Origin of the sequence: Rubellimicrobium aerolatum, from assembly GCF_017872975.1 — a bacterium.
Classification (GTDB): Bacteria; Pseudomonadota; Alphaproteobacteria; order Rhodobacterales; family Rhodobacteraceae; genus Rubellimicrobium; species Rubellimicrobium aerolatum.
This window is the reverse complement of sequence record NZ_JAGGJP010000005.1, coordinates 107,155-162,807: the sequence shown is the minus strand read 5'-3', so window position 1 is coordinate 162,807 and position 55,653 is coordinate 107,155. Positions and strand designations below refer to the sequence as shown.

The following is a 55,653-nucleotide window of genomic DNA, read 5'->3' as shown; positions in this document are numbered from 1 at the left end:
AGGATGTATTGCCCCTCCGCGCCGATGTTCCAGATGCCGGCGCGGAAGCCGAAGGACAGGCCGGTGGCGATCAGGATCAGCGGCCCCGCCTTGATGAGGAGTTGCGGGCGCGTGTAGCTCCCGAACGGCCCGAACAGCGGATCCCAGAAGATGGTGCGGATGGTCAGCACCGGGTCCTTGCCCAGCATGGCGAACAGCAGCCCGCCGACGATCATGGTGGCCAGCACCGCGAGGACCGGCGTCGCCAGAGCCCAGGCGCGGGAGGGGTTGGGGCGCTTCTCCAGGATAATCATGCGGCGCGCCTTTGGCGGGGGTGGGCTGCGTCTTTGGGCCAGGTTGATGAGCCATGCCCTCTCAACTTGGCCCAAATACGCCCTTTGCGACGGTAGGGCCGGGCGGCTCGGTCAGTGGGCATGGGCCACCTCCATCCCGTGCGCGCCGCCGAGCATGAGGCCGATCTCCTCCACCGTCAGCCCGCGCGCGGGGCGGGCGGGCGACAGGCGGCCCTCGTTCAGCGCGGCGAAGCGGTCGGAGATCTCCATCAGCTCGTCGAGGTCCTGGCTGACCACGACCACGGCGGCCCCCTGCGAGGCGAGGTCGAGCAGCGCCTGCCGGATCGCGGCGGCGGCGCTCGCGTCCACGCCCCAGGTGGGCTGGTTGACGATCAGCACCTCGGGCCGTTGCAGGATCTCGCGGCCGATCACGAACTTCTGGAGGTTGCCGCCCGAGAGCGAGCGGGCGGCGGCCGAGGGGCCGGGCGTCCGCACGTCGAAGTCGCGGATGATCCGCTCGGCGAAGCCGCGGGCGGCGGTCCAGTTCACGAAGCCCCGCCGCGCCAGCCTCTCGCGCAGGCGGCCCGACAGGAAGGCGTTCTCGGTCAGCGTCATGTCGGGGGCCGCCGCGTGGCCCATCCGCTCCTCGGGCGCGCAAAGGAGGCCGCGCGCGCGGCGGGCCGAGGGGCGCAGGCTCCCCACCAGTTCACCCTTGAGGCGCACCATGCCCGGTGCGGTCCGCATCTCGCCCGACAGCGCGAGCAGCAGTTCGTCCTGGCCGTTGCCGGCGACGCCGCCGATGCCCAGCACCTCGCCCCGCGCGACGCTGAAGGTGACGCCGCGCAGCGCCGTCCCGTGCGGGCGGGGCGAGGGGGCGGACAGGCCCTGCACGTCGAGCACGGTGTCGCCGCCGGGATGCGCCGCCCGCGCCGGGGTCTTCAGCGTGCCGCCGACCATCATCTCGGCCATGCGCCGGGCCGAGGTGCGCTGCGGGTCGCAGGTCGCCACCACGCGGCCCCCGCGCAGGATCGTCGCCTCCTCGCAAAGGACGCGGATCTCCTCCAGCTTGTGCGAGATGTAGAGGATCGCCAGCCCCTCCTCGCGCAGCTTGCGGAGGGTTCGGAACAGGATCTCGACCTCCTGCGGGGTCAGGACTGAGGTCGGCTCGTCCATGATGAGGAGGCGGGGGGACTGGAGGAGGCAACGGATGATCTCCACCCGTTGACGCTCCCCGGCGGACAGGTCGCCGACGATGCGGTTGGGGTCGAGCGGCAGGCCGTAGTCGCGCGACACCTGCGCGATGCGCGCGGAGAGGTCGCGGAGCGGCGGCGGGTCCTCCATGCCGAGCGCGATGTTCTCGGCCACGCTCAGCGCGTCGAAGAGAGAGAAGTGCTGGAACACCATCGCCACCCCCGCCGCGCGGGCGGCGCGGGGCTCGGGCGGCGCGTAGGGCTGGCCGGCGAGCGTCATGGTCCCGGCGTCGGGGCGCACGAGGCCGTAGATGGTCTTGACCAGGGTGGACTTGCCCGCCCCGTTCTCGCCCAGCAGCGCGTGGACGCTGGACGGGCGGATGTCGAAGCTCACGTCGCTGTTGGCGACCACGCCCGGATAGGCCTTGGTCAGCCCCCGGATCGCCAGCAGCGCGTCGCTCATCCGGTCGCGTCCCTTTCCTCGGCGTGCCTGCCGGTTCCCGCCGACCGGATTAGCGCGGCCGCGACGCCGACGGCAATGGCTTGGGGGTGCTTTCCGAGGGCGGGGTCGCCTATCGGACAGGCAATGCGCGAAATTTGAGCGGCCGTGTGTCCGAGCGAGGACAGCCGTCCCCGGAATCGGGCGAGCTTGGTGGCCGAGCCGATCAGCCCGAGGCTCGTGAATCCGTGGAGGAGGAGGGCGTGGCAGAGTTGCAGGTCCAACTCGTGCGAGCGGGTGAGGATCAGGTGGTCGGCGTCGCGCGGGGCGTGGCGGACGAGGAGGGCGGGCTCGACGGCGGGGAGGACGGTGACGCCGGGCGGGACCGTTGCCGGGAAGCGGTCGGGGCCGAGGTCCACCCAGGTGATCGCCACGCCGGGCCAGGGGGCGAGGACGGCGACGATCGCGCGGCCCACATGGCCCGCGCCCCAGACCCAGAGCGGCCGTCCGGCCGCGGGCGCGGCCTCGACCAGCCAGCCGTCGCGGACCTGCGGCGGCGTGCCGGGAGCGGGGGTGAGCGTCGGGCGCAGCGCGGTCGCCCCGGCGAGAGGGCGGGCGAAGGGCAGGGCATCGGGAAGGCTCGCGGCGTCGAACCGCTCCCAGGCGAGCGTGACCGAGCCGCCGCAGCATTGGCCCAGCGCCGGGCCGAGGGGGACCGTCCGCAGGCGGGGCAGGGCCGTGGCCGCCAGCATCGTCCGTGCCTCGGCGGTGGCCTGGTTCTCCAGTTCGCCGCCGCCGACCGTGCCCTCCTCGCCCCCCGTCCAGATCAGCATGGAGGTGCCCGCCTCGCGCGGGACGGAGCCCGCGACCGACACGATCAGGATGCGGACCACCACGCCATGGGCGGCGACGGCGGCGCGGAGGGCGGGGAGGTCGAGGCTCATGGCGGGACCCGCAAATCGCGTCGAGGCGATTTGCAAAGGCCGTCGAAGGCCTTTGCGCCCCGGTTCACCCGCGCGCTCGCGTCACAGCCGCCCGCACGCGCTCGGGCGTGGCGGGGGCGTGGAGGTCGGGCCAGTGCGGGCCGGTCGCCGCGCAGGCGTCGGACAGGGCGAGGAAGGCCGAGATGCCCAGCATGAACGGCGGCTCGCCCACGGCCTTGCTCCGATAGACCGTCGCCGCGCGGTTGGGCGCGTCCCAGAGCCGGACGTTGAACACCGCCGGGCGGTCCGACACGGCGGGGATCTTGTAGGTGGAGGGGGCGTGCGTCCGCAGGCGGCCCTTGTCGTCCCAGACCAGCTCCTCGGTCGTGAGCCAGCCCGCGCCCTGGACGTAGCCGCCCTCGATCTGCCCGATGTCGAGCGCCGGGTTCAGCGACGAGCCGCAGTCGTGCAGGATGTCGGCGCGCAGGATGCGGTTCTCGCCCGTGAGGGTGTCGATGACGACCTCGGTCACCGAGCAGCCATAGGAGAAGTAGAAGAACGGCCGCCCCCGCCCGCGCAGCCGGTCCCATTCGAGGTCGGGCGTGGCGTAGAAGCCCGTCGCGGACAGCGACACCCGGCCCAGGTAGCAGGCTTCCACCGCCGCGTCCCAAGTCAGGGCCTGCCCGCCGACCGTCACCATTCCGCCCTCGAACTCCACCCGTTCGGGCGCGGTCTGGTGCAGGCCCGCCAGATGCGCGGCCATGCGGTCGCGCAGCGTGTCGCAGGCGGCCTGAACCGCCATGCCGTTCAGGTCCGCGCCCGACGACGCCGCCGTGGCCGAGGTGTTGGGCACCTTGGTCGTGTCGGTCGCGCTGATGCGGACGCGCTCCACCGGGATGCCGAGGCGGCTCGCGGCGATCTGCGTCACCTTGCGGTGGAGGCCCTGGCCCATCTCGGTGCCGCCGTGGTTCAGCAGCACCGAGCCGTCGCGATAGACGTTCACCAGCGCGCCGGCCTGGTTGAGGTGCGAGAGCGTGAAGGAGATGCCGAACTTGACCGGCGCGTAGGCGAGGCCCTTCTTCAGGATCGGGCTGCGCGCGTTCCAGTCGCGGATCGCCGCGCGCCGGGCCTCGAAGTCCGACGACGCCAGCAGCTCCTCGGTCATCTCGTGGAGGAGGAAGTCGGTGACCTCCATGCCATAGGGCGTCGTCGGCGGCTCGGGCGGGCGGGAGTGCGCGCCGGTGAAGCGCCGGCCCGTGCCGGGGCCGCCCTCCTTGGGCGCGGCGTAGAAGTTGAGCCGGCGCACCTCCACCGGGTCGCGGCCTAGGTCGCGGGCGACGTGCTCGACGATCCGCTCCATCCCCAGCATCCCCTGCGGGCCGCCAAAGCCGCGGAAGGCGGTGGCGCTCTGGGTGTTGGTCTTGAGGCGATGCGAGGTGATCCGCATGGCCGGGATCAGATAGGCGTTGTCGGCGTGGAGCATCGCCCGGTCGGCCACGGCGAGGCTCAGGTCCTGCGACCAGCCGCACCTCGCATACTGGATCACGTCCACCGCCAGAAGCCGTCCGTCGCCGTCGAAGCCCACCTCGTAGTCGATGCGGAACTCGTGGCGCTTGCCGGTGATCACCATGTCGTCGTCGCGGTCGTAGCGCATCCGGCAGGCGCGGCCCGTCCGCTCCGCCGCCACCGCGCAGGCGATGGCGAGCGCGTTGCCCTGGCTTTCCTTGCCGCCGAAGCCGCCGCCCATCCGCCGCATGACCACGCGCACGTCGTTCATGTGGAGGCCGAGCGCGTCCGCGACCTTGTGCTGGATCTCGCTCGGGTGCTGGGTCGAGGAGTGGACCTCCATCTGCCCCTCGCCGGGGAGCGCGAGGGCGGCCTGGCCTTCGAGATAGAAGTGCTCCTGCCCCCCCATCTCCACCGAGCCCCTGAGGCGGCGCGGCGCGGCGGCCATCGCCGTGTCCGTGTCGCCCTTGGTCCAGACGCGGGGGCCGTCCTCGAAGCGGCTGTCCGCCGCCAGCGCCTCTTCGATGGTAAGAATCGGCCGTTCCTCCGCGACCTCGGCCACAGCCAGCCGCACGGCCTTCCTCGCCGCGAGGTGGCTGGTGGCGATCACGAGGAAGAGCGGCTGGCCGAGGTAGTGGATCGGCCCGTCGCACAGGAGCGGCTCGTCGTGGACGGAGGGCGAGCAGTCGGCAGGCCGCCGCAGGTCGTCCGCCGCCATGACGTCCACCACGCCCGGCGCGGCGCGCACGGCGGACAGGTCGAGCGACAGGAGCCGCCCGCGCGCCACGTCCGACAGCCCGAAGGCGAGGTGCAGGCATCCCGAGGGTGCGGGAATGTCGTCCACGTAGCGCGCCTGTCCGGTGACGTGGAGGGTGGCGGAGTCGTGCGTCTCGCGCAGGCCGACGGTCATGGCGCGACCTCCCGGACATCGGTCTCGGCCCCCGACAACTCCGCGTGGTAGCGCATCAGCATCCCGCCCGCCGCCTCCAGCCGATAGGCCGCGCTGGCCCTCATGTCCGACAGGGGCGCGAAGTCCTCCGCGAAGGCGGGCATCGCCGCCGCGACCGTCTCGCTGGTCCAGGGCCGCCCGACCAACGCCGCCTCGACCGCCGTTGCGCGCTTGGGCACCCCGGCCATGCCGCCGAAGGCGATGCGCGCGGCCGTTACCGTGCCCCCTTCCACCGTCATATCGAACCCGCCGCAGACGGCGGAAATGTCCTGGTCGAAGCGCTTGGACAGCTTGTAGACGCGGAAGGCGGGCGCGGTGGCCGGGATCGTCACCGCCTCGACGAACTCGCCGGGCTGGCGGTCCTGTCGGCCATAGGCGAGGAAGAACGACTCCAACGGCATCGTCCGCCGGGCGTCGCCGCGCCGCAGGTGCAGCACCGCCCCCAGCGCGATCAGCGCCGGCGGGTTGTCCCCGATGGGCGAGCCGTTGGCGATGTTGCCGCCCAGCGTCGCGGCGCTCCGCACCTGCGCGGACCCGTAGCGGCGGATCAGCCGGGCCCAGCTCGGGAACCGGCCCTCCACCGCCGCCAGCACCTCGGTCATCGTCGCCCCCGCGCCGAGGCGGATCGCGTCCGGCCCGACCTCGATCCGCGCGAGGTCGCGGGCGCGGTGCAGGAAGGCGACCTTGGGCAGCTCGCGCAGGCCCTTCGTCACCCAGAGCCCCACGTCCGTCGCCCCCGCGACCAGCGTGGCGTCCGGGTTCGCCATATACCACGCGGCGAGCGCGTCGGCGCTCTCGGGCAGCATCGCCGCGCCCGCCGCCTCGGGCCGGGGGGGCAGGGCCACGGGCGGCGGCGCGCCGGTCCCAAGGGACGCCGTGCCGCCCACCGTCTCGCCACGCTGGCCCTTGGCCTCTGGGACTGGGCCGGTTCCTGGCTCGGTTGCCACCGTCGCCACCGCGTCGTCGCGCCGCCCCGCCCAGCCCTCGGCGGGGGGCAGGTCGCCCGCGCCGGGACCGGCCTCCACGCCCACCGCAGCGGGGGCGCCGCCCGGCACCGCGTCGCGCATCCACTCGGGCACCGGCTCGCGCGAGGCTGCCTCCGCCGCCCGCAGGATCGGCGCGTAGCCGGTGCAGCGGCAGAGGTTCCCCGCCAGCGCCGTGTCGAAGTCGGTGTCGCCGTTCAGGTGCGCCGCCGCCATCGCCACCACGAAGCCCGGGGTGCAGAAGCCGCATTGCGAGCCGTGGTGATCGACCATCGCCCGCTGGACCGGGTGCAGCTCGCCGTCCGGCCCGGCGATCCCCTCCACCGTCCGCACCGCCTTGCCGGCCAGTTGCGGCAGGAACAGGATGCAGGCGTTGAGCGCCCGCGCCCCCCGCTCGTCCGTGACCATGACGGTGCAGGCGCCGCAGTCGCCCTCGTTGCACCCTTCCTTGGTGCCCGTCAGGCTCCGCTCCTCGCGCAGCCAGTCGAGCAGCGTCCGCGTCGGCGGCCCCTCGGCCTCGACCCGCTCCCCGTTGAGGAGGAATCCGATCCCCATGCGATTGCCCGCCGCGTTACCGGGTTGGAACGGGCGCGACCGATGCGGCGTAGATCGCGGCCCTCGGCGATCAAGGCGGAAAGCGGCGGCCTTGGCAAGGCCCGCCGCCAAGGTGGGGAAAACCCGACTGGGCCGGCCCCGGCCGCCGCCGCTATCCTGGGCGCACCGTTTTCCACCGACCCTTTCCAGTTCCGTTTCCCCAAGGACGTTGACGATGCACGTTTCCCTCCCCTCACGGCCCACCCGGGGCGTCGGCCCGCTCCGACTGGGCGCCGCGACGATCCTCGCCCTCCTCCTGCTCCGCCCCGGCTGGGCCGAGACGGCGATCCTGGGCGGGCTCGGGGCCTGCCTCGCCCTCGCCGCCGCGCTGGCGGACTCGTTGGGGCCTGGCCCCGCCAGGGGCTCGATTTCCGACCCGGACGGAGCCGTTTTCAGGTAGGATGCCGCCCGTGGCGTAACTCGTGGGAGATGTATGATGGACTTCCAGGACATCCTGAGATTGCTGCACCTCGGGGCCCTGACCGTCTGGATCGGCGGCGGGCTCGGGCTCGTGGTGCTCAGCGCGGCGGCGACGGGGACGCATGACGACCAGCACGCGTTACGGATCATCAAGGGCGCGACGATCCTCGGGCCGGTGCTGACGGTGCCGGCGGCGCTGGCGGTCCTGGCCTCGGGGCTGCTGCTCGTCTGGGCGGGTAGCCACCCGTGGGAGGCCTGGCTCACCCTGTCCCTGCTCGGCACCGGCGTCACCTTCGCGGTGGGGGCGCTCCGCGTGGGCCCGCTCCTCGAACGCGCGGCGCTGGTCTGGGAGCGCGACGGCGACGAGGCGCAGGCGCTCCGGCTCGGCTGCCGGGCGCTGCGGATCGCCCGGATCGACCAGGTGATCCTGTTCGCGCTGCTGGCGATCAACGTCCTGCAACCGGGCTGGGAGGACCGGGGCCTGCTCCTGACCCTGGCGGTCGCGGCGGCGGTCGCGGCGCTGCTGGCGCTCCGCCCCGCCCCGGGGACGGCGGCGGCCTCCTGACCGCACCGGGGGTGGCCCGAGACGGCCGCCCGAGACGGCCGCCCACGACGGCGGCCCAGGGCGGCGGCCCGAGACGGGGCTTGCCAGCGCCGGGCCGCGTGGGGGAACGTGGCCGCGACGCCCGGACCTCGGGGCGTCGCGGCCCGGACCCGTCATGCGCCTTCGTCGCCTCGCCCCGCTCCTGCTGATCCCCGCCGCGCAGGCGGTCCTGTCGCATGGCTTCGCCGCCCAGGTCGCGGCGCTGGAGGCGCGGCTCCTCGCCGGGCCGACCGGCACCCCAAGGTCGGACCTGCCGCCCCTCGTGGCCGGCTTCGCCCGCCGCGCCGGGGCGACGGGGACCGCCCGCGCCGCGATCCTCACACAGTCCGCCCGGCTGCGGCTGCGGCAGGGCGGCCTCTTTTCCGCCTACGCGACTCGCCAGACCGTCGCGCTGGGCCGCCCCGGCTTCGCCTGGGACGCCCGGCGGGCCTGGGGGCCCCTCACGTGGCTGCGCGTGCTCGACGCCTACGTGGAAGGCGAGGGGCGGCTGGAGGCACGCCTCCTCGGCGCCTTCCCCGTGGCGCGCGCCGGCGGTCCCGACGCCGCGCTGGGCGAGGCGCTGCGCTACCTGGCCGAGCTGCCCTGGTTCCCCGACGCCATCCTCGGCAACCCGTCGATCCGGTGGCGCGAGACCGGCGACCACCGCGTCGAGGCCGCGCTCGACACGCCGGCGGGACGGGCCGCCGTGACCTTCGGCTTCGACGCGGCGGGGGACATCGCCACCATGGACAGCCCCGCCCGCCCGTCGATCGGGACCGACGGCACGGTGGCGCGGCTCGACTGGCGGGGGCGCTTCTCCGACTATGGGATCGTCGGCCCCCGCCGCCTGCCGCGCCGGGGCGAGGTGGGCTACGCCTACCCCTCGGGCTTCGAGACGTATTTCGAGGGCGAGGTGCGGACCTGCCGCCTCACCGGCTGACTTACCCACAGGGATGTGCCCGGCGCGCCCTTCCGACTCGGGGGGGCGGGCCCTAGTCTGGTCTCCATGGCCAGCCCCACCTTCATCCATCTCCGCGTCCACACGGAACACTCGCTCCTCGAAGGGGCTGTCCCCGTCAAGAAGCTCGCCAAGCTGGCGGCCGACCACGGGATGCCCGCCGTGGCGATCACCGACACCAACGCCCTGTTCGCGGCGCTGGAGTTCTCGGACCACGCCGGCAAGTCGGGCGTCCAGCCGATCATCGGCGCGCAGTGGGACCTCTGCTACCTCCCGCCCGAGCCGGGCCGCGCGCCTTACCGCCCCGCGCCCGTGGTGCTGCTCGCCCAGAGCGAGGCGGGCTGGAACAACCTGATGAAGCTGTCCACCTGCGCCTACCTCGTGGACACCAACGGCGACGGCCTCCCGCAGGTCACGCTGGCGGACCTGGAGAGGCACAGCGCCGGCCTCCTCTGCCTCACCGGCGGCCCCGATGGCCCGCTCGGCCGGATGCTCCGACAGAACCAGCGCGGGAAGGCCGAGGAGTTCCTGCGCCGCATGGCCGGCATCTTTCCGAACCGCCTCTATGTGGAACTCCAGCGCCACCCCATTGACGGCGGCCTCCCCGAAGCCGAGCGGCTCTCCGAGCGTCCCACGCTGGAAATGGCCTACGACCTGGGCCTGCCCATCGTGGCGACGAACGATGTCTACTTCCCCAAGGAGCAGCTCTTCGAGGCGCACGACGCCCTCCTCGCCATCGCCGAGGGGGCCTACGTGGACCAGTCCGGGCCGCGCCGCCGCCTCACGCCCCAGCACTACTTCAAGTCCCAGAAGGAGATGGCGACCCTCTTCGCCGACCTCCCCGAGGCGCTGGACAACACCGTCGAGATCGCCCGCCGCTGCGCCTTCAAGGTCGCCAAGCGCAAGCCGATCCTGCCCCGCTTCGCCGACAACGAGGTGGAGGAGCTGCGCCGCCAGGCCAAGGAGGGGCTGGAGGCCCGCCTTCGCGTGATCCCCCACGCCGTCCCCGTGGAGGACTACGAGGCCCGCCTCGCCTACGAGCTGGGCATCATCGAGCAGATGGGCTTCCCCGGCTACTTCCTGATCGTGGCCGACTTCATCAAGTGGGCCAAGTCGCAGGGCATCCCCGTGGGGCCGGGCCGCGGCTCCGGCGCGGGCTCGCTCGTCGCCTATGCGCTCACCATCACCGACCTCGACCCCCTGCGCTACTCGCTGCTGTTCGAGCGGTTCCTGAACCCCGAACGGGTGTCGATGCCCGACTTCGACATCGACTTCTGCATGGACCGCCGCGAGGAGGTGATCCGCTACGTCCAGGGCAAGTATGGCGCGGACAAGGTGGGCCAGATCATCACCTTCGGCGCGATGCTGTCCAAGGCCGCCGTCCGCGACGTGGGCCGCGTGCTCCAGATGCCCTACGGGCAGGTGGACCGCCTGTCCAAGATGATCCCGATGGAGGGCGTCAAGCCCGTCTCCATCACCAAGGCCCTCGCCGACGAGCCCCGCCTGCGCGAGGAGATGCGGGCCGCCGAGGTCGTCAAGCGCTGCCTGGAATACGCCGAGCAGCTCGAAGGGCTCCTGCGCAACGCCTCCACCCACGCGGCGGGCGTGGTGATCGGCGACCGGCCGCTCGACGAATTGGTGCCGCTCTACCGCGCGCCGGGCACCGACGACATGCCCGCCACCCAGTTCAACATGAAGTGGGTGGAGCAGGCGGGCCTCGTGAAGTTCGACTTCCTGGGCCTCAAGACGCTCACCATGATCGACAACGCGGTCAAGCTGATCCGCAGGACGCGCGACCTGCACGTGGCGGCGGACGGACGGAGGATCTACGACCCCGCGCCGGGGACCGAGAACGACATCCTGGCGATCCCGCTGGACGACAGGGCCGCCTACGACCTCTACGCCCGCGCCCGCACGGTTGCCGTGTTCCAGGTGGAATCCTCGGGCATGATGGACGCGCTCAAGCGCATGAAGCCCACCTGCATCGAGGACATCGTGGCCTTGGTGGCGCTCTACCGCCCCGGCCCGATGGAGAACATCCCCGTCTATTGCGAGGTCAAGAACGGCCTCCGGCCGCTGGAGCCCTTGCATCCCAGCATCGACCACGTCCTGAAGGAGACGCAGGGGATCATCGTCTACCAGGAGCAGGTGATGGAGATCGCCCAGGTGATGGCCGGGTATTCCCTCGGCGGCGCCGACCTCCTCCGCCGCGCGATGGGCAAGAAGATCCCCGAGGAGATGGCCAAGGAACGCCCCAAGTTCATCGAAGGGGCGATGGCGAACGGCGTGTCCAAGGACAAGGCCGGCGAGGTCTTCGACCTCCTCGAGAAGTTCGCCAACTACGGCTTCAACAAGTCCCACGCCGCCGCCTACGCGGTGGTCAGCTACCAGACCGCCTGGCTCAAGGCCAACCACCCCGTCGAGTTCATGGCGGGGGTGATGAACTGCGACCTCCACCTGACCGACAAGCTGGCGACCTACTTCCAGGAGGTCCGCAAGCATCTCGGCATCCCCTGGTCGCCTCCTTGCGTGAACCGCTCCGGGGCGCTGTTCGGCGTGGAGAAGGGGACGCTCGTTTACGGCCTCGGCGCGCTCAAGAACGTCGGCGTGGAGGCGATGGAGCTGATCGTGAGGGGCCGCGACAGCCGCCCCTTCGCCACGCTCTTCGACATGGCGCGGCGCGTGGACCTCAAGCGCGTCGGCAAGCGCCCGCTGGAGATGCTGGCCCGGGCCGGGGCCTTCGACCAGCTCGACCGCAACCGCAGGCGCGTCCTCGAATCGCTCGACGCGCTGGTGGCCTACTCGGCGGCGGTGCACGAGCAGCGGGCCTCCTCCCAGGTGTCGCTCTTCGGCGAGGCCGGGGCCGACCTCCCCGAGCCGCGCCTGCCCGCCACCCCCGACTGGGACGCGCCCGAGCGGCTGGCCGAGGAGTTCAAGGCCGTGGGCTTCTACCTCACCGGCCACCCGCTCGACGACTACCTCCCCGCGCTCCGGCGGGCCAAGGTCCTGACCTACGACGAGGTGGCCCTGAAGGTGCAGGACGGCCCCTTCGTGGCCAAGATCGCCGGCAGCGTGGCGGCGCGGCAGGAGCGGAAGTCGGCGCGCGGCAACCGCTTCGCCTTCGTGTCGATGTCCGACCCCACCGGACAGTTCGAGGTGACGCTGTTCAGCGAGGCGCTGGAGGCCGGCCGCCCCCACCTGGAGCCCGGATCGCGCGTGGTGATCCAGGTGGAGTGCACGGCCGAAGGCGACCAGCTCCGCCTGACGGGCCGGGGCGTGACGCCGGTGGACGAGGTGGCGGGCGCGGGCGCGATGGGCTTCAAGGTCTTCGTGGAGGCCGAGGAGGCGCTGGCCTCCGTCGCCCGCGTGCTCGACCAGGCCCGGCAGGCCGCCCGCCGCGCGAGGGGCGGGCCGGTCACGCTCTTCCTCCGGCACCCGACGCTGCCCGGAGACGTGGAGATCGACTTGGGCGACCAATTCCCTGTGACTCCCGAGGTTCGGCGCGCGCTGCGCCATGTGCCAGGGGTCCAGGAGGTCGAGGAGGTCTGAGGCCGGGGCAGGGGGGCGCTGCCCCCCATCGCGCGTGCCGCGCGATTCCCCCCGGGATATTTGGAGCCAAAGAAAGCCAGGCGCGCAGCGGCCCCCGGGAGCGATCAACGTCCCCGAGGGCGGCCTTCTTTGACACGGTCATCGGCGTCCCCGCCTGTACCGTGAGGCCATCTTTTCCGACCAGGGTTAAGGAATGGTTGATGGCTTTCTTTGACTCCAAATATCCCGGGGGAGTCCCCGAAGGGGACGGGGGCAGCGCCCCCTTCGACGTCGGACCCCCGAACCGCATCCCCGTTTCGCGCGTTGCGCCGCAAAGCTCCGGGAGGAAGTTCCCCATGCCCCGCGCCGTCCTGGCCGCCGCGCTCGCCGCCCTGTCCCTCGCGTCCTGCGACGAGGCCCTTGGCCCCGCCCCGACCGCCGCCTTCGCCGGGGCCTCGGCCGCCCTCCCGCCCGTCTGCGGCCTCGCCGATTCGCAGCTCGGCCCCCTGGTCGAGACGCGCGCCGGCTACGCCGTCCACGACACCGCGCCGGGCTCCACCGAAGCCCGCCCGCACCACATCACCGGCTTCGCGGACGGCTGCGCGCGCTCCGTCACCGCCGCTCTCGTCATGTTCGGCGACCTCGCGACCCACGAGGTCACCCGCTACGAGGCCCCCGAGGGGGCCTATTCCCCGGTCGATGCCGCCTACGAGCGGATCAAGGCCCAGGCCTGCGGCGCCGCGCCCGGCCAGCCCTGCGGCGCGGACCTCGACCAGCTCGCGCGCGATACGGTCTTCGTCTCGGCCTATCCCGTCTTCGGAGAGGAGGCGCACCGCGACCTCCTTCTCCACCAGGGCGAGGTGGTGGCGGCCGACCCGCCGCCTTCATGAAATCTTAAACCCACCGTTCGTAGCTGTAGGAGGCGGTTAACCCTCGTCTGGCAGATTGGTCCCGAACAGCGAAAGGACCGATTCCGTGCCCAGCGACGACCGCCATCTCCGACCGACCCGATCCTCAGTAATGGGGCGGCCGGTCTATGGGCACGTCGCCGGGGCCTTGCGCCTCGCGCTCGGCCTCCCGCTCCATCAGCATCTGGACGCGACGGGTCAGCAGGGCGATCTCCCGCTCCTGCCGGGCAACCGTGTCCGACAGGTCGTCCACGGCCCGGAGCAGGTGCGCCACGCGCTCTTCGAGGGGGGTGAGGTCCATGGCGCGACCAAGCCCCAGGCCGCGCGCGCTGTCCAGCCCCGACGGTTGCCCCGGCCGGACGCGAAGGCTAAAGCGGCCCGGCAGCAAGGGACCTCCACGATGGCCAAGGACCAGAAGACCCGCCGCCCCCGGGCCGAGACGCCCAAGGGCTTCCGCGACCATTTCGGCGCGGAGGTGACGGAGCGGGCCGCCATGCTGTCCCGCATCGCCGAGGTCTACCGCCGTTACGGCTTCGAGGCGCTGGAGACCTCCGCCGTGGAGACGGTCGAGGCGCTGGGCAAGTTCCTCCCCGACGTGGACCGCCCGAACGAGGGCGTCTTTGCCTGGCTCGACGAGGACAAGGACTGGCTCGCGCTGCGCTACGACCTGACCGCGCCGCTCGCCCGCGTCTACGCCCAGCACCGCGCGCAGCTCCCCACGCCCTATCGCCGCTATGCGATGGGCCCGGTCTGGCGCAACGAGAAGCCGGGGCCGGGCCGCTTCCGCCAGTTCTACCAGTGCGACGCCGACACCGTGGGCACGCCGACCGTCGCAGCGGACGCCGAGATCTGCGGGATGCTCTGCGACGCGCTGGAGGCCCTGGGCATCGCGCGCGGCGACTACGTGGTGAAGATCAACAATCGCAAGGTCTTGAACGGCGTCATGGAGGCGGCGGGCGTGCTCGACCCCGCCGACCCCGACCGCTTCGCGCATGAACGCGGCATCGTGCTGCGCGCCATCGACAAGCTCGACCGGCTGGGGCCGCAGGGCGTGCGGGCGCTCCTGGGCGAGGGCCGCAAGGACGAGAGCGGCGACTACACCAAGGGCGCCCGTCTCTCGGACGATCAGGCGCGGGTGGTGCTGGGCTTCGTCGAGGCGCGCGGCGCAACCGGCGCGGACACGCTGCGGACCCTGTCCGACCTGTGCGGCGCCACCCCGACCGGCGCGGCGGGCCTCGCGGAGCTTTCGCAGATGGCCGAGCTGCTGGAGGCTGGCGGCTACGGCCCCGACCGAATCCTGCTCGACCCCGCCACGGTTCGGGGCCTCGGCTACTACACCGGCCCGGTCTTCGAGGCCGAGCTGACCTTCGAGATCCTCGGCGACGACGGCAAGCCGCGCCAGTTCGGCTCGGTGGCCGGGGGCGGGCGCTACGACGACCTCGTGAAGCGCTTCACCGGCGAGGCGGTGCCCGCGACCGGCGTCTCGATCGGCGTGGACCGGCTGCTCGCCGCCCTGCGCGCCAAGGGGCGCGTCGCGGACGAGGAGCCGGGGCCGGTGGTCGTCACCGTCATGGACCGCGACCGCATGGCCGACACCTTCGCCATCGTCGCCGAACTGCGGAACGCCGGCATCCGGGCCGAGGCCTACTTGGGCAACCCCAAGAACTTCGGCGCGCAGATGAAGTATGCCGACCGCCGCCGCGCGCCCTTCGCCATCATCGAGGGCTCGGACGAGAAGGCGAGGGGCGTCGTGCAGGTCAAGGACCTCGTGGCTGGCGCGCAGGCCGCGCAAACCGCGAGCCTGGAGGAATGGAAAGACCGCCCGGCCCAGCAGGAAGTGACGCGGGCCGACCTCGTGGCCCACCTTAGGGCGTTGCTCGCCAAGTGACCCTCCCCGCCCGCCGCATCGCCGCCCGCGCCGAGGCGCAGCGCCTCCTCGCCCACTTCGCCGCGCAAGGGGCGGAGGAGGTGGAGGCGCGCGTCCTCCAGCCCGCCGAGGAGCTGCTGGATCTCTACGGCGAGGACATCCGCGCGCGCGCCTTCGTCACGCAGGACCCCCTGCGCGGCGAAGTGATGCTGCGGCCGGACTTCACGGTGCCGGTGGTGCGGATGCACATGGAGGCCGGGCGCGACCCCGCCCGCTACGCTTATGCGGGCGAGGTGTTCCGGCGGCAGGAGGCCGAAGACGAGAGCCGCCCGAGCGAATACCTCCAGGCGGGGTTCGAGCTGTTCGGCGGCCGCGATCCGGCCGAGGCCGACGCCGAGGTCTTCGCGACATTGGCTTCGGCCATCCCCGACCTGCACCTGCGGGCGGCGATGGGCGACATCGGGCTGATTCTGGCGGCGGTGGACGGGCTGTCCACCACTGCCCCCCGCAAGGCCGCCCTTCGGCGGCACGTCTGGCGGCCCCGCCGCTTCCGCGCGCTGCTCGACCGCTACGCGGGCCGGACGCCCTTGCCCGAGGGACGGGCGGCGCTGCTGGCGGCGGCCGATCCCTTCGCCGACGCCGGGCCCGAGATCGGGGTGCGGACGCGAGGGGAGATCGAGGCCCGCCTTGGGCAGTTGCGCGACGAGGCGCTGGCCCCGCCGCTCCCGGCCGGGGAGGTGACGTTGATCGACGCCCTGCTGTCGCTGGCCGCGCCCTTGCCCGAGGCGCTGGACACGCTGCGCGGCCTGGAACAGGACGCGCCCGGCCTCGGCCCCGCCCTTTACCGTCTGGAGCGGCGGGTCGAGGCGCTGGAGCGTCGCGGCGTCGCCGTGGCCGAGGTCGCCTTCGAGGGCAGCTTCGGCCGCACGACGCTGGAATACTACGACGGCTTCGTTTTCGGCCTCTTTGCGGCGGCGCGGCCGGACCTGCCCCCTGTGGCGACCGGCGGGCGCTACGACGCGCTGACGCGGGTGCTGGGCCGGGGCCGCGTGGTCCCCGCCGTGGGCGGCGTCATCCGGCCCGAGCTGGTCGTGCAACTGCGGGGGGCGGCATGACGCTGCGGCTGGGCCTGCCGTCCAAGGGGCGGCTGATGGAGGACGCCTTCGCCTGGTTCGCCGCGCGCGGCATCAGCCTCGGCCGCGCCGGGGGCGAGCGCGAATACGCCGCCCGCTCCGACTGGGAGCATCTGGAACCGGTGCTCCTGTCCGCCGGGGAGATCCCGCGCGAGCTGGAGGCCGGGCGCATCCATCTGGGCGTCACCGGCTCGGACCTCGTGCGCGAGAAGGTCGCGCGCTGGGAGGAGCGGGTGGAGGAACTGGCCCCCATGGGCTTCGGGCCGGCCGACGTGGTGATCGCCGTGCCGCGCTTCTGGGTGGACGTGGAGACGCTGGACGACCTCGACGCCGCCTGCGCGGCCTTCCGGCGCGCGCACGGCCACCGGCTGCGGATCGCGACGAAGTATCACCGGCTGACCCGCGACTTCCTGCGGGCGCAGGGCGTGGCCGACTACCTGCTGGTGGACAGCCAGGGCGCAACCGAGGGCGTCGTGCGGGGCGAGACGGCCGAGGCCATCTCGGACATCACCTCGACCGGCGAGACGCTGCGGGCCAACGGCCTCAAGGTCCTGTCGGACGGCCTGATCCACGCGAGCCAGGCCACGCTGTTCCGCAGCCGCCGCGCGCCCTGGGGCGAGGAGGAACGGGCGGCGCTGGAGAACCTGCGGGCGCGGCTGGGCCTCTAGCCCTGCTTGGGGGCTGGCCCCCAGACCACGCCGAACTCGGCCAGCGCCATCGAGAGCTTGGGCGGCAGCTCCTCCTCGGCGGCGTCCCACTGACCGAGGTCGCGCGGGGCCTCGTCATGAGGCAGGTACCGCCAGCCCTGGAACGGGCGGCGCGGCATGGGCGTCACGCGCACCAGCTCCGGGTCCAGGACGATGGCGCAGCGCGGGATTCCGTCCGCGCCCCGCACCTCCTCCAGCGCCAGGACCCGCTGGCGGCAGAGCACGACGCCCTTGATCGCCCAGAAGATCGAGCCGCCGTCGAGAAGCTCGTCCTCGCGCTTGGGCCACATCCGGGTGACGTGGCGCGGGCGGCCGTCATGGCCCCGGCCCGGCCCGGCCTGCCAGCGGGCGAGGTCGGCCACGTCGTCGGTCCCCACCGACAGCTTGATGAGATGCAGTCCCGCCACCCTTGGCTCCCGTTCCGAGCGGGCGGCACCATGAGGGCGGGCGCGCTTGTTCGCAAGATGCGGCCGCCCACATCTTGTTGACCATCCCCCAGGGGAACGCCAAGATCGGTGTTCATCCTTCGTTCCAGAGGTTGCCATGGCCAACGACCAGACCCCCCTCGGCTCGCGCTTCCTCGCGCCGATCTCGGAGCCGATCTGGGATATGAAGTATCGCCTCAAGGCCCCAGACGGGACGCCGGTGGACCTGACGGTGGAGGATACCTGGCGGCGGGTCGCGAAGGCGCTGGCCTCGGTCGAGGCGGACCCCTCGGCCTGGGAGGAGCGGTTCCACGACGCGCTGGACGGTTTCCGCTTCCTGCCGGCGGGACGGATCGTGGCCGGGGCTGGCACCGGGCGGAGCGTGACGCTCTTCAACTGCTTCGTCATGGGCACGGTCGAGGACTCGATGGCCGGCATCTTCGACGCGCTCAAGGAGGCGGCGCTGACGATGCAGGCCGGGGGCGGCATCGGCTACGACTTCACGACGCTGCGGCCCCGAGGCGCGCCCGTGAAGGGGGTCGGCGCGGACGCCTCGGGGCCGCTGTCCTTCATGGACGTGTGGGACGCGATGTGCCGCACGATCATGTCGGCGGGCTCGCGGCGCGGCGCGATGATGGCGGTGATGCGCTGCGACCACCCGGACATCGAGGACTTTGTGACGGCGAAGCAGGACCCTCAGCGCCTGCGGATGTTCAACATGAGCGTGCTGGTCACCGACCCGTTCATGGAGGCGGTAAAGACGGATGCGGACTGGGACCTGACCTTCGGCGGCAAGGTCTTCCGCACGATCCGCGCGCGCGACCTCTGGGACCGCATCATGCGATCCACCTACGACTTCGCCGAGCCGGGGGTGATCTTCATCGACCGGATCAACCGCGAGAACAACCTCCGCTACGCCGAGACGATCGCCGCGACGAATCCCTGCGGCGAGCAGCCCTTGCCCCCCTACGGGGCCTGCCTGCTGGGATCGGTGAACCTCGCGCGGCTGGTGCGCGACCCGTTCGGGCCGGGGGCGCGGCTGGACGAAGCGGAGCTGCGGGAGCTGGTCGCCGTCGCCGTGCGGATAATGGACGACGTGGTGGACCTGTCGCGCTTCCCCCTGCCGCAGCAGGCCGAGGAGGCGCGGACCAAGCGGCGGATCGGGCTCGGGGTGACGGGCCTCGCCGATGCGCTGATGATGCTGGGCTTGCGCTACGGGTCCGAGGCGGCGGCGGACTGGACGCGCGCGACCATGCGGCAGGTGGCGCGGGCGGCCTACCTCGCCAGCGTGGACCTCGCGAGGGAGAAGGGGCCGTTCCCGCTCTTCGACGCCGACCGCTACCTCGAATCCGCGATGATGCGGCGGATGGACGAGGACGTGCGGGAGGCCGTGCGTGCCCATGGCATCCGCAATGCGCTCCTCACCTCCATCGCGCCGACGGGGACGATCTCGCTCTACGCCGGGAACGTGTCGTCGGGGATCGAGCCGGTCTTCGCCACCTCCTACACCCGCAAGGTGCTCCTGCCGGACGGCAGCCGGCGCGAGGAGGAGGTGGTGGACCACGCCGTCGCGCTCTGGCGGCGGCTGAAGGGGGACGCGCCCTTGCCGGATCACGTGGTGACGGCGCAGGACCTCGCGCCGCTCGACCATGTGCGGATGCAGGCGGCGGCGCAGGAGTGGGTGGATTCGTCCATCTCCAAGACGATCAACGTCCCGGCCGACATCCCATTCGAGGACTTCCGGGACGTGTATCAGGCCGCCTGGGACATGGGCTGCAAGGGCTGCACCACCTACCGGCCGAACGCCGTCACCGGCTCGGTGCTATCGGTCGCCGAGCCGAAGCCCGCGCCCAAGGCCGAGGTGGTTCCGATGGACCGTCCGGAGGAACTGGAAGGCGCGACCTACAAGCTGCGCTGGCCGGGCTCGGAGCACGCCATCTACATCACCGTGAACGACATCGTGGTCGAAGGTCGCAGGCGGCCGTTCGAGGTCTTCATCAACTCCAAGAACATGGAGCATTACGCCTGGACCGTGGCGCTGACGCGGATGATCTCGGCGGTGTTCCGGCGCGGGGGCGAGGTGGCCTTCGTGGTGGAGGAGCTGAAGGCGGTGTTCGATCCGCGCGGCGGGGCCTGGATGGGGGGCAAGTATGTGCCCTCGATCCTGGCCGCCATCGGCATCGAGATCGAGAGGCACCTGAAGCGCATCGGCTTCCTCGACAGCGAGGCGAGCCTGGTGCCGGGGCAGGGGGTGGCGACGCCGGTCGAGCGCACGGGCAAGTTCGACGACGCCGGCTGGGAGGAGGCGCCCAAGGACGCGGCGGCGGCGGCTCCGGGCGCGGCCTGCCCCTCCTGCGGCAGCACCGAGGTCCGGGTGCAGGAAGGCTGCCTGAGTTGCGCCACCTGCGGCTTCTCGCGCTGCGGCTGACAGGAACCCCCGCGCAGCTGCGGCATTGAGGGGGCGCGGGGACAGGCATCCCCCGCGCGCGCCCAAAGCCGAGAAGGAATCGACACCGTGGCCAACCAACCGAACCCGCCCGATCCCGACGACGCCGTCACCGAGCGCGCCGTGTCCATGGCCGACCGTCCTTCCGCGTCCGGGGCCGGCGCGGGCCGCGCCATCAACGCCGCCTTCAGCCGCCGCCGCCCCGACGAGCCCGCGCCGCAGGTCCTGACCACGGGCCAGCAGGACACCCGCATCGAGGGACCGGGCTACCCCTCCGAGGACCGTGACGACGTGGACCCGGAGGACGGCCCCGAGGACGAGGAGGACGACCTTGATGACGACGACCTCGACGCCGAGGACGATATCGACGACGAGGGCGCCGAACTGGAGGAGGACGAGGACGGCTATCGTCGAGGCGGTGAGGCTCCGGGGCTGGAGACCGGCGACGGCCAGCTCGACGAACTGATGGTGCCGCCCGGCGGAGACGCCCTGGGCGGCGACCGCGACACCGATCCCAACCTCAACGGCGGGCACGGCATCGTCATGACCGCGCCCGAGGAAGGCCCGATCCCCATCGAGGACGAGCCCACCGACACCTCGATCATTGGCCATGGCCACGAGGACAAGGCCGCTTGGAACCGCGAGAGGATCGCCCATCTCCAGGATCTGGAGAACGACGAGCGCGACCTGCGCGACGCCACCTCGGAGAGCGCGGGCGTCGGCGGGGCCGTTCTGGCCGGCGCGGCCGAGGGCTGGGAGGGCGGCGACGCCTCGCCCACGATCCCCACCGACGACCGCTTCGATGCGGAGCTGTCCGAGGAGGAAGAGGTCCTGGGCGACCTGCGCCTCGATGACGCCGGGGACGTGATGGGCGACGACTCCATCGTGGACCCCAACAACACGCCCTTCCTCCCCGAGCACCGCGACCTCCCCGACGACAACCTGTCGCTGGAGGAGCAACTGATCGCCACGCCCGGCGAGGACATCCTGTCCTCGGGCGCCGAGATCGGCGTCAACGAGGAGATGGAGGCCGAGGACCTGAACCAGTCCGACTCCATCAGCCGCCTCTACGAGGACACCCGCGAGTTCCTCGACGACTCCATGGCCGGCAACGAGCGCAAGGGCGGCGTGGAGAACGACTGAGACGCGGGGCTCGCCAAGAGGGGCGGGGCTGGCTAGGACGCCGGGAGCAACCCGGAGGAGCCCCCGATGACCCGTGTCCTGATCCCCGAGCTGGTTCTGCGCGACCCCGAGGCGGGGGCGGATCGGCTCGGGCGGCTCTTCGGCTTCCGGCCCGAGGGCGACCGAATGGTGCTGGGGTCACAATCCGTGATCCTGTCGGCGGGCGAGCCTGACGGACGGCACGGCCGGATCGACCACATCGCCCTGTCGGTGCCCGACCTCGGCGCGGCCCTGCGCGAGTGCGTCGGACGCGGCGCCCATATCTCGGACGCGACGCCCGAGGGGCCGGTTCACATCGCCGAGTTCTGGGAGGGGGGCGTGGACTACGTCTTCCTCGACGGCCCCGAGGGGGCGAAGATGGAGCTTCTGGCCCGTCGCCCGCCCGCGCCGCGCGCCGCCTGGGGGCACGAGCACATCGGCCTGTCCTGCGCCGAGTTCGCGCCGATGCGGGACTGGCTCCTGGGCCTGGGGTTCATCGAGCAGTCCCGCGTGACGCTTCACCGCCCCGGCGGCGACGTGGAGGCGAGCTTTCTCGCCTGGGGCGACGACGTGGTGGAGCTGTATTGCCTGCCCGAGACGCGGGCGAACCCGACGCTGAACGCCGGGCGCGGCTTCTGGCGGCTGCGGGCCGAAGGGCTGGACGGCCCGCAAACCGGCCCCGAGGGCGTCGAGATCCTACCCCTTTGACCGCAGGGCCACGCCCGCGAGGATGACCGCCACCCCCAGCGCGCGCAGCGGCGCCCCTTCGGCGCCGCGCAGCGTGTCGATCAGCGCCCCCGACACCATCTGCCCGGCGATCACCAGCATCGCCGTGCTCGCCGCGCCGAGACGGGACACCAGCCAGCTCCCCGAGGCCACGAAGACCACGCCCAGCGTGCCGCCCGCCCAGGCGAAGGCCGGCACCTCCCCGAGCCCGGCGGGCAGGAGCGGCCCGCCCGCCCGCATCCAGAGCCCGAGCGCGGCAAGGACGAGCGCCAGGAACCCGACGAGGTGATTCCAGAACGACGCCCCGAGCGCGCCCTTCGTGAGCGACAGCCGCCCGTTCACCTGACGGCTGAGCCCGATCAGCACCCCCGCACCGACCGCCATCAGGATCGGCGCGATCATCGCGGCGCCCCGAAGATCAGCAGCGCGCTCCCGCCCAGGATCAGCCCGAGCGACAGGAGGTCGCGCCACGTCGCCCGGCGGCGCGGCATCCCGAGCAGCCCCCAGCGGTCCGCCGCCAGCCCGAACCCCGCTTGTCCCACGAGGCCCAGGGCCAGCGTCCCCGACAAGGCCAGCGCCGTGTTGGCCGCGACCGAGGACAGCATCACCGTGAGCGCCCCCAGCAGCCCGCCGAGATAGGCCCAGCCCGGCGCGGTCCCCTCGCCCCGGACGCGGCCCAGCACCGCCAGCGCCAGCACCGCCGCCACCGTCCCCGTCGCGTGCGGCACGAGCGAGCCCCAGACCGGCCCCGCCTGCGCCGTCACCGTCGAGTTGCAGAGCACCATGAGCGTCAGGAGCCCGCCGGACCCCAGCGCGATCAGCACCAGGACCGGCCGACTCATTCCCGCCAGTGCTCCGCCACCCAGGGCGCGGGTCGGACGTAGTGGCGCAGGTGCTTGACCAGCCCTTCGCGCCGCTCGCCCCGCAGCCCCTTGGCAAGGTGGTCCAGCGGCGCGGTTGCCGGCACGCTGTCGCGGTAGCGCCCGGCGATGGCGTCGGGCGGGTTCAGCGGGCCGGGGAAGATCACCACGCGCGCCTCCTCGGGCAATCGCGGCGCCTGGACATAGTTGAGCGGGAAGGGCGGGATGCAATGCCACTTGAACACCGCGACCCAGCCCTTCGGCCAGAAGCTCACGCCCCCCGGCGCGTTGCGCGTCACGAAGCGCTGCTCGAAGCGGTATTCGTCGGCCACGCCCTGCGGATCGGCCAGGAACCTCTCGCGCAGCGGCGCGAGCTTGCCCACGGGAAAGCGGAAGATGGAGGTCTGCCCCAGCTTCTCCAGCGGCGTGTTCGGGTTGCGCGCGAGGATCACGTCGTCGGGCGAGCCCACCTCGAAGAAGCCGTCGAGCGACCCCGTCACCACCACGTCGAGGTCGATGAACAGCACCGGCCCCACAGGACCCCCGAGGTCGGGCAGCCAGAGCCGCGACTTGCCCCAGACGCCGTAGGTGTTGCGGGGCATCTCGCAGCCCATCGGGGGCAGGGGCAGGCACCGCACCTCGGGCCGCACGCCCGTCGCGTCGTCCGTCAGGCACCAGAACTCGAAGGGCGGCGTCGTGTGGCGCGCGACCATCCCATACAGGCGGTTGAGGTATTCAGGGCCGTATTTCCGGCCCCAGCGGATGGCCAGGAACTGCTTCTTCATCGCGCCAGCATCGGGGCGGGGCGCGGGCTTGACAACCCCCGCCGGACCCGCCAAGAGGCGCCCCTGGTGTTGGCGGCCCCCGCAAGGGGAGGCCTGTCGCCCCGCGAGGGGAAAGGACAACGCCCTTCAACCCAAGGCCATCCGGCCGCATGAAGGAGATCAGCCGTGACCAAGCGCACCGCTGCCAAGTACAAGCTCGACCGCCGCATGGGCGAGAACGTCTTCGGACGCGCCAAGTCGCCCGTCAACAAGCGGGAATACGGCCCCGGCCAGCACGGCCAGCGCCGCAAGAACAAGCTCTCGGACTTCGGGACCCAGCTCCGCGCCAAGCAGAAGCTGAAGGGCTTCTACGGCGACCTGACCGAGAAGCAGTTCAAGCGCATCTACGCCGAGGCCGCCCGCGTGAAGGGCGACACCGGCGAGAACCTCGTGGGCTTCCTCGAGCGTCGCCTGGATGCCGTGGTCTACCGCGCCAAGTTCGTGCCGACCATCTGGGCCGCCCGCCAGTTCGTGAACCACGCCCACGTCCTCGTGAACGGCAAGTCGGTGAACATCCCCTCCTACCGCGTGAAGGAAGGCGACGTCATCGAGGTCCGCGCCAAGTCCAAGCAGATGATCCTGATCCAGGAAGCCATCGCCCTGACCGAGCGGGACGTGCCCGACTACCTGGAAGTGGACCACAGCAAGCTGGTGGCGACCTTCGTGCGCCAGCCCGGCCTGTCGGACGTGCCCTACCCGGTCATCATGCAGCCGAACCTCGTGGTCGAGTTCTACGCCAAGAACGGCTGATCCGCCGTCGCTTCGGCGCTGTTTTCGGGCCTGTCGCGGAACCCCCGCGGCAGGCCTTTTCGTTGCCGAATCCGCAAGGACAGGGCAAAGGACGGGCACCATGGTCGAAACAGCACCCCGGGGGCGCAAGGCCCCGAGCCATCCCGTCCACGCCCGCATCGAGGGCGCGGTCGTCCTCATCGGCTTCGGCTCCATCGGCGTGGGCGTCCTGCCGCTGATCGAGAGGCACTTCGAATACGATGCCTCGCGCCTCGTGGTGATCGACCCCGACCCCGACATGGGCAACTGGCTCCGCCAGCACCGCATCCGGCACCTGGAGGTCGGCCTCACCCGCGACAACTACCGCGAGATCCTGGGCGACCTGTTCGGCGGCGGGCCGGGCTTCTGCGTCAACGTCTCGGTGGACGTGTCCTCGCTCGACGTGATGCGCTTCTGCCGCGAGATCGGCGTCCTCTACATCGACACGGTGGTCGAGCCCTGGGCCGGCTTCTACTTCGAGACCCCCGACAACGCCGCCCGCACCAACTACGCCCTGCGTGAATCGGTGCGCGAGGAGAAGCGGCGCCACCCCGGCGGCCCGACCGCCGTGAGCTGCTGCGGCGCCAACCCCGGCATGGTGTCGTGGTTCGTCAAGGAGGCGCTCCTGCGCCTCGCCGCCGACACCGCGCGGGACGTGGCGCCCCCGACCACGCGCGAGGGCTGGGCGCGGCTCATGCAGTCCCTCGGCGTCAAGGGCCTCCACATCGCCGAGCGCGACACCCAGGCCCGCGCCCGCCCCAAGCCGCGCGGCACCTTCGTCAACACCTGGTCCGTGGAGGGCTTCATCGCCGAGGGCTTCCAGCCCGCCGAGCTGGGCTGGGGCACCTTCGAGCCCTGGTTCCCCGAGAACGGCCATCGCCACGACCACGGCTCCCGCGCCGCGATCTGGCTCGAACGCCCCGGCGCGATCACCCGCGTCCATAGCTGGTGCCCGACGCCCGGCCCGCAGTTCGGCTTCCTCGTCACCCACAACGAGGCCATCTCGATCAGCGACTACTACACCGTGGGCGACCCGGCGGCCCCCGAGTTCCGCCCGACCTGCCACTACGCCTACCACCCCTGCGACGAGGCGGTGCTGTCGCTCCACGAGCTGTTCGGCGGAGGCCGCAAGCAGGACCGCCTGGAGATCCTCACCGCCGACGAGATCACCGAAGGCGGCGACGAGCTGGGCGTCCTCCTCTTCGGCCACGAGCGGAACGCGCTCTGGTATGGCTCGCGCCTGTCGAACGACGAGGCGCGGCGGCTCGCGCCGCTCCAGAACGCCACGGCGCTTCAGGTCTCCTCGGCCATCGTCGCCGGGATGGTCTGGGCGCTGGAGAACCCCGAGGCCGGCATCGTCGAGACCGACGAGATGGACCACGCCCGCTGCCTCCAGATCCAGCGCCCCTACCTCGGGCCGCTGGAGGCGCACTTTACGGACTGGACCCCGCTCGCCACGCGATGGGACCTGTTCCCCGAGGAGCACGACGACGACGAGCCCTGGGCCTTCCTGAACGTGCTGGCGACCTGAGCCCCGCCTAGACCTCCGCGAGGATGCGGTCCATGCGGGGGTCGCCGCGCACGTAGCCCTCGCGCGGGTCGAGGAAGGTGCGCTCGGTCAGCTCCAACTCCTCCATGTCGTCGGCGTGGAAGCTGCGCCAGCCCTTGCGGCTCTGCCACCCCGTCAGCCGCAGCCGGCCGCCATCGAGCCCGAGCCGGTAGGGCTCCACGGTGCGATGCTCGCCGTGGTAGCGGAATGCGATCACGCGCCGGTCGCGGATCGCCTGCCTGAGAAGCGTCTCGGTCATCGCGGCCCCCGCGGGAACAAGCGCCGCGGCGGGCCTCCTGTTCCCGACCGGGGCGGCCTTCAGAGCAGGAAGTCGCTCCGGCCCAGCGAGGAGCCGTCGGCGATGTCGATCAGCACCTCCAGCTCGCTGGCGGCGTCGCCGTCGAGGTTCACCCGCACGTCGATCAGCCCGTTGTCGAGCACCGCCGCGCGGACCTGGAAGGCCTCCGTGAAGGCCCGCGTGCCCCGCCATTCCAACTCGCCCGAGGCGTAAAGGTCGGTGAGGTCGATCCGGTCGCCCTGCTCGAAGTCGAGGATGCGGTCCTGGGCCGAGCGGCTGCTCGCCGGGCCCTCGCCGCGCAGGAAGTGGAAGATGTCGTCGCCGCCGCCGCCGTAAAGGGTGTCCACCCCCGACCCGCCGCGCAGGACGTCGTCGCCGCCGCCGCCGAACAGCCTGTCGGACCCGGCCTCGCCCCAGAGCGTGTCGTTGCCGGACTCGCCGAGCAGGAGGTCGTCGCGCGACCCGCCGTTCAGGTCGTCCCCGCTGGTGCCGCCGTACAGGCTGTCCCGGCCGCTCCCTCCGATCAGCATGTCGCGGCCGCCCTGCCCGAACAGCCGGTCGTTGCCGCTGCTGCCGAACAGCTCGTCGCTGCCCGACCCGCCCTCGATGCGGTCGTTGCCCGACCCGCCATGGGCGATGTCGTTGCCCCCGTTCATGTCGAGCTCGTCGTTCCCGCCGAGCGCCAGCACCCGCTGGGACGAGTTGGAGAAGTCGCGCTCGTCCGACCGGGAGCCGAGGCTTTGGAGGAAGGGCAGGTCCGGCGTGGAGACGTTGAGGCTGTAGGTGCCGGTGCCGCCGTTCACCTGCGCGAAGGAGAACTGGCCGCTCAGGTAGTCGTTCGCGGCTTGGTGGACGGCCACGTAATGGATGCCCGACACGTCGGGCTGGAACACCAGGTAAGGGTCCTGGCTGAGGCCGAAGATCCCATTGTTGTCGTCGCTCGCGACGCGGCGGCCCTGGCTGTCGATCAGGTCGATCTCCAGGTCGATCGAGCCGAGCCCGCCCGCGCGCCCGTCGATGTCGAACAGGTATTCCTGCCCCGCGACCAGGGACAGGCCGAACAGGTCCACGTCGCCGGGCACCTCGATGGCCTGATCGACGGCGGCGATCGAGTCCCAGGACGGGTTGTCCACGCCGCCTCCCGATCCGGTCGTGAAGATGGCGCGGGACAAGAGGCTGGCGTCGGGCAGGACGTTGGACGACAGCGAGAAGCTGGTAGGCATGATTTCCTCCAAGGCGCGCCACGTTGGGCGCGTGGGCCGGCGGGCAACGAGCCCTCGTCCGGCCGGGTTGAACCCCAGTCGGGCTTACCTAGTCCGCCATCCGGCGGACGGAAAGGGGCCTGGGCCAGGCCGTCCCGTCACGCGGGCTCCGGGCGCGGCCCTTGCGGCGCGTGGGGGGCGTCGCCATCTGCCTTGAACGGCAGGCGCCCCGCCCCCGGCCCAGCCTTGGAAACGGACCCACGCGATGACGGAACTGATCTACGGCTTAGACCCGCTCTGCGGCTGGTGCTACGGCCTCGTGCCCGCCATGCGGCGCGTCGCGGCCGACCACCCGGACCTGCCGATCCGGCTCGTCATGGCGGGCCTCGTGACCGATGAACGGGTCGGACCCTACGCCGAGATGGAGGGCTACATCCGCCGCGCCTCCAGGCGCCTGCGCGAGGTGACCGGGCGCGGGCCGTCCGAGGCCTTCTTCCGCCTCATCGCCACGCCGGGGGTGGAGGGCAACAGCGGCCCGCCCTCGGTCGCCATCGCCCATGTCGCGGGGATGCGCCCCGAGCGCGCGGTGGACTTCGCCCACAGCGTCATCGAGGCCCACCACGGCGAGGGCCGCGACCTCAACCGCGAGGAGACCTACGCGCCCCTCCTCGCCGCCGTGGGGCTGCCGCCCGATCTGCCCGACATCCATGACCCCCAGCTCTGGGACGCGGTGTGGGAGCAGGGCCGGCGCATCGGCCTCCAGAGCTTCCCGACCCTCGCGGTGCTCAAGGACGGGCACGCCAGGGTCCTGCCCTCCGAATACGACCCGGAGCGGCTCTCGGCGCTGGTGGGGCAGGCGGCGACGTGACGCTGGCATCCCCTGCGGCGCGTCGCTAGAAGGGCGCCCGACAGGAGGCCCCGACGTGACCCGCATCACCCCCCAGCCCGGCATCATGGACATCGCGCTCTACGAGGCGGGGGTCTCGCACCTGGAGGGGAAGGCCAACATCCTCAAGCTCTCGTCCAACGAGAACCCGCTAGGGGCGCCCGAGCCCGCGCGCGAGGCGTTCCTGCGCGCCGCGCGCGACCTGCACCGCTACCCCAGCACCGACCACGCCGCCCTGCGGGCCGCCATCGGCGAGGTCTGGTCGCTCGATCCCAGGCGCATCATCTGCGGCGTGGGCTCGGACGAGATCATCACCTTCCTCTGCCAGGCCTACGCCGGCCCCGGCGAGGAGGTCATCCACACCGAGCACGGCTTCTCCATGTATCGCATCTCGGCTCTCGCCGTGGGCGCGACCCCGGTGGAGGTGCCCGAGCGCGAGCGGACCACCGACGTGGACGCGATCCTTTCAGCCTGCACCGACCGCACCCGGCTCGTGTTCCTCGCCAACCCCAACAACCCCACCGGCACCATGATCGGCGAGGGCGAGCTGCGCCGCCTCGCCGAGGGGCTGCCCCCGCAGGCCATCCTCGTGCTCGACGGCGCCTATGCCGAATACGTGGAGGGCTACGACGCCGGGGCCGCGCTCATCGCCGGGCGCGACAACGTCGTGATGACCCGCACCTTCTCCAAGATCTACGGGCTGGGCGGGTTGCGCGTCGGCTGGGGCTACGGCCCGCAGGCGATCATCGACGTGCTGAACCGCATCCGCGGCCCGTTCAACCTGTCCACCGCCGCGCTCCTCGCCGCCGAGGCCGCCGTCCGCGACCGCGCCTGGGTCGCGCGCTGCCGGAGCGAGAACGCCCGCTGGCGCGACTGGCTCGCCCGCACGCTGGCCGAGATGGGCGTCCCCTCGGACGTGTCCACCGCCAACTTCATCCTCGCCCGCTTCGCTGACCCGCCCGAGGCCAACGCCTGCGACGAGCACCTCCGCTCCGAAGGCATCATCGTGCGCCGCGTCGCGGGCTACAAGCTGCCCCATTGCCTGCGGATCACCGTGGGCGACGAGGCCTCCTGCCGCCGCGTCGCCCACGCCATCGGCCAGTTCAAGGGTCTGCGGTGATCTACGAGCGCGTCGCCCTGATCGGCCTCGGCCTCATCGCCTCCTCCATGGCCCACGCCCTGCGGCGGGACCGCCTCGCCGGCGAGATCGTCGGCTACGCCCGCACCGCCGAAACGCGCGAGACCGCCCGCGAGATCGGCCTCTGCGACCGCGTGACCGACACGGCGCGCGAGGCCGTCGAGGGCGCGGACCTCGTGGTGCTCGCCGTCCCCGTCGGCGCGATGGGACCGCTGGCCGAGGAGATCGGCCCCGCGCTCCGCCCCGGCGCGACGCTGACCGACGTGGGCTCGGTCAAGCGCGCGGTCATCGAGGCCGTCACGCCCCACGTCCCCCAGGGCGTCCACTTCATCCCGGCCCACCCCCTCGCCGGGACCGAATACTCCGGGCCCCGCTCCGGTTTCGCCACGCTCTTCGACAACCGCTGGTGCATCCTCGTGCCCAACGGCGCCGACCGGCAGGCGGTCGAACGCCTCGCCCAGCTCTGGCGCGGGATGGGCGCCAACGTGGACGAGATGGACGCCGACCACCACGACCTCGTGCTCGCCGTCGTGTCCCACACGCCGCACCTGATCGCCTACACGATGGTCGGCGTCGCCGACCACCTCGAACGGGTGAGCCACGGCGAGGTCATCAAGTATTCCGCCTCGGGCTTCCGCGACTTCACCCGCATCGCCGCCTCGGACCCGACGATGTGGCGCGACGTGTTCCTGACCAACCGCGACGCCACGCTCGACATCCTCGGCCGCTTCACCGAGGAGCTGTTCGTGCTCCAGCGCGCGATCCGCATGGGCGACGGCGCGCATCTCCACGCCTACTTCACCCAGACCCGCGCGATCCGGCGCGGCATCGTCGAGGCCGGGCAGGACACCGCCGCGCCGGACTTCGGCCGCGCTCCGGTGACAGCCCCCGGCTGACGGGGCGCCGCCCGATCGTCCGGCCGCCCGGGGCCGCCCTCCGTCACCGAACGCGCGGCGCGTCGAACAGCGTCACGCCCAGCGCCCGCACCTGCCCCTCCGCCAGCGTGACCGGCAGTTCCAGGTTCGCGCCCCCCCGCGACGCCTGCTCCAGCCCCCGCTCCACCAGCGACCCGCGCGCGAACGGCAGCAGCCCCGCCGCCTCCAGCCGATCGAGCAGCCCACGCCAGTTCTCCACCGTCAGCGTGATCCGCCCGGCCAGGAACCCCTGCGCGTCCGGCGCCAGCTCCCCCGTGCCGCCCAGCGCCACGTCGCCCTGCGCGATCCGCAGGCTCCGCACCGTCAGCGCCGTCGCCCGGGGCGGCACGGCCAGCCGCCGGTCGATGGGGGCGTCCAGCACCACCTGCCCGTCGAACCGCAGCTGATCGAGGCCGAGCGACCCGAACCGCTCCGGCAGACCGGCCGGAACGATCCCGGTCCCCTCAAGGAACAGGTCGTAGCTGTTGGCCCCCGGCCCCGCCATCCGCACCGCCCCCAAGAGCCGGTCGAGCGACAGGCTCCACCCCCCGTCCGACACGACGGCCAGCGGCCCGCTCTCCACGGCGGCGTGATCGAGGGGCAGGGCCGTGGACCACCCCACCGTGGCGCTGGCCCGCAACCCGTCCGCCGTCACGCCAAGGTCCTGCCCGGCGACCGTCACCGTCTGCTCCGGCGGCCCGACGACGATCACCTGATTCGGCCGGTAGCTCAGCGCGAAGACCTGCACGAAGGGCGCGGCCCAGCGCACCACCCCGTCGGGCGAGGTCGCCCGCAGCTCCGTCACCGTGGTGTCGAACCGCGACGGGAACCCCGTGGTCGAGAGGTCGGCATACTCCACCTCCCACCCCCGCGCCTCCATCCCGGCCAGCGCCGCGCGGGCGCCCGCCTCCACCTGCGAGGAGCCCACGAACCAGTAGCCGGCGTAAAGCGCCGCCAGCCCCGCCACCACGAAAAAGAGAACGCGCATGAGGTGATCCTTTCCCCAGCGATCTATAATCCACCGCCGGGGAGGGACCAGCCACGTGACGCAACCATCCGATCTTTGGGTCTTCGCCTATGGCTCGCTGCTCTGGAGCCCCGGCTTCGAGCCGGCCGAGCGCGCCCGCGCCCGGCTCGACGGCTGGCGGCGGAGCTTCTGCATGTGGTCCATCCACTACCGGGGCACCGAGGAGGCTCCGGGCCTCGTCCTCGCCCTCGACGAGGACGCGGGCGCGTCCTGCGACGGCGTGGCGCTCCGCGCCGACCCCCGGCACCGCGACGAGGTGCTGGACGGCCTGCGATCGCGCGAGCTGGTCTCGAACGCCTACCAGGAACGCCGCCTCCCCCTGCGCCTGGAGGACGGCCGCACGATCGAGGCCATCGCCTACGTCATCCGCCGCGAGCATCGGCAATACGCCTGCGTCGATCTCGACACCCAGGCGCGCACCATCGCGGCGGCGCGCGGCGAACGGGGTCCGAACATCGACTACCTGTCGAACACCGCCGCCGGCCTGTCCGACTGGGGCATCCACGACCCGCAGATCGAGGCGCTGCTCGACCGGACCCGGAGCCTCACCGCCTGATCCCACAAGGACGCCCCGTGCGGCCCTTCACCACAAGCCTGCGCGGGGCTTGGGTTTCCTACTCGCCTCCTCTAGCGTGCCGCAGGGGATCGGCATGAGGACAGCGGACAAGGGCATGGAACGACGGGACACCGACGCGGCGCGGCACTTCTCCCAGCCGGTGCGCCAGATCAGCCTCATGCTGATCGTCCTCGCCCTCGTGCTGTCCGGCGCCTATCTCGGCGCCCGCGCGCTGGAGCAGGTGTTCAACACCAACGTCTACCTCAACACCGCCATCGCCGTCGTCTTCGCGCTGGGCGTCTTCAGTTGCTTCCGGCAGGTGTTCCTGCTGATGCGCTCGGTCTCGTGGATCGAGGACTTCACCGCCCATCCCGGTCAGCCCCTGCGCGCGCCGCCCTCGCTCCTCGCGCCGCTTGCCAACCTGCTGCGGACGCGGGGCGCTCGGATGCAGCTCACCTCCACCTCCACCCGCTCCATCCTCGATTCGGTCGCGACCCGCGTGGACGAGGATCAGGAGATCACCCGCTACCTGTCCTCCACCCTGATCTTCCTCGGCCTCCTTGGCACCTTCTACGGCCTCGCCACCACCGTCCCCGCGCTGGTGGACACGATCCGCGGCCTCACCCCGCAGGAGGGCGAGACCGGCGCCGACATCTTCGGCCGCCTTCAAACGGGCCTCGAATCCCAGCTCGGCGGCATGGGCACCGCCTTCTCCTCCTCGCTCCTCGGCCTCGCCGGCTCCCTGATCGTCGGCCTCCTCGAACTCTTCGCCGGCCACGGCCAGGGCCGCTTCTACCGCGAGCTGGAGGAATGGCTGTCCTCCATCACCCGCGTCGGCCTCTCGGGCGAGGACGGCGGCACCGCCGACTCCTCCATCCTCGGTCAGGTCGTGGACACCATGGCCGAGCAGATGGAATCGCTCCAGCGCCTGTTCACCCAGTCCGACCTCGCCCGCGCCCAGACCGACCGGCGTCTCGGCGACCTCGCCGTGGCCCTGGGCCAGCTCGCCCAACGGCTGGAGGAGCGCGACACCGCCCCCGCCCTCCAGCGCCTCGTCGAAGGTCAGGACCGGATGGTCGCCGCGCTCGACCGCCTGAACCACCAGATGTCCGAGGGCGGCGCCGACGCCGAGAGCCGGATGCGCCTGCGCTCCATCGACGTGCAGCTCCTCCGCATCCTCGAGGAGATCTCTGCCGGCCGGCAGGAAACTCTGGCGGAACTCAGGACCGACCTCGCCAACCTCGCCCGCACCCTGCGCGCGCCCGCGCGCGTCCGGGACGAGACGAGGTAGCCCATGCTGCGCGCCCGGCGACGGAGCCAACCCAACACCTGGCCCGGCTTCGTGGACGCGATGACGGGGCTCCTGCTCGTCCTGATGTTCGTGCTGACCATCTTCACCGTGGTCCAGTTCACCCTGCGCGACCAGATCACCGGCCAGCAGACCCGCCTCGACGACCTCGCCGCGCAGGTGGCCTCCCTCACCGACGCCCTCGGCCTGTCGCAATCGCGCGAGGCGTCGCTGAGCCGCGACCTCTCCGCCGTCACCCAGCAGGGCAGGGAGCAGGCCGACCTCATCAACCGCCTGACACGGGAACGCGACTCCCGCGCCGCCGACCTCGCCCAGGCCCAGACCCGCATCACCGACGTCGAGGCCCGCGTCGCCGCCCTCCTGCTGGAGCGCGACGAGGCCCAGGGCCGCGCCGCCACCCTCGACCAGGCCCTCGCCTCCGCCCGCACCGAGATCGACGCCGCGACCGAAGCTGCCCGCCTCGCCGCCGCCCGCCGCGAGGCGCTGGAGCAGCTCGTCCGCTCCCTCAACACCGCCGCCGCTACCGGGGCCGAGACCCTCGCCGACACCCGCGACCAGCTTTCCGAATCCGAGCGTCAGCGCCTCGCCGAGGCCGCCGCCGCCCAGGCCCTCCGCGACCGCCTCGCGGACTCCGAGGCCGAGCTGACCGCCATGACCCTCTCCCTGGAGGAGGAGCGGCAAAAGGCCGAGGAAACCCTGACCCTCCTCGCCGCCGCCCAGTCCGCCCGCGACGACCTCGACCTGCAACTCGCCGCCGCCCTCCTCGCCCGCCAGCAGGCCGAGGAGCGCGCCACCGCCGCCGAGGCCCAGGGCGCGACCCTCGACGCCCGCCTCGCGGAGGCGCTGGCCGCGCAGGAGGCCGCCCGGCAGGCCCTCGACGCGGCCCGAACCGCCGACGCCGACCGGGACGACCTGTCCCGCCGCCTCGCCGAAGCCGTCCTGAGCCAGGAACGGGCCGAAGCCACCGCGCAGGAGGCCCAGGCGACCGAGGCCGACCTCCGCGCCCGCCTCGCCGCCGCGCTGGACCGCGCCACCGCCGCCGAGAGCCAGGGCCAGGACGCCCTCACCGAATCCGAGCGGCAGGCCGCCCTCCTCGCCACCGCGCAGGCCCAACTGCGCGAGCAGGAGGCGCTGTCCACCGAAGGCCAGCGCCAGGTCGCCGCCCTCAACGAGCAGGTGGCCGAGCTGCGCTCCCAGGTTGCCACGCTCCAGACCCTCCTCGACGTCGCCGCCGAGGCCGACCGCGAGGCCCAGGTCCGCATCGAATCGCTCGGCGCCGACCTCAACACCGCGCTCGCCCGCGTCGCCGCCGAGGAGCGCCGCCGCGCCGCCCTGGAGGCCGAGGAGGCCGCCCGCGCCCGCGCCGAGGCCGCCCGCCTCGCCGCCGAGGCGCGCGACCTCGAAAGCTACCGCTCCGAGTTCTTCGGCAACATGCGCCGCCTGCTGGAGGGTCGCGAGGGCATCCAGGTCGTCGGCGACCGCTTCGTGTTCTCCTCCGAGGTGCTGTTCGAGCCCGGCCGCGCCCAGCTCTCGCCCGAGGGGCAGGCGCAGATCGCGAGCGTGGCCGACCTGCTGCGGGAGATCGCCGCCGAGATCCCGCCCGGCATCGACTGGGTGATCCAGGTGGACGGCCACACCGACGACACCCCCCTGGCCGGCACCGGCACCTTCCGCGACAACTGGGAGTTGAGCCAAGGCCGCGCCCTGTCCGTCGTCCGCCAGATGAGCGAGGCCGAGGGCATCCCCCCCGACCGCCTGTCGGCCAACGGCTTCGGCGAATATCAACCGCTCGACACCAGTGGCACGCCCGAGAGCCGGGCCCGCAACCGCCGCATCGAGATCAAGCTGACCGAGCGTTGAGAGGGGCCACTCCACTCAACCTGCGATTTCATGGGCTTGCGCGCGCCATCCTGACTGTTGCCTCCGCGGAAACCGGCTGTTGCCACCTCGCACCATGCCGCTTTGCGGCGGATATGGTAAACAATCGGTGATCGTCCCACCCTGGCGGCGGTGACGTCGCTCGCGCGCACATCCTTCGGAGAACACACATGAAGTCCATCCTGCTCGCAACGGCGCTGACGCTCGGCGCCTCGGCCGCGTCGGCCGCCACCATCGACTTCGAGAGCTTCCCCCACGCGCTCTACCTCTTCGAGGATGGCCCCGTCAGCTTCACCGACGGCTTCGCCACGATCACGGCGGTCGCGCCTCCGACGACCTCGATGGAGATCGCCCCTGATGTGGCCGGGGTCGGGACCTCCCTCTGGATCTACAACGAGTCGGAAGATTTCGACCCCACGCTCGCCTATCCGAGCGTCGCCAAGGTGAGCTTCGCGCGAGGCGTGTCGAGCCTCTCGATCGAGCTGGGTGACATCGCCTACGACCAGGACAGCATCTTCCTGGCCATCTTCGACGCGGACGACCTGCCGCTGGGCTACATCGATTTCCTGCGCGACATCGACAGCTCCGACATGGTGACGCTGGCGCTCTCCTCCGGCTCCAGGATCGCCTACGCCCTGTTCGGCACCAACGACTACGACCTGGGCGCCATCTCCGTCGACAACCTGACCTACGAGGTCGCCACCGTGCCGGTGCCCGCCGGCGGCCTGCTGCTCGCCTCCGCCTTGGGCCTCCTCGGGCTGAAGCGCCGCCGTCGCGCCGCCTGATCGGCTCTCGGGACCGCTAGGCCCCGACCCGCGAGTTCCACCAGCGCCGCCCCTCGGGGCGGCGCTGCCGTGTCCGAGGCCCGGCCCGTGCGCCCTTCGCCCCATCGGGCGCGGACGCCAGGCGCGTCCACCCCACCCGCATCGGGCCGCCAAGCCGATGCCCCCCTTCCTGGGCCCCATCCCATCCGGCCGGGTTCCCGTAAGGCGGACCTCAGCCCGCCGGGCGACCCCGGCCACAGGCGCCACCCCAGCCAACGGAGCATGGCGGGCCGAAGCCTGTCCCACCACGCCCCCGCCCGACCGCAATCGGCTCCGAGCCCAGCCCCGGCGACCGCCCGCCCGATCCGACGAACCGGATCGAACGCGATCGACCCCGCCCGATGCCCCGCGCGCGCCAGCCCTCGGCCCGCCCGAAGGTCGCGTCGGGGTCGCGTCAGGCCGACGCTACGCCGCCCATGGCAGCCCTCGGGGGGCGTTGCGCGAATCGGGTCCTGACCGTTCGTTGCTGTCGGACGGCGTTAATCCTTCGGGCGCATCCTCCTCGCGAACAGCCAAGGAGAGCCCCGTCATGCCGAATCGCGTTTCCGTCCTCGCCAGCCTCCACGGCCCCCGGGCCGCGGGTCCGGCTGCCCGGTCCGAACGCGATCGGGCGTCCCATCGCCAGGATCCCGCCGAAACGAAGACGCCGCCCCGAAGGGCGGCGTCCCGTGGATCACTCCGCCGTCAGCAGCGGCGGCTTGTTGTCGGTCAGGCGCGGCACCGACGCGGCCTCGTAGGTCAGCTCCAGCCGGTCGTCCTTGACGCCCACCCGCACGACGCCGCCCTTGGTGAGCTTGCCGAACAGCAGCTCCTCGGCCAGCGGCTTCTTCAGGTGCTCCTGGATCACGCGGCCCAGCGGGCGCGCGCCCATCCGGTCGTCGTAGCCCTTCTCGCCCAGCCAGGCCGCCGCCTCGGGCGACAGCTCGATATGGACGTGCCGGTCCATGAGCTGCGCCTCCAGTTGCAGGACGAACTTCTCGACCACCTGCATGATGACGTCCTTCGACAGCGGCGCGAAGGAGATCACCGCGTCCAGCCGGTTGCGGAACTCCGGCGTGAACATCCGCTCGATGGCGGCGGTATCCTCGCCCTCGCGCCGGTCGCGACCGAAGCCGATGGCGGCCTTGGCCATGTCGGCCGCCCCCGCGTTCGACGTCATGATGAGGATGACGTTGCGGAAGTCCACCGCCCGGCCGTTGTGGTCGGTGAGCTTCCCGTGGTCCATCACCTGCAGCAGGATGTTGTAGACGTCCGGGTGCGCCTTCTCGATCTCGTCGAGGAGAAGGACGCAATGCGGGTGCTGGTCCACCCCGTCCGTCAGCATCCCGCCCTGGTCGAAGCCGACATAGCCCGGCGGCGCGCCGATGAGCCGCGAGACCGCGTGCTTCTCCATGTATTCGCTCATGTCGAAGCGCAGCAGCTCCACCCCCAGCGTGTCCGCCAGTTGCTTCGCCACCTCGGTCTTGCCCACCCCGGTCGGCCCGGCGAACAGGTAGTTGCCGATGGGCTTCTCGGGCTCGCGCAGGCCGGCGCGGGCGAGCTTGATGGCCGAGGCCAGCGCCACGATGGCGTCGTCCTGCCCGAAGACCACGCGCTTGAGCGCCCCTTCGAGGTCCTTGAGCACCTCCGCGTCGTCCTTGGAGACGTTCTTGGGCGGGATGCGGGCGATCTTGGCCACCACGGCCTCGATCTCTTTGATCCCGATGGTCTTCTTGCGCCGCGAGTCGGGCAGGAGATGCTGCGCCGCCCCCGCCTCGTCGATCACGTCGATCGCCTTGTCGGGCAGCTTGCGGTCGTTGATGTAGCGGGCCGACAGCTCCACGGCGGTGCGGATGGCGTCGCCGGTGTACTTGATGCCGTGATGCTCCTCGAAGTAGGGCTTGAGGCCCTTGAGGATCTTCACCGAGTCCTCGACCGAGGGCTCGTTCACGTCGATCTTCTGGAAGCGCCGCGACAGCGCGCGGTCCTTCTCGAAGTGCTGGCGGAACTCCTTGTAGGTGGTGCTCCCCATGCAGCGCAGCTTGCCGCCCTGCAGCGCGGGCTTGAGCAGGTTCGACGCGTCCATCGCCCCGCCCGAGGTCGCCCCCGCGCCGATCACCGTGTGGATCTCGTCGATGAACAGCACCGCGTCGGGGTGGTTCTCCAACTCCGACACCACCGACTTCAGCCGCTCCTCGAAGTCGCCGCGATAGCGGGTGCCCGCCAGCAGCGCCCCCATGTCGAGGCTGAAGATGGTCGCGCCCGCCAGCACGTCCGGCACCTCGCCGTTGACGATCTTCCAGGCCAGGCCCTCCGCGATGGCGGTCTTGCCCACGCCGGGGTCGCCGACGAGGAGCGGGTTGTTCTTGCGCCGGCGGCACAGCACCTGGATGCAGCGCTCGACCTCCTCCTCGCGGCCGATGAGGGGGTCCACGTCGCCCTTGCGGGACTTGGCGTTGAGATCGACGCAGTACTTGGACAGGGCGCTCTCCTTGTCGTCGGAGGACTCGGACTTCTCGTGCTCCTCGTTCTTGGACGAGGAGGAGCTGGCGCCCGTCACCGGGCGGGATTCGCCGAAGGCGGGGTCCTTGGCGACGCCGTGCGCGATGAAGTTCACCGCGTCGTAGCGGGTCATGTCCTGCTCCTGCAGGAAATACGCGGCGTTCGATTCCCGTTCCGCGAAGATCGCGACGAGGACGTTGGCCCCCGTCACCTCGGTGCGGCCCGAGGACTGCACATGGATCGCCGCCCTCTGGATCACGCGCTGGAAGGCGGCGGTCGGCACCGCCTCGGACCCATCCACGTCGGTGACGAGGGTGGACAGGTCGTCGTCGATGAAGTCCTCGAGATTCTTCCGCAGCTCCTTGAGATCGACCGAGCAGGCGCGCATGACGCGCGCCGCGTCGGGCTCGTCGATGAGGGCGAGGAGCAGGTGTTCGAGGGTGGCGAGCTCGTGGCGCTTGGTGTTGGCGATGGCCAGCGCCTGGTGGATGGACTGCTCGAGAGTAGTCGAGAAAGACGGCACTTGCGTGCTCCTCTGTCGGGGGCCGGGTGGGGACGCGGGTCCCACACGACCTTGGGCCTCTTGGGATTAAAGATCGGTGTTTGCGCCCGCGCTTCAAGCGGTTTTTTTGGGCACGACGATCACGATCCCATGGGCGGGGGATGGATGCCCCACGCAAGGTTCCGAAGGGGCGGGGCGCGCGGGACGCTGCCCGTTTCCTGGGCGTCCCTAGAACCTGTCCTTCGCGGAGCGGAGGGTGGCGAAGACCTCGGCCGCCGGGCGGCCCTTCAGGTCCAGCGCCGAGATAAGGTCGGGGGCGTCCGCCCGCAAGAAGGGGTTGGTCGCGATCTCGTCCGCCAGCCGCGACGGCACCGTGGGCTCGCCCTTCGCGCGGGCCGCTTGGACGGCATCGGCGCGGGCGCGGAGCCTCGCGTTCCCCCCATCCACCGACAGCGCGAACCGCGCGTTCCCCTCGGTGTATTCGTGCCCCGAGCAGACCACCGTCCCGGGCGGCAGCGCCCGGAGCCGCTGGAGCGACTCCCACATCTGCGCCGCCGTCCCCTCGAACAGCCGCCCGCAGCCCAGCGCCATCAGCGTGTCGGCCGTGAAGGCATACCCGGACCTTGGGAAGTGGAACGACACGTGCCCGACCGTGTGGCCGGGCGTGTCGATCACCTCCACCGCCTCGCCGCAGACCTCCAGCCGCCCGCCGGGGTTCACCGCAAGGTCGAGCCGGGGCAGCCGGCCCGCGTCGGCGGCGTTCCCGATCACCCGCGCGCCCTCGCGCAGCGCCTCGACGCCCGCGATGTGGTCGTCGTGATGGTGCGTCAGCAGGATGTCCGACAGCCGCCACCCCCGCCGGTCCAGCTCGGCCCGGATCGGCGCGGCCTCGGGCGCGTCCACCAGCGCCGTGGCCCCGCTCCCCTCGTCGTGCAGCAGGAAGGCGTAGTTGTCCCGGAGGCACGGCACGGTGACGAGCGTGAGGGCAGGGGCACGGTCGGGCATGGCGGGGGCCTCGTCTCTTGCTATGGTCGCCAGAGACTGCCCCAACCCGAGGGCGCCCCGCAACGCGAACCCGTGAATGCACCTGGACGTGACCGAGCTGCGCGACTTCTACTACCGCAGCGCGCTGGGGCGCGCGGCGCAAAGGGTCGTGCGCGACGACCTCCTGGCGCTCTGGCCCGAGGCCAAGGGCCAGACCGTCGCCGGCTACGGCTTCGCGGTGCCGCTCCTGCGCCCCTACCTGGGGCAGGCGCGGCGCGTCATCGGCCTGATGCCGGGGCCGCAGGGCGTCATGCCCTGGCCCGCCGGGCAGCCCAACGTGTCGCTGCTCTGCGAGGAGACGCTCTGGCCCATCTCCACCGGCTTCGTGGACAAGCTGGTGGTCATGCACGGCCTGGAGACGAGCGAGCATCCGGCCGCGCTGCTGGAGGAATGCTGGCGCGTCCTGGGGCCGGGGGGACGCGCGGTCTTCGTGGTGCCCAACCGCGCCGGGCTCTGGTCGCGCACCGACGCCACGCCTTTCGGCTATGGGCGCCCCTACACGATGGGGCAGCTCGAACAGGTGCTCCGCCGCCACGGCTTTGCCATCGAGAGGGGGCATTCCACCCTCTACCAGCCGCCCTCGACGCGGCGGCTCTGGCGGCGGATCGGCGGCGCGATGGAGGCGGCGGGCCGGCGGATGCCGGCGCTCGCCGCGGGCGGCGTCCTGATGGTCGAGGCCTGCAAGCAGGTCGCCAGCCCCACCCGCGCCGGCCTCGCCGAGGCGGTGCGCCGGCCCGTCTCCATCCTGGACGGCCTGCCCGCCCCGGCGGGTCGCGCGGCCGCGCCCTGACCGCGCCGCTAGCGCCAACGGCCGCGAAATACCCGACCAAGGCGTTGCGACCCCGGGAAGGCTCTGCTAGACGCGCCCACGAATGAATGCCTCCGCCGGGGCCGGGCTCCGGGCGGACGCTTGGCGCGGGAATCTGCGGCGAGGGCGACCGGGGGCCAACGACAAAACGGAAGGGTGGACGTGTCCGAACCAGCTTCGATCTCGACCGGCATCGCCAACCGCTATGCCCAGGCCGTCTTCGACCTCGCGCGCGAGGACGGGGGGCTGGAGCCTCTGGAGGCCGACCTGAACGCCCTCGACGCCGCGCTGGCCGACAGCGCCGACCTGCGGACGCTGATCTCCTCGCCGATCTACACGCGCGAGGAGCAGGGCGCGGCCATCGCTGCCATCGCGGCCCGCATGGGCCTGTCGCCGGTGATGCGGAACGTGCTGGGCCTCATGGCCCAGAAGCGCCGCCTGTTCGTGCTGCCCCAGCTCGTGACCGTGCTTCTCGAACGGCTGAGCGTGGCGCGCGGCGAGGTCACGGCCGAGGTCGTCTCGGCCGAGCCGCTGACGCCCGAGCAGGAGCGCAACCTCGGCGAGACGCTGGCGGCCCAGGTGGGCCAGCGCGTCCGTCTGAAGACCAAGGTGGACGGGTCGCTGATCGGCGGGCTCGTCGTGCGGGTGGGCTCGCGCATGATCGACACCTCGATCCGCAGCAAGCTCGGCCGACTCCAGAACATGATGAAAGAGGTGGGATGATGGCGATCCAGGCGGCCGAGATTTCGGCGATCCTTCGGGACCAGATCAGGAATTTCGGGCAGGAGGCCGAGGTGGCCGAGGTGGGCACCGTGCTCTCTGTCGGCGACGGCATCGCCCGCATCCACGGCCTCGACAACATCCAGGCCGGCGAGATGGTCGAGTTCCCGGGCGGCATCATGGGGATGGCGCTGAACCTCGAAGCCGACAACGTCGGCTGCGTGATCTTCGGCTCGGACCGGGACATCAAGGAAGGCGACACCGTCAAGCGCACGCAGTCCATCGTGGACGTGCCCGCCGGTGACGCGTTGCTGGGCCGCGTGGTGGACGCGCTCGGCAACCCCATCGACGGCAAGGGCCCCATCGCCTTCACCGAACGCCGCGTCGCCGACGTCAAGGCCCCCGGCATCATCCCGCGCAAGTCGGTCCATGAACCCATGGCGACCGGCCTCAAGTCCGTGGACGCCATGATCCCGATCGGCCGTGGCCAGCGCGAGCTCATCATCGGCGACCGCCAGACCGGCAAGTCGGCCATCGCCCTCGACGCGATCATCAACCAGAAGGTCTACAACGAGGCCGCCGGCGCCGACGAATCGAAGAAGCTCTACTGCGTCTACGTCGCCGTGGGCCAGAAGCGCTCGACCGTCGCCCAACTCGTCCGCCGCCTGGAGGAGACGGGGGCCTTCGCCTACACCGTCGTCGTCGCCGCGACCGCCTCGGACCCCGCGCCGATGCAGTTCCTCGCGCCCTACGCCGCGACCGCCATGGCCGAGTTCTTCCGCGACAACGGCCGCCACGCGCTCATCATCTACGACGACCTCTCCAAACAGGCCGTGGCCTACCGCCAGATGTCGCTCCTCCTCCGCCGCCCGCCGGGGCGCGAAGCCTATCCGGGCGACGTGTTCTATCTCCACTCCCGCCTGCTGGAACGCTCGGCCAAGCTGAACGAGGATCACGGCGCGGGCTCGCTGACCGCGCTCCCCATCGTGGAAACGCAGGCCGGCGACATCTCGGCCTACATCCCGACCAACGTGATCTCGATCACCGACGGCCAGATCTTCCTTGAGTCCGAGCTGTTCTACCAGGGCATCCGCCCCGCCGTGAACACCGGCCTCTCGGTGTCGCGGGTGGGCTCCTCGGCCCAGACCAAGGCGATGAAGTCCGTCGCCGGCCCCGTGAAGCTGGAGCTCGCGCAATACCGCGAGATGGCCGCCTTCGCGCAGTTCGGCTCGGACCTCGACGCCTCGACGCAGGCCCTCCTCAACCGGGGCGCGCGCCTGACCGAGCTGATGAAGCAGCCGCAATACTCGCCGCTGACGAACGCGGAAATCGTCTGCGTCATCTACGCCGGCACCAAGGGCTACCTGGACAAGATCCCGGTGAACCAGGTCGGCCGCTGGGAGGCCGGGATGCTGAGCCACCTCCGCAACCGCCGCCGCGACGTGCTCGACATGATCACGACGCAGGACCCGAAGATCGCGGGCGACGCCGAGAAGGCGATCCGCTCCGCGCTCGACGAATACGCGCGCGACTTCGCGTAAGGGTGGGATAGGGGATGCCCAGCCTAAAGGACCTGAAGAACCGCATCGCCTCGGTGAAATCCACCCGGAAGATCACCAAGGCCATGCAGATGGTCGCGGCGGCCAAGCTCCGCCGCGCGCAGGACGCGGCGGAAGCGGCGCGTCCCTACACCGAACGGTTCAACGCCGTCATGGCCGGGCTCGCGGGCGGTACCGCGGGCTCGCCCGCCGCGCCCGCGCTGCTGGCCGGGACGGGGCGCGAGCAGGTTCACCTGCTCGTGGTGATGACCTCGGAGCGGGGCCTCTGCGGCGCGTTCAACTCCTCCATCGCCCGCATGGCGCGGCAGGAGGCCCAGCGCCTGCTGGCCACCGGCCGGACGGTCAAGATCCTGACCGTGGGCAAGAAGGGCCGCGACGCGCTCCGGCGCGACCTCGGCTCCTACTTCATCGCCCACGTGGACCTCTCGGCGGAACGCCGGCTCGGCTACGCGGTCGGCCAGCGGATCGCCCGCGACCTCATCGCCCGCTTCGACGCGGGCGAGTTCGACGTCGCGACGATCTTCTACAACCGCTTCCAGTCGGTCATCTCCCAGATCCCGACGGCGCGGCAGGTGATCCCCGCGACCTTCGACGAGGCGGGCGAGGTCTCGGCCAGCTACGACTACGAGCCTGGCGAGGAGGCGATCCTCGCCGACCTGCTGCCGCGCGGCGTCGCCACGCAGGTCTTCGCGGCGCTGCTGGAGAACGCGGCGTCCGAGCAGGGCGCGCGGATGTCGGCCATGGACAACGCCACCCGCAACGCGGGCGACATGATCGACCGGCTGACGATCCAGTACAACCGGAGCCGCCAGGCCGCGATCACCAAGGAGCTCATCGAGATCATCTCGGGGGCGGAGGCGGTGTGATGACCGAGGAGCCCTTCAACCTCGTTCTGGAGCACCTGAAGCGCATCCAGTCCAAGCTGGACGTCCTGTCGCTGGACATGGGCGAGCTCAAGCTTCGGATGACCGAGGTCGAAGGGCGACTGGGGGAGCACACGCGGCTCTTCGGCCATCTCGAGGTGGGGATGTCGGCCCTCAACGGCCGCATCGACCGCCTCGACGAGCGCGTGGCCCGCATCGAACGACGCCTCGACCTGATCGAGGCCTGACGACAGACCACGGGGGACCGCCCCCGCACCGACACACGAGGAGAGACGCAATGGCACTGGACGCCACCACCCACGGCCGGATCACCCAGGTGATCGGCGCCGTCGTGGACGTTCGGTTCGACGGGCACCTGCCCGCGATCCTGAACGCCCTGGAAACCACCAACAACGGCAAGCGCCTGATCCTCGAGGTGGCGCAGCACCTCGGCGAATCGACCGTCCGCGCCATCGCCATGGACGCCACCGACGGCCTCGTGCGCGGCGCCGCCGTGTCCGACACCGGCTCGCCGATCTCGGTTCCCGTAGGCCCCGGCACGCTCGGCCGCATCCTCAACGTCGTGGGCGAGCCCGTGGACGAGCGTGGCCCCGTCCACGCGACCGAGACGCGCCCGATCCACGCCGACGCGCCGCTCTTCGCCGACCAGTCCACCGAGTCGACGATCCTCGTGACCGGCATCAAGGTCATCGACCTGCTCGCCCCCTACGCCAAGGGCGGCAAGATCGGCCTGTTCGGCGGCGCCGGCGTGGGCAAGACCGTGCTCATCCAAGAGCTCATCAACAACATCGCCAAGGTGCACTCGGGCTTCTCCGTGTTCGCCGGCGTCGGTGAGCGGACCCGCGAAGGGAACGACCTCTACCACGAGTTCATCGAATCCGGCGTCATCAACATGGACGACCTGGAGAAGTCCAAGGTCGCCCTCGTCTACGGCCAGATGAACGAGCCGCCGGGCGCCCGCGCCCGCGTCGCCCTCACCGGCCTGACGATCGCCGAGCAGTTCCGCGACGCCTCCGGGACGGACGTGCTGTTCTTCGTGGACAACATCTTCCGCTTCACCCAGGCCGGGTCCGAAGTGTCGGCCCTTCTCGGCCGCATCCCCTCGGCCGTGGGCTACCAGCCGACGCTCGCCACCGACATGGGCGTGCTGCAGGAGCGGATCACCTCGACCAAGAACGGCTCGATCACGTCCGTGCAGGCCATCTACGTGCCGGCCGACGACCTGACCGACCCGGCGCCCGCCGCCTCCTTCGCGCACCTCGACGCCACCACCGTGCTGTCGCGCGCGATCTCGGAACTCGGCATCTACCCGGCCGTGGACCCGCTCGACTCCACCTCGCGGATCCTCGACCCGCAGGTCGTGGGGCAGGAGCATTACGACGTGGCCCGCTCGGTGCAGGGCATCCTGCAACGCTACAAGTCGCTCCAGGACATCATCGCCATCCTCGGGATGGACGAGCTGTCCGAGGAGGACAAGCTGACGGTGTCGCGCGCCCGCAAGATCCAGCGGTTCCTGTCGCAGCCCTTCGACGTGGCGCAGGTCTTCACCGGCTCGCCCGGCGTGCAGGTCCCGATCGAGGAAACCATCGCCTCGTTCAAGGCCGTGGTGAACGGCGAATACGACCACCTGCCGGAAGGCGCGTTCTACATGGTCGGCGGCATCAAGGACGTGATCGCCAAGGCCGAGCGCATGGCGGCGGCGGCGGCCTGATCCCATGGCCGACACGCTCGACTTCAACCTCGTGAGCCCGGAGCGGAGGCTGTCCTCCCTCCAGGCCCGCGAGGTCCAGATCCCCGGCACCGACGGCGATCTCACGGCGATGGCGGGGCACGTCCCCACCATCACCACCCTGCGCCCCGGCGTGCTGCGCGTGGTCCACGCGGGCGGCACCGACGACTTCGTGGTTTCCGGCGGCTTCGCCGAGATCACCGCGACCGGCGTCTCCGTCCTGGCCGAGCAGGCGCTCCCCCGCGCCGAGGTGACCCCCGAGGTCCACGCCCGGCTGGTCGCCGAGGCCCGCGAGGCGGTCACGGCGGCGCAGGCCACCGGCGACACGAGCCGCGCCGACGAGGCCGCGAAGGCGCTGGCCGACATCGAGGCCATCGGCGCGCGCTGATCGGGCCGCAAGGAACGGAACAAGGGGCCTCGCGGCGACGCGGGGCCCCTTTTTGCTTAAGCCTCAACGCAAAAGGGCCGCCCCTCGGGGCGGCCCTTCGTCCCGACCGGGGGTGGCGTCATCCCCGCGAATACATCCCCTCGTAGATCGGCGCGAGGCTGTCGGCCTCGAACAGCGACGACACCGAGGTACCGTTCCAGATGTTCAGGATCGCCTGCGCGAACATCGGCGCGGTCGGCACGATGCGGATGTTGTGCGCCGCCTTCACCTTGTCCGTGGGCTCGATGGAATCGGTGATGACGAGGCTCTTCAGCATGGACCCCGACACCCGCTCCACCGCCGGCCCCGACAGGACGCCGTGGGTGATGTAGGCGTGGACCTCCTTGGCGCCGTGCTCGCACAGCAGCTCGGCGGCCTTGCACAGCGTCCCGGCCGTGTCCACGATGTCGTCCACGATCACGCAGATCTGGTCCTTCACGTCCCCGATCACCGTCATCTCGGCGATCTCGCCGGCGCGGGCGCGGCGCTTGTCCACGATGGCGAGGCCGCAGCCGATCCGCTGCGCCAGCTCCCGCGCGCGGGCCACGCCGCCCACGTCGGGCGAGACCACCGTCATCTCGGCGGTGCGCCCGTTGAAGTGGTGCTCGATGTCCAGGGCAAAGACCGGCGCGGCGTACAGGTTGTCCACCGGCACGTCGAAGAAGCCCTGGATCTGCGCCGCGTGCAGGTCCAGCGTCAGCACCCGGTCGATCCCCGCGCGCGTCAGCAGGTTCGCGACCAGCTTGGCGCTGATCGGCGTGCGGGCCTTGGCGCGGCGGTCCTGCCGGGCGTAGCCGAAATAGGGGATCACGGCGGTGATGCGGTGCGCGCTCGACCGGCGCAGCGCGTCGGTCATGATCATCAGCTCCATCAGCGTATCGTTCGCCGGGTTCGACGTGCTCTGGATGATGAACATGTCCTCGCCGCGGACGTTCTCGAAGACCTCGACGAAGATCTCCTGGTCGTTGAACCGCTCCACCCGCGCCTGCACGAGGTCCACCGCCACGCCCCGGTGCAGCGACATCCGCCGCGCGACCGCCTTGGCGAGGCTCTGGTTGGAGTTGCCGGCGATCAGCTTCGGCTCGACATGGATGGGCATGGGCGAATCCTTCTACACGCGCCGGGGCCTTAGCACGGGGGGATGGTGGCCGGAACGGGCCGCTCCGCCGCGACGGCGAGGAATCGGTCCACCGCGCCGGTTCCGACCGACCAGTCGCAGACGAGGCGGCAGAGCAGCGGCTCCTCCGGGTCGCCCGTCTCCAGCGGCCCCTCCCACAGGTGGTAGCTCGCCCCCGCCGCCCGCAGCCTTTGGTGCATGGCGCGCGGCAGCCGCACGAAGACGAGGTTCGCCTCCGGCTCCCACTCCGGCGCGACGCCCAAGGACCGCAGCCCCTCGACCAGCAGCCCCAGCGCGGCGTTGGCCGCCCGCGCCGTCTCCAGCCAGAGCCCGTCCGTCAGGGTGGCCGCCATCTGCGCGCCGAGGTAGCGGTGCTTGCTGAACAGGTGCGCCGCCCGTTTGCGCCGCAGTTCCATCTCCCATGACAGGGTCGGGTCGAAGCAGACCACCGCCTCGGCCCCCATCAACCCGTTCTTGGTGCCGCCCAGGCTGACGACATCCACGCCCGCCTTCCACGTCATCTCCGCCGGCGAGCAGCCCACCGCGACCAGCGCGTTGGCCAGCCGCGCGCCATCCAGATGAACCTTCGCGCCGAACCCGCGCGCCACCGCCGCCACCGCCCGGATCTCCTCGGGCCGGTAGACCGTGCCCTTCTCGGTCGCCTGCGTCACCGACACCGGCCCCACCTGCGGCCCGTGCACGCTCCCCAGCCGCGCCATGGCCGCCCGCAGGACCTCCGGCTCCAGCTTGGCCAGCGGCGCGGGCAGGGCGATCAGCTTGGCCCCGCCGGTGAAGGCCTCGGGCGCGTTGCACTCGTCCTCGTGGATATGGGCCATCTCGGTGCAGAACACCGCGTCCCACGGCCGGGCCAGCGCCGCGAGCGCCAGCGCGTTCGCCGCCGTCCCCGTCGCCACCAGATGCACGGCCGCCTCGGGCGCCTCGAAGACCTCCCGCACCCGCGCCACGGCCTCCCCGGTCCAGCGGTCCGCCCCATAGGCGGGCGCGTGCCCCTCGTTCGCGTCGATGAGAGCGCCCATCACGCGCGGATGCACCGGCCCGGCGTTGTCGCTGGAAAAGTTCACGTCCCCGGCTCCTCGATGATGTGCTCCTCCCATTCGTCGTCGCCCACCTCGACCTCCGACACCGTGAGCCCCGCGACCGACACCCCGGCGCGATGGACGCTCTCCGGGTCGCCGGTCAGGAGCGGGTGCCAGCCGGGCAGGGGCCGCCCCTCGTGCCGCAGCCGGTAGGCGCAGGTCTGCGGCAACCAATACAGGTTCTTGCGGATCGTCCGGGGCGTCAGCACGATGCACTCGGGCACGTAATCGTGCCGGGTCGCATACTTGCTGCACCGGCAGGTCGTCCCGTCCAGCAGCCGGCAGGCCACGTCCGTCAGCGCCACCTCGCCGGTGTCCTCGTCCTCCAGCTTGTTCAGGCAGCACTTCCCGCAGCCGTCGCAGAGCGCCTCCCACTCCGTCCGGGTCAGCTCCTTCAGCGGCAGCTCCCAGAAGCGGGGGCGCATCCCGTCAGGCATCGGCCAGCACCTCGCGGGCGCGCAGGCAATCCGCGTCCATCTGCCGGACCAGAGCCGGAACCCCGTCGAACCTCATCTCGGGCCGCAAGTAGTCCACGAGCGCCACCGACAGCGTGGCCCCATACAGGTCGCCCGTGAAGTCGAACAGGAAGGTCTCGCAGTTCGGCCGGTTCTCCCCGAACATCGGCCGCACCCCGATCGAGGCCGCGCCCCGGTAGCTGCCCCGATGCAGCCCGTCCAGCACGTCCACCTTGACGGCATAGACGCCAAAGCGCGGCGGGTGCAGCCCCTCGATCCCCATGTTGGCGGTCGGATAGCCCAAAAGCCGCCCGCGCTGGTCGCCCCGGATCACCGGCCCCTCGATCCGGTGCAGATGTCCCAGCATCCGCGCCGCCTCGCGCGGCCGCCCCTCGCCCAGCGCCCGGCGGATGGCGGTGGACGACACCTCGCCCGCCCCGGTCTCCACCATCGGCGCCACCGTCACCTCGATCCCGGCGGCCCGCCCCAGGTCCCGCAGCGCCGCCGCGTCCCCCTCGCGCCCGCGCCCGAAGCGGAAGTCCGCCCCCACCACCGCGTGCGACAGGCCGAGGTCGCGCGCCAGCACCTCCCGCACGAAGCCCTCGGGCGTCAGCGCCGCCAGCCCGCCGTCGAAGCGCAGCTCGAACAGCCGCTCCACCCCCAGCCTCTCCAGCCGGTGCGCCTTGGCCTGCGCGTTCATAAGGCGAAAGGGCGGCGACTCGGGCGCGAACCACTCGCGCGGGTGGGGCTCGAAGGTGACGACGCCCAGCGCCACACCGGCCCGCCGCGCGGCGTCGATCACCGCCCGGTGCCCCAGGTGCACGCCGTCGAAGTTGCCGATGGCGGCCGAGGCGCCCCTCACCTCGGGCGGGATGGCATGGCGGTCGCGAAGGATGAGCATGGCCGGCTCGTTAGACCTCCGGCCCGGCCGACGCAAGCCGACCCGGCCCTGCCTTCTTTGGCTTCAAATATCCTCGGGAGGGTCTGGGAGGGCAGACAGCCCTCCCAGGGCGTCAGCGAAGGAACCCGATCGCGTAGGTGGGCGTCAGCCGCTCCACCTCCAGATAGGCCGCCAGCGCCGCCTCGTCCGGCTGGCTCCCCGGCGCCGTCCGCGTCTCGGCGGCGGCCAGCCCCCCGGTGATGAGCAGCGAGTCCAGCCCCTCGCCCACCGCCCCGGCGATGTCGGTCAGGATGCCGTCGCCCACGCAGAGGATCTTGTCGTCCGGCGGCAGGAGCCCGATCTGCGACAGCCTGCGCCGCCCGAGGTCGTAAATCGGCGCGTGCGGCTTGCCGAAATAGAGGCTCTCGCCCCCCATCTCCTCGTAGAGCCGCGCCAAGGCACCGGCGCACCATTCCCGGCTCTCGCCCCGGTCCACCACGATGTCGGGGTTCGCGCACAACAGCCGCATCCCCCGTTCGATGGCATACTCGAAGGCCGTGCGGTTCACGTCCGGGTGCGCGAAGGGGTCGGCGGGGCCGCAGCAGACGATGCCTTCGGCCTCGTCCAGCGGCACCTCAAGCAGCGGCACCGGGTGCTGGACGATGCGCGGCGGCTCCAGGAAGGCGCGGTCGCGGTTCTCGCCCATGAACCAGACGCGGCTGCCCACCGCCCCCTGGAACAGCGCCACGCGGGCGGCGTCGCCCGAGGTGGCGATGGCGTCCCAAGCCTCGCGCGGGATGCCCAGCCGCTCGATCTGCGCCTCGACGCTGGCGCGCGGCCGCGGCGCGTTGGTGACCAGGATCACCTTCCCGCCCCGCGCCCGGTAGGCCACCATCGCGGCCACGGCCTCGGGGAAGGCCCGCAGCCCGTTGTGCAGGCAGCCCCAAAGGTCCACGAAGGCCGCGTCGTAGCGGTCGGCGATCTCCGCGAAGCCCCCGATGATGCGCGCCACGGCTCAGGCGACCTTCAGCGCGGGGATGATCTGCTTCTTGCGCGACAGGATGCCGGGCAGGACCACGGTATCCCCCGTGACGGTCGCCCCGAACGACGCTTCGGCCACCTTCTTCGTCAGCTCGTTGGGGACCAGCAGGGTCGCCTCCTCGCGAAGGATGTCGATGACGAACAGCAGGACCTGCTGCGCCCCGTCCTCGGCGGCGACCTTGGGCATCTCGGCCACCAGGGCGTCCTTGCGGGCCAGGATCTGCTGGGGCGACACCGTCTCCAGCACCGACACCCGGAACTCCACGCCGTCCACGTTGTATTCCTTGGAATCCATCCGCAGCAGCTCGGCCTCGGAATAGGCCGACACGTCGGACTTCGCCGCGAACATCTCGGCGGCGTAAGAGGGGATGTCCACGCCCAGCTCGCCCGCCAGATGCTCGGCGATCTGCCGGTCGATGCGCGTGGTGGTGGGCGACCGGAACTCCAGCGTGTCCGACAGGATCGCCGACAGCGCGAGGCCCTTGATGGCATCCGGCGCGTGGCCCGCGTGCCCGCCCATGAGCTGCCACAGCAGCGTCGCCGTGCAGGCGACGGGCCGGATCGTCACCTCGATCGGGGTCTTGGTCTCGATCCCCGGCACCAGCTTGTGGTGGTCGATGATCGCGCGCACGTCGGCGCGGTTGATGTTCGCCGGAAGCTCGGCGGGGTTGTTGGTGTCCACGATCACCACCGGCTGCCCGTCCTCCACGTCGAGGATGTGCGCGGGCTCCTCGAAGCCCCAGCGCTTCAGGACGAACTGCGCCTCGGTGTTGGGGGTGCCCAGCAGGCGGGCCTCGGCCGCGCCGGGCTCGTGGTGCGACAGGAACCACGCCCAGATGAGCGGCGAGGCGGTCGAGTCGGTGTCGGGCGATTTGTGGCCGAAGACGAGGGTGGTCATGTCGGATGTCCCCAGGGAGTGTCGCGGCCCCCATAGCAGGGGGGCGGCGCGGTTGTCCACGCGCCGCCCCGAAGGGCTCAGGGCCCCATCGCGGGACCGGCGAGCCGCCGCCCCCAACTGATGAGCGCGAGGCCGAGCCGCACCCGCAGCGCGACCGGCGCGCGGGCGGGATCGGCCGGGGGCGGGACCGCCACCGGGACGGACAACGGCCCCGGCGGGGGCAGGTCGAAGCGCAGCGCCTCGGGCGCGTGGCGACGCAGGGCGCGGCGCTCCTCGAAGGGGAGGGGGGACGGGCCGATCCGGTGATCGACGCCGACGATGGGCGGTCTCATGATGACGGTCTCGCGATGGAACGGCCCGCGCGAAGCGGTTGGAGCATGGGCCGGGATCGGGAAGGGAGGCCGCGTCGGAACGCGCGGCCGGGGCTGCGGGCGCCTTATCGGGCGGCGGGGATAAATCCTCGGGTCATGTGCAGCCTCCGTCATCGAGAGCGGGCATCGGGGCGGGTCCTGTCCCGCCGTGGCGACGCGGATAGCACGAATCGGCTCCTCGCGCCAGCGTGATTGTTTCGTGAGGCGCGGTTTTCCGCCCGCAGGGCCGGGATCGTGGCTCGCGCGCAACTCCGCCCAAGCCCCTCATTCGCGAACTGCCTGCGGAACAAGCGCGCGGGGCCGGGGGTTGCCTCCCCGTGAACCGCGCGCCGTCCGGCCAACGGGCGGGCGGGTTCGTGGCAGTCAACTTCAGGAGGAGAAGATGGCCAGCAATCACGACGACGACCGGCATCAGGGCGGGAGCCGCGGCTCCCAGGATTACGGCCAGGGCAGCCAGAGCGGCGGCGCCGGAGTCGGAGGCGGCTACGGCGGCCAGCACAACCAGAGCCAGTATGGCCAAGGCGGGCAGGGCGGCTACGGCCAAGGCGGCAGCGGCCAGGGTTCGCAGGGCTACGGCCTCGGCGGCTCGCAGGGCGGCACCTACGGCGGCTCGGGCGGCAGCTACGGCGGCACCTATGGCGGCCAGTCGCACCAGGGCTCCGGCATGGGCGGCATGGGCTCCTCGGGCGGCTACGGCCAAGGTTCGGGCATGGGCTCGGGCTTCGCGGGCTCCCAGGGCTCGGGCGACTACGGCCGGTCCGGCTACGGCTCGGGCGGCATGGGCGGCCAGCAGAGCTACGGCGACATGGGCTCGGGCAGCTTCGGTGGCAGCCAGGGCGGCTACGGCTCGACCGGCGGCCAGGGCGGCTTCGGCATGGGCGGCTACGGCTACGGGCAGGGCGGCCAGTCCGGCCAATCCGGGGGCCAGTCGGGCCAGAGCTTCCAGGGCGGCGGCAGCAGCCAGCACAATTACGGCCAGGGCCAGCACTCCGGCTCCGGCTACGGCCAGGGCTCGTCCTACGGCCAGGGAACGGGCGGCTTCGGCGGCGCGGGCCAGTCCTTCGGCAGCCAGAACTACGGCGGGGGCGGCTCCAGCTACGGCGGCCAGGGCGGCGGCTTCGGCTCCTCGGGCGGCTACGGCCAGGGTGGCTACGGCCAGGGCCAGTCCGGCGGCCACGGCGGCCAGAGCTACGGCGGCCAGGGCTACGGAAGCCAGGGTCACGGCTCCTCGGGCCAAGGCTATGGCTCTTCGGGCTATGGCGGCCAGGGCTACGGCCAGCAGAGCCAGTTCAGCGGCGGCACCGGCCAGCAGGGCGGCCAGGGCTACGGGAGCCAGGGCTATGGCCAGGGCAACCAGGGCCAGGGCTACGGCGGCGGCTTCGTCGGCGGCCTGATCGGCGCGGCGGCCAACGCGCTGGGCTTCGGGGACCAGGGCGGCCAAGGCCAAGGCCAAGGTGGCCAGTCCCAGCAGTTCCGCGGCCGCGCGCCCAAGGGCTACACCCGCTCCGACACCCGCATCGAGGAGGACGTGAACGAACGCCTCGCCCACGGTGGCATCGACGCCTCCGAGATCGACGTGAAGGTGTCGGGCGGCGAGGTGACGCTGTCGGGCACCGTCAACTCCCGGTGGGAGAAGCGCCGGGCCGAGGACCTCGCGGATGACGTCTCGGGCGTGAAGCACGTCCAGAACAACATCCGCGTGCAGGACCAGTCCTCCAACTGGGGTTCGTCGGGAGGCTCGATGGGCGGCTCGTCGTCCTTCGGCTCGTCGTCGGGCGGCTCGGGCTCGTCCATGGGCGGCTCGTCCGGCTCCACCTCCGGCTCCTCGGGCGGCTCCACGTCGGGCTCCTCGGGCACGACCTACGGCGCCTCGTCCTCCTCGGGCGGCTCGGGCCTGACCGGCGCCTCGGGCTCCGGCACCACCCCGTCCTCCTCGGGCGGCAGCACGTCGTCGGCAGGCTCGGCCGGCTCCTCCAAGTCCTGAGCCTCCTCCGCATCGGCACCAACCGGCCGCCCCTCGGGGCGGCCGGTCTCTTTTTCGCCACGAAGCCCGTTGACAGCCGGCCCCCACCGTCCTTATCTCCGCCCTGTTGGCACTCCCCAAGGGTGAGTGCCAGCGGAACCCGAGATTCACGAAGACCACTGGGAGCTTCACAATGGCCTCGTTCAAGCCGCTTTCCGACCGGGTGCTCGTGCGCCGCGTGCAGGGCGAAGAAAAGACCAAGGGGGGGCTCATCATCCCCGACACCGCCAAGGAAAAGCCCGCCGAGGGCGAAGTCGTCGCCGTGGGCGAAGGCGCCCGCAAGGACTCCGGGGAGCTGATCGCCCCCTCCGTCAAGGCCGGCGACCGCATCCTGTTCGGCAAATGGTCGGGCACCGAGGTCACCCTCGACGGCCAGGAATACCTGATCATGAAGGAATCGGACATCCTCGGCATCATCGAGGCGTCCGCGTCCCAGGCCGCCGCCGCCTGATCGCCTTTCCCTTTTCCTGACATTCCAAGGAGACAGCACCAATGGCTGCCAAGGACGTCAAGTTCGACACCGATGCCCGCAACCGCATGCTGCGCGGCGTCAACGTGCTCGCCAACGCCGTCAAGGTGACGCTCGGCCCCAAGGGCCGCAACGTCGTCATCGACAAGTCGTTCGGCGCCCCCCGGATCACCAAGGACGGCGTCACCGTCGCCAAGGAGATCGAGCTCGAGGACAAGTTCGAGAACATGGGCGCGCAGATGGTCCGCGAAGTCGCTTCGCGCACCAACGACGAGGCGGGTGACGGCACCACCACCGCCACCGTTCTCGCCCAGGCCATCATCATCGAGGGCCTCAAGTCGGTTGCCGCCGGCATGAACCCGATGGACCTCAAGCGCGGCATCGACCTCGCCGTCCAGAAGGTCATCGGCGAGATCAAGTCCGCCTCGCGTCCCGTCAAGGACTCGGACGAGGTCGCCCAGGTCGGCACCATCTCCGCCAACGGCGAGACCAACATCGGCCGCTTCATCGCCGATGCCATGCAGCGCGTGGGCAACGAGGGCGTCATCACCGTCGAGGAGAACAAGGGCCTCGAAACGGAAGTCGAAGTCGTCGAGGGGATGCAGTTCGACCGCGGCTACCTGTCGCCCTACTTCGTCACCAACGCCGACAAGATGACCGCCGAGCTGGAAGATGTCCTCATCCTCCTGCACGAGAAGAAGCTGTCGTCGCTCCAGCCGATGGTCCCGCTGCTCGAAGCCGTGATCCAGTCGCAGCGCCCGCTCGTCATCGTCGCCGAGGACGTGGAAGGCGAGGCCCTGGCCACGCTCGTCGTCAACAAGCTGCGCGGCGGCCTCAAGATCGCCGCCGTCAAGGCCCCCGGCTTCGGCGACCGCCGCAAGGCCATGCTGCAGGACATCGCGATCCTGACCGGCGGCCAGGTGATCTCCGACGACCTCGGCATGAAGCTCGAGAACGTCACGCTCGACATGCTCGGCCGCGCCAAGAAGGTCATCATCAAGAAGGATGACACGACCGTCATCGACGGCGCCGGCGACAAGGCCGAGATCGAGGCCCGCGTGGCCCAGATCCGCAACCAGATCGAGGAAACCACCTCGGACTACGACAAGGAGAAGCTGCAGGAGCGGGTCGCCAAGCTGGCGGGCGGCGTTGCCGTCATCCGCGTCGGCGGCATGACCGAGATCGAGGTCAAGGAGCGCAAGGACCGCGTCGACGACGCGCTCAACGCGACCCGCGCGGCCGTCCAGGAAGGCATTGTGGTCGGCGGCGGCGTGGCCCTCGTGCAGGCCGCCAAGACGCTCCGCGACATGAAGGGCGTCAACTCGGACCAGGACGCGGGCATCCAGATCGTGCGTCGCGCCCTGGAGGCCCCGATGCGCCAGATCGCCGAGAACGCC

General features: G+C 71.7%; 52 protein-coding genes (2 of these 52 cut by a window edge). 30 read left to right on the top strand and 22 right to left on the bottom strand.

Annotated features, from left to right (window positions below; translation table 11 throughout):
• The 5 genes from J2Z33_RS07965 to xdhA form a co-directional block, all read right to left on the bottom strand.
• Window positions 1–293, bottom strand: the beginning of a protein-coding gene (locus tag J2Z33_RS07965) for an ABC transporter permease (protein ID WP_209839673.1). 826 nt of this gene lie to the left of the window's left edge; only the first 293 of its 1,119 coding nucleotides appear in the window; the start codon lies at window positions 291–293; its stop codon lies beyond the left edge, outside the window.
• Between the two features lie 111 nt (window positions 294–404).
• Window positions 405–1,925: an ABC transporter ATP-binding protein gene (locus J2Z33_RS07960; protein ID WP_209839671.1), complete on the bottom strand. Its 1,521-nt coding sequence runs from the start codon at window positions 1,923–1,925 to the stop codon at window positions 405–407.
• Window positions 1,922–2,845 (bottom strand): xanthine dehydrogenase accessory protein XdhC, encoded by a 924-nt coding sequence (xdhC, locus tag J2Z33_RS07955; RefSeq protein ID WP_209839669.1) that lies wholly within the window; start codon window positions 2,843–2,845, stop codon window positions 1,922–1,924. The genes J2Z33_RS07960 and xdhC overlap by 4 nt, the downstream gene beginning before the upstream one ends.
• A gap of 64 nt (window positions 2,846–2,909) precedes the next feature.
• Window positions 2,910–5,240: a xanthine dehydrogenase molybdopterin binding subunit gene (xdhB, locus tag J2Z33_RS07950; RefSeq protein ID WP_209839666.1), complete on the bottom strand. Its 2,331-nt coding sequence runs from the start codon at window positions 5,238–5,240 to the stop codon at window positions 2,910–2,912.
• Window positions 5,237–6,817, bottom strand: coding sequence for a xanthine dehydrogenase small subunit (xdhA, locus tag J2Z33_RS07945; protein WP_209839665.1), 1,581 nt, complete (start codon window positions 6,815–6,817; stop codon window positions 5,237–5,239). The genes xdhB and xdhA overlap by 4 nt, the downstream gene beginning before the upstream one ends.
• Window positions 6,818–7,031: 214 nt before the next feature.
• On the opposite strand from xdhA, the gene J2Z33_RS07940 reads away from it, so the two are divergent.
• The 5 genes from J2Z33_RS07940 to J2Z33_RS07920 all read left to right on the top strand — a co-directional run bounded on the left by J2Z33_RS07940 (window position 7,032) and on the right by J2Z33_RS07920 (window position 13,235).
• Entirely contained in the window at window positions 7,032–7,256 is a 225-nt protein-coding gene (locus J2Z33_RS07940) for a hypothetical protein (RefSeq protein WP_209839662.1), read from the top strand.
• A 36-nt stretch (window positions 7,257–7,292) separates the two neighbouring features.
• On the top strand, window positions 7,293–7,841 hold the full coding sequence (locus J2Z33_RS07935; protein ID WP_209839660.1) for a DUF2269 family protein: 549 nt from the start codon (window positions 7,293–7,295) through the stop codon (window positions 7,839–7,841).
• 154 nt (window positions 7,842–7,995) lie between these two features.
• Window positions 7,996–8,799, top strand: a complete 804-nt coding sequence (locus J2Z33_RS07930) for a DUF6544 family protein (protein WP_209839658.1) — start codon at window positions 7,996–7,998, stop codon at window positions 8,797–8,799.
• 66 nt (window positions 8,800–8,865) lie between these two features.
• Window positions 8,866–12,366 carry a DNA polymerase III subunit alpha gene (dnaE, locus tag J2Z33_RS07925; RefSeq protein ID WP_209839656.1) on the top strand — a complete coding sequence of 1,167 codons (3,501 nt, stop codon included), beginning with the start codon at window positions 8,866–8,868 and terminating at the stop codon, window positions 12,364–12,366.
• Between the two features lie 335 nt (window positions 12,367–12,701).
• On the top strand, window positions 12,702–13,235 hold the full coding sequence (locus tag J2Z33_RS07920; RefSeq protein WP_209839654.1) for a hypothetical protein: 534 nt from the start codon (window positions 12,702–12,704) through the stop codon (window positions 13,233–13,235).
• 124 nt (window positions 13,236–13,359) lie between these two features.
• Here the strand turns inward: J2Z33_RS07920 and J2Z33_RS07915 are convergent, their stop codons facing one another.
• On the bottom strand, window positions 13,360–13,554 hold the full coding sequence (locus J2Z33_RS07915; RefSeq protein WP_209839652.1) for a SlyX family protein: 195 nt from the start codon (window positions 13,552–13,554) through the stop codon (window positions 13,360–13,362).
• A gap of 99 nt (window positions 13,555–13,653) precedes the next feature.
• Between J2Z33_RS07915 and hisS the strand changes: the two genes are divergently transcribed.
• The 3 genes from hisS to hisG are packed head-to-tail and all read left to right on the top strand — an operon-like array spanning window position 13,654 to window position 16,921.
• Complete coding sequence (hisS, locus tag J2Z33_RS07910) at window positions 13,654–15,141, top strand: histidine--tRNA ligase (RefSeq protein WP_209839650.1); 1,488 nt, start codon at window positions 13,654–13,656, stop codon at window positions 15,139–15,141.
• Window positions 15,138–16,235 (top strand): ATP phosphoribosyltransferase regulatory subunit, encoded by a 1,098-nt coding sequence (locus J2Z33_RS07905; RefSeq protein ID WP_209839648.1) that lies wholly within the window; start codon window positions 15,138–15,140, stop codon window positions 16,233–16,235. Before hisS ends, J2Z33_RS07905 begins: the two co-directional genes overlap by 4 nt.
• Window positions 16,232–16,921: an ATP phosphoribosyltransferase gene (gene hisG / locus J2Z33_RS07900; protein ID WP_209839646.1), complete on the top strand. Its 690-nt coding sequence runs from the start codon at window positions 16,232–16,234 to the stop codon at window positions 16,919–16,921. The genes J2Z33_RS07905 and hisG overlap by 4 nt, the downstream gene beginning before the upstream one ends.
• Here the strand turns inward: hisG and J2Z33_RS07895 are convergent.
• Window positions 16,918–17,367 carry a DUF1489 family protein gene (locus J2Z33_RS07895; protein ID WP_342454147.1) on the bottom strand — a complete coding sequence of 150 codons (450 nt, stop codon included), beginning with the start codon at window positions 17,365–17,367 and terminating at the stop codon, window positions 16,918–16,920. The genes hisG and J2Z33_RS07895 overlap by 4 nt on opposite strands.
• A gap of 136 nt (window positions 17,368–17,503) precedes the next feature.
• On the opposite strand from J2Z33_RS07895, the gene J2Z33_RS07890 reads away from it, so the two are divergent.
• From J2Z33_RS07890 to J2Z33_RS07880, 3 genes are all read left to right on the top strand, one after another.
• A complete protein-coding gene (locus J2Z33_RS07890) occupies window positions 17,504–19,813 on the top strand; it encodes an adenosylcobalamin-dependent ribonucleoside-diphosphate reductase (protein ID WP_209839642.1) in 2,310 nt (769 codons plus the stop codon).
• An 87-nt stretch (window positions 19,814–19,900) separates the two neighbouring features.
• Complete coding sequence (locus J2Z33_RS07885) at window positions 19,901–20,974, top strand: hypothetical protein (RefSeq protein ID WP_209839640.1); 1,074 nt, start codon at window positions 19,901–19,903, stop codon at window positions 20,972–20,974.
• A gap of 66 nt (window positions 20,975–21,040) precedes the next feature.
• The gene (locus tag J2Z33_RS07880) at window positions 21,041–21,700 is read left to right on the top strand and encodes a VOC family protein (protein WP_209839638.1); all 660 of its coding nucleotides are present in this window, start codon (window positions 21,041–21,043) and stop codon (window positions 21,698–21,700) included.
• Here the strand turns inward: J2Z33_RS07880 and J2Z33_RS07875 are convergent.
• From J2Z33_RS07875 to J2Z33_RS07865, 3 genes are read right to left on the bottom strand one after another with little or no spacing between them, the layout of a single operon-like run.
• A complete protein-coding gene (locus tag J2Z33_RS07875; RefSeq protein ID WP_209839636.1) occupies window positions 21,689–22,120 on the bottom strand; it encodes a DMT family transporter in 432 nt (143 codons plus the stop codon). The two genes, J2Z33_RS07880 and J2Z33_RS07875, sit on opposite strands and share 12 nt — an antisense overlap.
• A complete protein-coding gene (locus J2Z33_RS07870) occupies window positions 22,117–22,560 on the bottom strand; it encodes a DMT family transporter (RefSeq protein WP_209839633.1) in 444 nt (147 codons plus the stop codon). Before J2Z33_RS07870 ends, J2Z33_RS07875 begins: the two co-directional genes overlap by 4 nt.
• Window positions 22,557–23,363: a glycosyl transferase gene (locus J2Z33_RS07865; protein ID WP_209839631.1), complete on the bottom strand. Its 807-nt coding sequence runs from the start codon at window positions 23,361–23,363 to the stop codon at window positions 22,557–22,559. The genes J2Z33_RS07870 and J2Z33_RS07865 overlap by 4 nt, the downstream gene beginning before the upstream one ends.
• A 165-nt stretch (window positions 23,364–23,528) precedes the next feature.
• Between J2Z33_RS07865 and rpsD the strand changes: the two genes are divergently transcribed.
• Both rpsD and J2Z33_RS07855 read left to right on the top strand, forming a co-directional pair.
• Window positions 23,529–24,152 (top strand): 30S ribosomal protein S4, encoded by a 624-nt coding sequence (gene rpsD / locus J2Z33_RS07860; protein ID WP_209839629.1) that lies wholly within the window; start codon window positions 23,529–23,531, stop codon window positions 24,150–24,152.
• A 100-nt stretch (window positions 24,153–24,252) separates the two neighbouring features.
• Window positions 24,253–25,701, top strand: coding sequence for a homospermidine synthase (locus J2Z33_RS07855; protein WP_209839628.1), 1,449 nt, complete (start codon window positions 24,253–24,255; stop codon window positions 25,699–25,701).
• A 7-nt stretch (window positions 25,702–25,708) separates the two neighbouring features.
• Here the strand turns inward: J2Z33_RS07855 and J2Z33_RS07850 are convergent, their stop codons facing one another.
• Together J2Z33_RS07850 and J2Z33_RS18675 are read right to left on the bottom strand one after the other, a co-directional pair.
• Window positions 25,709–25,978, bottom strand: coding sequence for a WYL domain-containing protein (locus tag J2Z33_RS07850; RefSeq protein ID WP_209839626.1), 270 nt, complete (start codon window positions 25,976–25,978; stop codon window positions 25,709–25,711).
• Window positions 25,979–26,037: 59 nt separating this feature from the next.
• On the bottom strand, window positions 26,038–27,240 hold the full coding sequence (locus tag J2Z33_RS18675; protein ID WP_209839624.1) for a calcium-binding protein: 1,203 nt from the start codon (window positions 27,238–27,240) through the stop codon (window positions 26,038–26,040).
• Between the two features lie 244 nt (window positions 27,241–27,484).
• Between J2Z33_RS18675 and J2Z33_RS18275 the strand changes: the two genes are divergently transcribed.
• The 3 genes from J2Z33_RS18275 to J2Z33_RS07835 all read left to right on the top strand — a co-directional run bounded on the left by J2Z33_RS18275 (window position 27,485) and on the right by J2Z33_RS07835 (window position 30,139).
• Window positions 27,485–28,087 (top strand): hypothetical protein, encoded by a 603-nt coding sequence (locus J2Z33_RS18275; RefSeq protein WP_245218692.1) that lies wholly within the window; start codon window positions 27,485–27,487, stop codon window positions 28,085–28,087.
• A gap of 85 nt (window positions 28,088–28,172) precedes the next feature.
• Window positions 28,173–29,225: a histidinol-phosphate transaminase gene (gene hisC / locus J2Z33_RS07840; protein WP_245218705.1), complete on the top strand. Its 1,053-nt coding sequence runs from the start codon at window positions 28,173–28,175 to the stop codon at window positions 29,223–29,225.
• Window positions 29,222–30,139, top strand: coding sequence for a prephenate/arogenate dehydrogenase family protein (locus J2Z33_RS07835; protein WP_209839620.1), 918 nt, complete (start codon window positions 29,222–29,224; stop codon window positions 30,137–30,139). Before hisC ends, J2Z33_RS07835 begins: the two co-directional genes overlap by 4 nt.
• Before the next feature lie 43 nt (window positions 30,140–30,182).
• Here J2Z33_RS07835 and J2Z33_RS07830 read toward each other — a convergent pair whose 3' ends face one another.
• Window positions 30,183–31,145 carry a DUF2125 domain-containing protein gene (locus J2Z33_RS07830; protein WP_209839618.1) on the bottom strand — a complete coding sequence of 321 codons (963 nt, stop codon included), beginning with the start codon at window positions 31,143–31,145 and terminating at the stop codon, window positions 30,183–30,185.
• 55 nt (window positions 31,146–31,200) lie between these two features.
• Here J2Z33_RS07830 and J2Z33_RS07825 point away from each other — a divergent pair, with 55 nt between their 5' ends.
• The 4 genes from J2Z33_RS07825 (at window position 31,201) to J2Z33_RS07810 (ending at window position 35,712) form a co-directional block, all read left to right on the top strand.
• Window positions 31,201–31,740 carry a gamma-glutamylcyclotransferase gene (locus J2Z33_RS07825; protein ID WP_209839616.1) on the top strand — a complete coding sequence of 180 codons (540 nt, stop codon included), beginning with the start codon at window positions 31,201–31,203 and terminating at the stop codon, window positions 31,738–31,740.
• Between the two features lie 115 nt (window positions 31,741–31,855).
• Complete coding sequence (locus J2Z33_RS07820; RefSeq protein WP_209839614.1) at window positions 31,856–33,031, top strand: biopolymer transporter ExbB; 1,176 nt, start codon at window positions 31,856–31,858, stop codon at window positions 33,029–33,031.
• A 3-nt stretch (window positions 33,032–33,034) separates the two neighbouring features.
• On the top strand, window positions 33,035–34,909 hold the full coding sequence (locus tag J2Z33_RS07815; RefSeq protein ID WP_209839612.1) for a peptidoglycan -binding protein: 1,875 nt from the start codon (window positions 33,035–33,037) through the stop codon (window positions 34,907–34,909).
• A 188-nt stretch (window positions 34,910–35,097) separates the two neighbouring features.
• Window positions 35,098–35,712: a hypothetical protein gene (locus tag J2Z33_RS07810; RefSeq protein ID WP_209839610.1), complete on the top strand. Its 615-nt coding sequence runs from the start codon at window positions 35,098–35,100 to the stop codon at window positions 35,710–35,712.
• Between the two features lie 712 nt (window positions 35,713–36,424).
• On the opposite strand, the gene clpA is transcribed toward J2Z33_RS07810, so the two are convergent.
• Window positions 36,425–38,755, bottom strand: a complete 2,331-nt coding sequence (gene clpA, locus J2Z33_RS07805) for an ATP-dependent Clp protease ATP-binding subunit ClpA (protein ID WP_209839608.1) — start codon at window positions 38,753–38,755, stop codon at window positions 36,425–36,427.
• A gap of 207 nt (window positions 38,756–38,962) precedes the next feature.
• Window positions 38,963–39,739, bottom strand: a complete 777-nt coding sequence (gene gloB, locus J2Z33_RS07800; protein WP_209839594.1) for a hydroxyacylglutathione hydrolase — start codon at window positions 39,737–39,739, stop codon at window positions 38,963–38,965.
• 76 nt (window positions 39,740–39,815) lie between these two features.
• Here gloB and J2Z33_RS07795 point away from each other — a divergent pair, with 76 nt between their 5' ends.
• The 7 genes from J2Z33_RS07795 (at window position 39,816) to J2Z33_RS07765 (ending at window position 45,866) form a co-directional block, all read left to right on the top strand.
• Window positions 39,816–40,568 carry a class I SAM-dependent methyltransferase gene (locus tag J2Z33_RS07795; RefSeq protein ID WP_209839592.1) on the top strand — a complete coding sequence of 251 codons (753 nt, stop codon included), beginning with the start codon at window positions 39,816–39,818 and terminating at the stop codon, window positions 40,566–40,568.
• A 180-nt stretch (window positions 40,569–40,748) separates the two neighbouring features.
• Window positions 40,749–41,309 (top strand): F0F1 ATP synthase subunit delta, encoded by a 561-nt coding sequence (locus J2Z33_RS07790; RefSeq protein ID WP_209839591.1) that lies wholly within the window; start codon window positions 40,749–40,751, stop codon window positions 41,307–41,309.
• A complete protein-coding gene (gene atpA, locus J2Z33_RS07785; RefSeq protein WP_209839858.1) occupies window positions 41,309–42,847 on the top strand; it encodes a F0F1 ATP synthase subunit alpha in 1,539 nt (512 codons plus the stop codon). The genes J2Z33_RS07790 and atpA overlap by 1 nt, the downstream gene beginning before the upstream one ends.
• A gap of 14 nt (window positions 42,848–42,861) precedes the next feature.
• A complete protein-coding gene (locus J2Z33_RS07780; RefSeq protein ID WP_209839589.1) occupies window positions 42,862–43,731 on the top strand; it encodes a F0F1 ATP synthase subunit gamma in 870 nt (289 codons plus the stop codon).
• Entirely contained in the window at window positions 43,731–43,976 is a 246-nt protein-coding gene (locus J2Z33_RS07775; RefSeq protein ID WP_209839587.1) for a hypothetical protein, read from the top strand. The genes J2Z33_RS07780 and J2Z33_RS07775 overlap by 1 nt, the downstream gene beginning before the upstream one ends.
• A gap of 50 nt (window positions 43,977–44,026) precedes the next feature.
• Window positions 44,027–45,460, top strand: coding sequence for a F0F1 ATP synthase subunit beta (atpD, locus tag J2Z33_RS07770; RefSeq protein ID WP_209839585.1), 1,434 nt, complete (start codon window positions 44,027–44,029; stop codon window positions 45,458–45,460).
• A 4-nt stretch (window positions 45,461–45,464) separates the two neighbouring features.
• The gene (locus tag J2Z33_RS07765) at window positions 45,465–45,866 is read left to right on the top strand and encodes a F0F1 ATP synthase subunit epsilon (RefSeq protein ID WP_209839583.1); all 402 of its coding nucleotides are present in this window, start codon (window positions 45,465–45,467) and stop codon (window positions 45,864–45,866) included.
• A gap of 118 nt (window positions 45,867–45,984) precedes the next feature.
• Here J2Z33_RS07765 and J2Z33_RS07760 read toward each other — a convergent pair whose 3' ends face one another.
• From J2Z33_RS07760 to J2Z33_RS07730, 7 genes are all read right to left on the bottom strand, one after another.
• Complete coding sequence (locus J2Z33_RS07760) at window positions 45,985–47,004, bottom strand: ribose-phosphate pyrophosphokinase (RefSeq protein ID WP_209839581.1); 1,020 nt, start codon at window positions 47,002–47,004, stop codon at window positions 45,985–45,987.
• Window positions 47,005–47,033: 29 nt separating this feature from the next.
• On the bottom strand, window positions 47,034–48,104 hold the full coding sequence (locus J2Z33_RS07755) for a threonine aldolase family protein (RefSeq protein ID WP_209839580.1): 1,071 nt from the start codon (window positions 48,102–48,104) through the stop codon (window positions 47,034–47,036).
• Window positions 48,101–48,556 carry a YcgN family cysteine cluster protein gene (locus J2Z33_RS07750; protein WP_245218690.1) on the bottom strand — a complete coding sequence of 152 codons (456 nt, stop codon included), beginning with the start codon at window positions 48,554–48,556 and terminating at the stop codon, window positions 48,101–48,103. Before J2Z33_RS07750 ends, J2Z33_RS07755 begins: the two co-directional genes overlap by 4 nt.
• Window positions 48,549–49,475, bottom strand: a complete 927-nt coding sequence (locus J2Z33_RS07745) for a bifunctional riboflavin kinase/FAD synthetase (protein ID WP_209839578.1) — start codon at window positions 49,473–49,475, stop codon at window positions 48,549–48,551. Before J2Z33_RS07745 ends, J2Z33_RS07750 begins: the two co-directional genes overlap by 8 nt.
• 112 nt (window positions 49,476–49,587) lie before the next feature.
• Complete coding sequence (locus tag J2Z33_RS07740) at window positions 49,588–50,466, bottom strand: TIGR01459 family HAD-type hydrolase (RefSeq protein ID WP_209839576.1); 879 nt, start codon at window positions 50,464–50,466, stop codon at window positions 49,588–49,590.
• Window positions 50,467–50,469: 3 nt separating this feature from the next.
• A complete protein-coding gene (locus J2Z33_RS07735) occupies window positions 50,470–51,393 on the bottom strand; it encodes a manganese-dependent inorganic pyrophosphatase (protein ID WP_209839574.1) in 924 nt (307 codons plus the stop codon).
• Window positions 51,394–51,470: 77 nt separating this feature from the next.
• Window positions 51,471–51,725, bottom strand: coding sequence for a hypothetical protein (locus tag J2Z33_RS07730; protein WP_209839573.1), 255 nt, complete (start codon window positions 51,723–51,725; stop codon window positions 51,471–51,473).
• 421 nt (window positions 51,726–52,146) lie between these two features.
• On the opposite strand from J2Z33_RS07730, the gene J2Z33_RS07725 reads away from it, so the two are divergent.
• From J2Z33_RS07725 to groL, 3 genes are all read left to right on the top strand, one after another.
• Entirely contained in the window at window positions 52,147–53,748 is a 1,602-nt protein-coding gene (locus J2Z33_RS07725) for a BON domain-containing protein (RefSeq protein ID WP_209839571.1), read from the top strand.
• 172 nt (window positions 53,749–53,920) lie between these two features.
• Window positions 53,921–54,238 (top strand): co-chaperone GroES, encoded by a 318-nt coding sequence (gene groES / locus J2Z33_RS07720; protein ID WP_209839569.1) that lies wholly within the window; start codon window positions 53,921–53,923, stop codon window positions 54,236–54,238.
• A gap of 41 nt (window positions 54,239–54,279) precedes the next feature.
• Window positions 54,280–55,653, top strand: partial view of a chaperonin GroEL gene (gene groL, locus J2Z33_RS07715; RefSeq protein WP_209839567.1) — the 5' portion only. 273 nt of this gene lie beyond the right edge of the window; only the first 1,374 of its 1,647 coding nucleotides appear in the window; it begins with the start codon at window positions 54,280–54,282; its stop codon lies beyond the right edge, outside the window.

What these genes read in the sequence shown, in the direction of transcription:
- J2Z33_RS07960 (WP_209839671.1), bottom strand. Translation starts at nt 1,925, where the DNA reads ATGAGCGACGCGCTGCTGGCGATCCGGGGGCTGACCAAGGCCTATCCG.
- xdhC (WP_209839669.1), bottom strand. Translation starts at nt 2,845, where the DNA reads ATGAGCCTCGACCTCCCCGCCCTCCGCGCCGCCGTCGCCGCCCATGGC.
- xdhB (WP_209839666.1), bottom strand. Translation starts at nt 5,240, where the DNA reads ATGACCGTCGGCCTGCGCGAGACGCACGACTCCGCCACCCTCCACGTC.
- xdhA (WP_209839665.1), bottom strand. Translation starts at nt 6,817, where the DNA reads ATGGGGATCGGATTCCTCCTCAACGGGGAGCGGGTCGAGGCCGAGGGG.
- J2Z33_RS07940 (WP_209839662.1), top strand. Translation starts at nt 7,032, where the DNA reads ATGCACGTTTCCCTCCCCTCACGGCCCACCCGGGGCGTCGGCCCGCTC.
- J2Z33_RS07935 (WP_209839660.1), top strand. Translation starts at nt 7,293, where the DNA reads ATGGACTTCCAGGACATCCTGAGATTGCTGCACCTCGGGGCCCTGACC.
- J2Z33_RS07930 (WP_209839658.1), top strand. Translation starts at nt 7,996, where the DNA reads ATGCGCCTTCGTCGCCTCGCCCCGCTCCTGCTGATCCCCGCCGCGCAG.
- dnaE (WP_209839656.1), top strand. Translation starts at nt 8,866, where the DNA reads ATGGCCAGCCCCACCTTCATCCATCTCCGCGTCCACACGGAACACTCG.
- J2Z33_RS07920 (WP_209839654.1), top strand. Translation starts at nt 12,702, where the DNA reads ATGCCCCGCGCCGTCCTGGCCGCCGCGCTCGCCGCCCTGTCCCTCGCG.
- J2Z33_RS07915 (WP_209839652.1), bottom strand. Translation starts at nt 13,554, where the DNA reads ATGGACCTCACCCCCCTCGAAGAGCGCGTGGCGCACCTGCTCCGGGCC.
- hisS (WP_209839650.1), top strand. Translation starts at nt 13,654, where the DNA reads ATGGCCAAGGACCAGAAGACCCGCCGCCCCCGGGCCGAGACGCCCAAG.
- hisG (WP_209839646.1), top strand. Translation starts at nt 16,232, where the DNA reads ATGACGCTGCGGCTGGGCCTGCCGTCCAAGGGGCGGCTGATGGAGGAC.
- J2Z33_RS07890 (WP_209839642.1), top strand. Translation starts at nt 17,504, where the DNA reads ATGGCCAACGACCAGACCCCCCTCGGCTCGCGCTTCCTCGCGCCGATC.
- J2Z33_RS07880 (WP_209839638.1), top strand. Translation starts at nt 21,041, where the DNA reads ATGACCCGTGTCCTGATCCCCGAGCTGGTTCTGCGCGACCCCGAGGCG.
- J2Z33_RS07875 (WP_209839636.1), bottom strand. Translation starts at nt 22,120, where the DNA reads ATGATCGCGCCGATCCTGATGGCGGTCGGTGCGGGGGTGCTGATCGGG.
- J2Z33_RS07870 (WP_209839633.1), bottom strand. Translation starts at nt 22,560, where the DNA reads ATGAGTCGGCCGGTCCTGGTGCTGATCGCGCTGGGGTCCGGCGGGCTC.
- J2Z33_RS07865 (WP_209839631.1), bottom strand. Translation starts at nt 23,363, where the DNA reads ATGAAGAAGCAGTTCCTGGCCATCCGCTGGGGCCGGAAATACGGCCCT.
- J2Z33_RS07855 (WP_209839628.1), top strand. Translation starts at nt 24,253, where the DNA reads ATGGTCGAAACAGCACCCCGGGGGCGCAAGGCCCCGAGCCATCCCGTC.
- J2Z33_RS07850 (WP_209839626.1), bottom strand. Translation starts at nt 25,978, where the DNA reads ATGACCGAGACGCTTCTCAGGCAGGCGATCCGCGACCGGCGCGTGATC.
- J2Z33_RS18675 (WP_209839624.1), bottom strand. Translation starts at nt 27,240, where the DNA reads ATGCCTACCAGCTTCTCGCTGTCGTCCAACGTCCTGCCCGACGCCAGC.
- J2Z33_RS18275 (WP_245218692.1), top strand. Translation starts at nt 27,485, where the DNA reads ATGACGGAACTGATCTACGGCTTAGACCCGCTCTGCGGCTGGTGCTAC.
- hisC (WP_245218705.1), top strand. Translation starts at nt 28,173, where the DNA reads ATGGACATCGCGCTCTACGAGGCGGGGGTCTCGCACCTGGAGGGGAAG.
- J2Z33_RS07830 (WP_209839618.1), bottom strand. Translation starts at nt 31,145, where the DNA reads ATGCGCGTTCTCTTTTTCGTGGTGGCGGGGCTGGCGGCGCTTTACGCC.
- J2Z33_RS07820 (WP_209839614.1), top strand. Translation starts at nt 31,856, where the DNA reads ATGGAACGACGGGACACCGACGCGGCGCGGCACTTCTCCCAGCCGGTG.
- J2Z33_RS07815 (WP_209839612.1), top strand. Translation starts at nt 33,035, where the DNA reads ATGCTGCGCGCCCGGCGACGGAGCCAACCCAACACCTGGCCCGGCTTC.
- J2Z33_RS07810 (WP_209839610.1), top strand. Translation starts at nt 35,098, where the DNA reads ATGAAGTCCATCCTGCTCGCAACGGCGCTGACGCTCGGCGCCTCGGCC.
- gloB (WP_209839594.1), bottom strand. Translation starts at nt 39,739, where the DNA reads ATGCCCGACCGTGCCCCTGCCCTCACGCTCGTCACCGTGCCGTGCCTC.
- J2Z33_RS07795 (WP_209839592.1), top strand. Translation starts at nt 39,816, where the DNA reads ATGCACCTGGACGTGACCGAGCTGCGCGACTTCTACTACCGCAGCGCG.
- atpA (WP_209839858.1), top strand. Translation starts at nt 41,309, where the DNA reads ATGGCGATCCAGGCGGCCGAGATTTCGGCGATCCTTCGGGACCAGATC.
- J2Z33_RS07780 (WP_209839589.1), top strand. Translation starts at nt 42,862, where the DNA reads ATGCCCAGCCTAAAGGACCTGAAGAACCGCATCGCCTCGGTGAAATCC.
- J2Z33_RS07775 (WP_209839587.1), top strand. Translation starts at nt 43,731, where the DNA reads ATGACCGAGGAGCCCTTCAACCTCGTTCTGGAGCACCTGAAGCGCATC.
- atpD (WP_209839585.1), top strand. Translation starts at nt 44,027, where the DNA reads ATGGCACTGGACGCCACCACCCACGGCCGGATCACCCAGGTGATCGGC.
- J2Z33_RS07765 (WP_209839583.1), top strand. Translation starts at nt 45,465, where the DNA reads ATGGCCGACACGCTCGACTTCAACCTCGTGAGCCCGGAGCGGAGGCTG.
- J2Z33_RS07760 (WP_209839581.1), bottom strand. Translation starts at nt 47,004, where the DNA reads ATGCCCATCCATGTCGAGCCGAAGCTGATCGCCGGCAACTCCAACCAG.
- J2Z33_RS07750 (WP_245218690.1), bottom strand. Translation starts at nt 48,556, where the DNA reads ATGCCTGACGGGATGCGCCCCCGCTTCTGGGAGCTGCCGCTGAAGGAG.
- J2Z33_RS07745 (WP_209839578.1), bottom strand. Translation starts at nt 49,475, where the DNA reads ATGCTCATCCTTCGCGACCGCCATGCCATCCCGCCCGAGGTGAGGGGC.
- J2Z33_RS07735 (WP_209839574.1), bottom strand. Translation starts at nt 51,393, where the DNA reads ATGACCACCCTCGTCTTCGGCCACAAATCGCCCGACACCGACTCGACC.
- J2Z33_RS07730 (WP_209839573.1), bottom strand. Translation starts at nt 51,725, where the DNA reads ATGAGACCGCCCATCGTCGGCGTCGATCACCGGATCGGCCCGTCCCCC.
- J2Z33_RS07725 (WP_209839571.1), top strand. Translation starts at nt 52,147, where the DNA reads ATGGCCAGCAATCACGACGACGACCGGCATCAGGGCGGGAGCCGCGGC.
- groES (WP_209839569.1), top strand. Translation starts at nt 53,921, where the DNA reads ATGGCCTCGTTCAAGCCGCTTTCCGACCGGGTGCTCGTGCGCCGCGTG.